General features: G+C 44.2%; 43 protein-coding genes, 2 tRNA genes, 2 pseudogenes and 1 riboswitch (1 of these 48 running past the window's edge). Of the genes and pseudogenes, 13 read left to right on the plus strand and 34 right to left on the minus strand.

Annotation, left to right across the window (positions count from 1 at the left end; all coding sequences use genetic code 11):
- Both H525_RS24415 and H525_RS27465 read right to left on the minus strand, forming a co-directional pair.
- On the minus strand, positions 1-856 hold the 5' portion of the coding sequence (locus H525_RS24415; protein WP_035101584.1) for a DUF1343 domain-containing protein. Its footprint begins 356 nt before the window's first position; the window shows 856 of its 1,212 coding nt (coding positions 1-856); the start codon lies at positions 854-856; its stop codon lies off the left edge, out of view.
- Between the two features lie 88 nt (positions 857-944).
- Positions 945-1,073 (minus strand): annotated as a pseudogene (locus H525_RS27465) (DUF2935 domain-containing protein); the annotation flags it as partial.
- Between the two features lie 414 nt (positions 1,074-1,487).
- Here H525_RS27465 and H525_RS0115850 point away from each other — a divergent pair.
- Complete coding sequence (locus H525_RS0115850) at positions 1,488-1,691, plus strand: alpha/beta-type small acid-soluble spore protein (protein WP_027416979.1); 204 nt, start codon at positions 1,488-1,490, stop codon at positions 1,689-1,691.
- Between the two features lie 92 nt (positions 1,692-1,783).
- Here H525_RS0115850 and H525_RS0115855 read toward each other — a convergent pair whose 3' ends face one another.
- Positions 1,784-2,902, minus strand: a complete 1,119-nt coding sequence (locus H525_RS0115855; protein WP_027416980.1) for a mandelate racemase/muconate lactonizing enzyme family protein — start codon at positions 2,900-2,902, stop codon at positions 1,784-1,786.
- A gap of 139 nt (positions 2,903-3,041) precedes the next feature.
- Between H525_RS0115855 and H525_RS27470 the strand changes: the two genes are divergently transcribed.
- Positions 3,042-3,215: a class II aldolase/adducin head domain-containing protein gene (locus H525_RS27470; RefSeq protein WP_155837350.1), complete on the plus strand. Its 174-nt coding sequence runs from the start codon at positions 3,042-3,044 to the stop codon at positions 3,213-3,215.
- Between the two features lie 47 nt (positions 3,216-3,262).
- On the opposite strand, the gene H525_RS27475 is transcribed toward H525_RS27470, so the two are convergent.
- A complete protein-coding gene (locus H525_RS27475; protein ID WP_155837352.1) occupies positions 3,263-3,403 on the minus strand; it encodes a hypothetical protein in 141 nt (46 codons plus the stop codon).
- A 239-nt stretch (positions 3,404-3,642) separates the two neighbouring features.
- Here H525_RS27475 and H525_RS0115870 point away from each other — a divergent pair, with 239 nt between their 5' ends.
- On the plus strand, positions 3,643-3,999 hold the full coding sequence (locus H525_RS0115870) for a DUF2512 family protein (RefSeq protein ID WP_027416982.1): 357 nt from the start codon (positions 3,643-3,645) through the stop codon (positions 3,997-3,999).
- Between the two features lie 14 nt (positions 4,000-4,013).
- On the opposite strand, the gene H525_RS0115875 is transcribed toward H525_RS0115870, so the two are convergent.
- The 3 genes from H525_RS0115875 to fdhF are packed head-to-tail and all read right to left on the minus strand — an operon-like array spanning position 4,014 to position 7,879.
- Complete coding sequence (locus tag H525_RS0115875) at positions 4,014-4,397, minus strand: phosphate-starvation-inducible protein PsiE (protein WP_027416983.1); 384 nt, start codon at positions 4,395-4,397, stop codon at positions 4,014-4,016.
- Between the two features lie 53 nt (positions 4,398-4,450).
- A complete protein-coding gene (locus H525_RS0115880; RefSeq protein WP_027416984.1) occupies positions 4,451-4,924 on the minus strand; it encodes a helical membrane plugin domain-containing protein in 474 nt (157 codons plus the stop codon).
- 12 nt (positions 4,925-4,936) lie between these two features.
- Entirely contained in the window at positions 4,937-7,879 is a 2,943-nt protein-coding gene (gene fdhF / locus H525_RS0115885; protein ID WP_027416985.1) for a formate dehydrogenase subunit alpha, read from the minus strand.
- A gap of 255 nt (positions 7,880-8,134) precedes the next feature.
- Between fdhF and H525_RS0115890 the strand changes: the two genes are divergently transcribed.
- Together H525_RS0115890 and fdhD are read left to right on the plus strand one after the other, a co-directional pair.
- On the plus strand, positions 8,135-8,479 hold the full coding sequence (locus tag H525_RS0115890) for a Na-translocating system protein MpsC family protein (protein WP_027416986.1): 345 nt from the start codon (positions 8,135-8,137) through the stop codon (positions 8,477-8,479).
- 12 nt (positions 8,480-8,491) lie between these two features.
- Entirely contained in the window at positions 8,492-9,331 is an 840-nt protein-coding gene (gene fdhD / locus H525_RS24420; RefSeq protein WP_051331093.1) for a formate dehydrogenase accessory sulfurtransferase FdhD, read from the plus strand.
- Between the two features lie 235 nt (positions 9,332-9,566).
- Here the strand turns inward: fdhD and helD are convergent, their stop codons facing one another.
- Positions 9,567-11,909, minus strand: a complete 2,343-nt coding sequence (gene helD / locus H525_RS0115900; protein WP_027416987.1) for an RNA polymerase recycling motor HelD — start codon at positions 11,907-11,909, stop codon at positions 9,567-9,569.
- A 517-nt stretch (positions 11,910-12,426) separates the two neighbouring features.
- A riboswitch (cyclic di-AMP (ydaO/yuaA leader) is annotated at positions 12,427-12,572 on the plus strand.
- 183 nt (positions 12,573-12,755) lie between these two features.
- Between helD and H525_RS0115905 the strand changes: the two genes are divergently transcribed.
- Positions 12,756-14,582 carry an APC family permease gene (locus H525_RS0115905; protein ID WP_027416988.1) on the plus strand — a complete coding sequence of 609 codons (1,827 nt, stop codon included), beginning with the start codon at positions 12,756-12,758 and terminating at the stop codon, positions 14,580-14,582.
- Positions 14,583-14,921: 339 nt separating this feature from the next.
- Here the strand turns inward: H525_RS0115905 and H525_RS26560 are convergent.
- Both H525_RS26560 and H525_RS29655 read right to left on the minus strand, forming a co-directional pair.
- Positions 14,922-15,041, minus strand: a pseudogene (locus H525_RS26560) (LexA family protein); the annotation flags it as partial.
- 22 nt (positions 15,042-15,063) lie between these two features.
- Complete coding sequence (locus H525_RS29655) at positions 15,064-15,213, minus strand: hypothetical protein (protein WP_425387717.1); 150 nt, start codon at positions 15,211-15,213, stop codon at positions 15,064-15,066.
- A 537-nt stretch (positions 15,214-15,750) separates the two neighbouring features.
- On the opposite strand from H525_RS29655, the gene H525_RS25755 reads away from it, so the two are divergent.
- Both H525_RS25755 and H525_RS29660 read left to right on the plus strand, forming a co-directional pair.
- A complete protein-coding gene (locus tag H525_RS25755; protein ID WP_051331094.1) occupies positions 15,751-16,515 on the plus strand; it encodes a copper amine oxidase N-terminal domain-containing protein in 765 nt (254 codons plus the stop codon).
- Positions 16,516-16,607: 92 nt separating this feature from the next.
- A complete protein-coding gene (locus H525_RS29660; RefSeq protein WP_425387719.1) occupies positions 16,608-16,853 on the plus strand; it encodes a tyrosine-type recombinase/integrase in 246 nt (81 codons plus the stop codon).
- A gap of 32 nt (positions 16,854-16,885) precedes the next feature.
- Here the strand turns inward: H525_RS29660 and H525_RS0115930 are convergent.
- Positions 16,886-16,956, minus strand: a tRNA-Thr gene (locus H525_RS0115930).
- 437 nt (positions 16,957-17,393) lie between these two features.
- Positions 17,394-18,524 (minus strand): alanine dehydrogenase, encoded by a 1,131-nt coding sequence (gene ald / locus H525_RS0115935; RefSeq protein WP_027416991.1) that lies wholly within the window; start codon positions 18,522-18,524, stop codon positions 17,394-17,396.
- A gap of 299 nt (positions 18,525-18,823) precedes the next feature.
- On the opposite strand from ald, the gene H525_RS27480 reads away from it, so the two are divergent.
- The gene (locus tag H525_RS27480) at positions 18,824-18,994 is read left to right on the plus strand and encodes a hypothetical protein (protein WP_155837356.1); all 171 of its coding nucleotides are present in this window, start codon (positions 18,824-18,826) and stop codon (positions 18,992-18,994) included.
- Here the strand turns inward: H525_RS27480 and H525_RS0115945 are convergent.
- The 6 genes from H525_RS0115945 to H525_RS24430 form a co-directional block, all read right to left on the minus strand.
- Positions 18,962-20,206 carry a PucR family transcriptional regulator gene (locus tag H525_RS0115945; protein ID WP_027416993.1) on the minus strand — a complete coding sequence of 415 codons (1,245 nt, stop codon included), beginning with the start codon at positions 20,204-20,206 and terminating at the stop codon, positions 18,962-18,964. The two genes, H525_RS27480 and H525_RS0115945, sit on opposite strands and share 33 nt — an antisense overlap.
- A gap of 104 nt (positions 20,207-20,310) precedes the next feature.
- Positions 20,311-20,397: transfer RNA gene (locus H525_RS0115950), tRNA-Leu, on the minus strand.
- A 66-nt stretch (positions 20,398-20,463) separates the two neighbouring features.
- A complete protein-coding gene (locus tag H525_RS0115955; protein WP_027416994.1) occupies positions 20,464-21,216 on the minus strand; it encodes an amino acid ABC transporter ATP-binding protein in 753 nt (250 codons plus the stop codon).
- A gap of 12 nt (positions 21,217-21,228) precedes the next feature.
- Positions 21,229-21,909, minus strand: a complete 681-nt coding sequence (locus tag H525_RS0115960; protein WP_027416995.1) for an amino acid ABC transporter permease — start codon at positions 21,907-21,909, stop codon at positions 21,229-21,231.
- A gap of 15 nt (positions 21,910-21,924) precedes the next feature.
- Positions 21,925-22,740, minus strand: coding sequence for an amino acid ABC transporter substrate-binding protein (locus H525_RS0115965; RefSeq protein WP_027416996.1), 816 nt, complete (start codon positions 22,738-22,740; stop codon positions 21,925-21,927).
- A 59-nt stretch (positions 22,741-22,799) separates the two neighbouring features.
- Positions 22,800-23,573: an aminotransferase-like domain-containing protein gene (locus tag H525_RS24430; protein WP_245590505.1), complete on the minus strand. Its 774-nt coding sequence runs from the start codon at positions 23,571-23,573 to the stop codon at positions 22,800-22,802.
- A 34-nt stretch (positions 23,574-23,607) separates the two neighbouring features.
- Between H525_RS24430 and H525_RS26565 the strand changes: the two genes are divergently transcribed.
- Positions 23,608-24,144: a pyridoxamine 5'-phosphate oxidase family protein gene (locus H525_RS26565; protein ID WP_081413451.1), complete on the plus strand. Its 537-nt coding sequence runs from the start codon at positions 23,608-23,610 to the stop codon at positions 24,142-24,144.
- Here H525_RS26565 and H525_RS0115975 read toward each other — a convergent pair.
- A complete protein-coding gene (locus tag H525_RS0115975; protein WP_027416997.1) occupies positions 24,083-25,426 on the minus strand; it encodes a phospholipase C in 1,344 nt (447 codons plus the stop codon). The genes H525_RS26565 and H525_RS0115975 overlap by 62 nt on opposite strands.
- 111 nt (positions 25,427-25,537) lie before the next feature.
- Between H525_RS0115975 and H525_RS27485 the strand changes: the two genes are divergently transcribed.
- Positions 25,538-25,759, plus strand: a complete 222-nt coding sequence (locus H525_RS27485) for a hypothetical protein (protein ID WP_155837358.1) — start codon at positions 25,538-25,540, stop codon at positions 25,757-25,759.
- 99 nt (positions 25,760-25,858) lie between these two features.
- Here H525_RS27485 and H525_RS24435 read toward each other — a convergent pair whose 3' ends face one another.
- From H525_RS24435 to H525_RS0116030, 10 genes are all read right to left on the minus strand, one after another.
- On the minus strand, positions 25,859-26,923 hold the full coding sequence (locus tag H525_RS24435) for an ATP-binding protein (protein WP_051331097.1): 1,065 nt from the start codon (positions 26,921-26,923) through the stop codon (positions 25,859-25,861).
- A 17-nt stretch (positions 26,924-26,940) separates the two neighbouring features.
- Entirely contained in the window at positions 26,941-27,330 is a 390-nt protein-coding gene (locus H525_RS0115985) for a VOC family protein (protein WP_027416998.1), read from the minus strand.
- Between the two features lie 96 nt (positions 27,331-27,426).
- Complete coding sequence (locus tag H525_RS27830; RefSeq protein WP_162142512.1) at positions 27,427-27,576, minus strand: hypothetical protein; 150 nt, start codon at positions 27,574-27,576, stop codon at positions 27,427-27,429.
- Between the two features lie 314 nt (positions 27,577-27,890).
- Positions 27,891-28,493 (minus strand): SCO family protein, encoded by a 603-nt coding sequence (locus tag H525_RS0115995; RefSeq protein ID WP_035101587.1) that lies wholly within the window; start codon positions 28,491-28,493, stop codon positions 27,891-27,893.
- 143 nt (positions 28,494-28,636) lie between these two features.
- Positions 28,637-29,263, minus strand: a complete 627-nt coding sequence (locus tag H525_RS0116005) for a hypothetical protein (RefSeq protein WP_027417000.1) — start codon at positions 29,261-29,263, stop codon at positions 28,637-28,639.
- 31 nt (positions 29,264-29,294) lie between these two features.
- Positions 29,295-30,251, minus strand: a complete 957-nt coding sequence (gene cyoE, locus H525_RS24440; RefSeq protein WP_035101591.1) for a heme o synthase — start codon at positions 30,249-30,251, stop codon at positions 29,295-29,297.
- Positions 30,252-30,273: 22 nt separating this feature from the next.
- The gene (locus tag H525_RS0116015) at positions 30,274-31,218 is read right to left on the minus strand and encodes a COX15/CtaA family protein (protein WP_027417001.1); all 945 of its coding nucleotides are present in this window, start codon (positions 31,216-31,218) and stop codon (positions 30,274-30,276) included.
- A gap of 15 nt (positions 31,219-31,233) precedes the next feature.
- The gene (ctaD, locus tag H525_RS0116020; RefSeq protein ID WP_027417002.1) at positions 31,234-32,865 is read right to left on the minus strand and encodes a cytochrome c oxidase subunit I; all 1,632 of its coding nucleotides are present in this window, start codon (positions 32,863-32,865) and stop codon (positions 31,234-31,236) included.
- Between the two features lie 15 nt (positions 32,866-32,880).
- Positions 32,881-33,828, minus strand: a complete 948-nt coding sequence (coxB, locus tag H525_RS0116025) for a cytochrome c oxidase subunit II (protein ID WP_051331098.1) — start codon at positions 33,826-33,828, stop codon at positions 32,881-32,883.
- Between the two features lie 273 nt (positions 33,829-34,101).
- Positions 34,102-34,719 carry an NUDIX hydrolase gene (locus tag H525_RS0116030; RefSeq protein ID WP_035101593.1) on the minus strand — a complete coding sequence of 206 codons (618 nt, stop codon included), beginning with the start codon at positions 34,717-34,719 and terminating at the stop codon, positions 34,102-34,104.
- Between the two features lie 267 nt (positions 34,720-34,986).
- On the opposite strand from H525_RS0116030, the gene H525_RS0116035 reads away from it, so the two are divergent.
- Together H525_RS0116035 and H525_RS0116045 are read left to right on the plus strand one after the other, a co-directional pair.
- On the plus strand, positions 34,987-36,366 hold the full coding sequence (locus H525_RS0116035) for a dipeptidase (protein WP_027417005.1): 1,380 nt from the start codon (positions 34,987-34,989) through the stop codon (positions 36,364-36,366).
- A 247-nt stretch (positions 36,367-36,613) separates the two neighbouring features.
- On the plus strand, positions 36,614-36,928 hold the full coding sequence (locus H525_RS0116045) for a MarR family winged helix-turn-helix transcriptional regulator (protein WP_081413453.1): 315 nt from the start codon (positions 36,614-36,616) through the stop codon (positions 36,926-36,928).
- Between the two features lie 334 nt (positions 36,929-37,262).
- Here H525_RS0116045 and H525_RS24445 read toward each other — a convergent pair whose 3' ends face one another.
- From H525_RS24445 to H525_RS29665, 5 genes are all read right to left on the minus strand, one after another.
- On the minus strand, positions 37,263-38,381 hold the full coding sequence (locus tag H525_RS24445) for a sulfate/molybdate ABC transporter ATP-binding protein (protein ID WP_051331099.1): 1,119 nt from the start codon (positions 38,379-38,381) through the stop codon (positions 37,263-37,265).
- A gap of 14 nt (positions 38,382-38,395) precedes the next feature.
- Positions 38,396-39,190: a sulfate ABC transporter permease subunit CysW gene (cysW, locus tag H525_RS24450; protein ID WP_245590506.1), complete on the minus strand. Its 795-nt coding sequence runs from the start codon at positions 39,188-39,190 to the stop codon at positions 38,396-38,398.
- 82 nt (positions 39,191-39,272) lie between these two features.
- Positions 39,273-40,109, minus strand: coding sequence for a sulfate ABC transporter permease subunit CysT (gene cysT, locus H525_RS0116060; RefSeq protein WP_027417007.1), 837 nt, complete (start codon positions 40,107-40,109; stop codon positions 39,273-39,275).
- Between the two features lie 20 nt (positions 40,110-40,129).
- Entirely contained in the window at positions 40,130-41,197 is a 1,068-nt protein-coding gene (locus H525_RS0116065; RefSeq protein WP_081413455.1) for a sulfate ABC transporter substrate-binding protein, read from the minus strand.
- Positions 41,198-41,264: 67 nt separating this feature from the next.
- A complete protein-coding gene (locus tag H525_RS29665) occupies positions 41,265-41,447 on the minus strand; it encodes a hypothetical protein (RefSeq protein WP_027417009.1) in 183 nt (60 codons plus the stop codon).
- Between the last annotated feature and the right edge of the window lie 145 nt (positions 41,448-41,592).

Genomic DNA, 41,592 nt, shown 5'->3' on the forward strand with positions numbered 1-41,592 from the left:
TATTCGAGTTAATCCCTTTACCGCCAATCCATGTAAATGTATCCTCCTGGTAAATTCCAGTTCCTTCTCCGAGACCTGTCGCCGAGTATCCAAAAACAGCGTTCAAATCAGGGATAAACGGAGAACTCTGAATCCATTTTAACCCGGTATCCTGCCATACCATATCCCTTGTATACCCCTCCATCGGAACAACGGTAAGCTTAGCTCCGATATTCCGGTTAAAGAACCGGGCAAGTTCACCTGCCGTCATCCCATGCGTCATCGGTAAATTATCGACACCGACAAACGATTTGTAAGTATCTTCGAGAACCGGGCCATCCACCGTATTGCCCCCGAGCGGATTCGGGCGGTCAAGCACAATCATCGGCTTGCTATAGTTTTTCGCAGCTTTCATGCAGTAGTTCAGCGTGGACATATATGTATACGAACGCGCCCCAATATCCTGAATATCAAAAACAAGCACATCCACATTGCGCAGCATATCAGCGGTTGGCATTCTTGTGTCCCCGTACAGGCTATATACCGGAATGCCCAGCGTGGGATGCGTATACGATTTAACATAGGTTCCGGCGCTTGCTTTTCCGTCAATTCCATGTTCCGGTCCATACAGTGCAGTAAGTGTAGTTTCTTTATAATCGGCCAGCACATCAATCGTGCTTTTTCCTTCGCTGTTCACCCCGGTTTGATTTGTAATCAGGCCGATTTTTTTTCCGTTTATTAACTGGCTGTACTTACTTAGCAGCAAATCATCCCCAAGCTTAATCTTCGGACCATTCGTTTCCGCCAGCGCTGCCAGACTTGTCCCGATTGCCATCAGCATCACCACAATCAGCAAGGCAAGCTTTCTCCCTATCATTTTCTCTCTCCCTTCTAAATTGAAAAATGGTAGAATCCTTCCCCTACCTTCCATAGTTATTGGACGCATGGCCTTGCCATTAGTTACCTCAGGTAATAAAAAACCATACATCCGAAACTTCCGACAGCTTTAATAAATAATAACACTCTTCTCTAAACATATGGTCGTGAAACAGCGGAGATAATATGCCCAGCAGTTGATCCGTAAGCTTCATTTCCTCCTGCGTTAACGTTGCAAGTTCGGCTCCCTGGATCGAGCGACGTGATTGTGTCAATAGCTGGTCGAATTCCTGAATAAAAGCGCCTGCCCGAAAAAATTTCTTCCTGTTCTCCAGGAGCAAGTGTTGTATAAATAAACCGGCTGTGATCCCCTAAAATCGGCAGAACCGATGTTCAAACAGAACTGTGTTCACGTAATTGCTCATTTGTTTCCCTCCTCTACGCACATTACAACGTATGCGAGGTGCCCAAAAGTGACACGTGTTGTAAAAAATCATTTGCAAGAAACATAAAGTTCCTACATTGCTGGTAAATAAATCATTAACTTTAAATACCAGTCATAACTCGAAGGGATTTAGAAAAAATAATATCACAAGGTTGAAAACCTTGAATAAAAAATAGGAGGTAACACAATGGCTCAAGGCGGAAACAGAAACCAACTTCTTGTATCTCAAGCGAACCAGGCAATCGATCAACTTAAGTATGAAATTGCCAGCGAATTCGGTGTGAATCTGGGAGCTGACACTACCTCTCGTGCAAACGGTTCTGTCGGAGGAGAAATTACGAAGCGCCTGGTTCAATTCGGTGAGCAAGCATTAGCCGGACGCGTTCAGTAACAAACGAATATCATGGATAAGAAAAGGGTGCGTCAGCACCCTTTTCCCTTATGAAAAGTTGCGACAAGTTTCTTCCTATACATATGTCATTCCTATATATAAGTCATTCCATTCCAACGGAATGCTTCCATCATGTCCAAATCTATATCCACTCCCAGACCGACGCCGGAAGGTACTTTTACCTGTCCGTTGGAAGGCCTGATCGAGATGATATTCGTAAAAGGATTTTCCATGACATCCCATTCAACCGGCTCTATCGGTTCCCCTTCCATTTTGCTCCACGGTACTAGACAGGCCTGAGCAAACAAAGCATACAATCGGGTTAATCCACCGTCAAAGGCGTGAGGTGAGACCCGCAGACCAAATTGGCGGGCTAACTGCAGAGATTCACGGTATCCATCAATTCCGTCTTGATGCATGGTGTCCGGCTGAACAATATCAATGGCGTTTTCCATGAACATGGGCAGAAATTGCTCTGCGCTGCTTAGATTCTCCCCACCGGCAATCGGGACCGACAGCGTTTGTCGTAAAAACTTATATTCCTCCGTTCGACTCATCGGCATCGGTTCCTCAAACCACGCAAGATTGTCCCACTCAGCAAACAGCGGCTGCCACTGCCGTGCAGCTGCCACGTCATAACTTTGATTCGCATCCAATGCCATTGAGATTTTCCCCTGGAAGTATGCCTGGACGGTATTAATATGCTGCTGGTCTTCCTGAATCGTCTTTCCGCCGATTTTTAATTTCACCTGTGAAAAACCTTCAGAAATAAATTTTTCAATCAGGCGCAAGGAGTTCTCCTGCCAGTTCACCTCGTCAGAGTACGATTGGAAAGAAGCATAGACCGGAATGGTATCATGCCACTTCCCACCCCATAAGTCACAAATGGATAACCTGGCTTTTTTGGCTACGATTTCTGTTAACGCCATACTGACTCCCGCAGCTGCCCGCTGATGCCACTTTTTTATAATTTTAACGAGCTTCGTTCTATCGGTCGCCTGTTTTCCAATAAGAAAGGGGATAATCCTGTCGTGAAATCCTTTATCCAACGTGGGCAGCCAGTCGATACACTCTCCCCACCCTTCTATGCCCGACTTCGTGGTAATACGAAGCAGAAAACAAGTTCGATATTTTTTAAATCCATTTGCGTCTCCATACGGTTTGCTCAGCTTATACAATAAAGGGAAAGTTTCGACCTTTTCGATTTGCACATCCATCTCTCCTTGCTGTAATTTCAACGTGAAGCACGTCACTTAGCTTGCTCTATCTAAACCAAATTTATAAACACGCAGTCTGTAGAGAATATGCGGTAGAATTAAAAAATTAGCGGCTGCAAATAATGGACGTTAGGTGCGGTCCTGCCAGTCCCAATTGTTGGCGGAGATGGTCGGCAATCCGATTCCGATTGATGAACACCATGCAGCGAAAACACGCGATCAGGTTGGAGCCCATACGATCGGCTGGTTTCATTTTCAACCGTTATATCATCGCATCGTTAGAGAACATCCTGATTTTCTCGATTAACAAGCAGCACTAAAAAAGGAACATCCCCATCACTTGGGATGTTCCTTTTACTGTTTGTATTTATTTTCCTGACTGGCCGGACTGACCCCGGTTGGACTGATTTCCTTGATTGCCCTGAGTCGATTGGCCTTGCTTTCCCCGGCCGCCTTTGCCACCTTGAGTGGATTGTGTTTTCGTATTGTTGCCACCCTTATTCATATTCCCACATCCAGTAAAAACTGAGAAAGCCATAATTGCTGTCATTATATAAATTGTCCATTTCTTCATACTTATCTCAACTCCTTTCCATGTACCCAATCTTAGTCATCCCCTCGAAGAAGTTTTTTAAACATGATTAACAACGAAGGACGAGAGTGTTCCCGCATAAAAAATACAACCCGGGAAAATCTATAAATGTTTAAATTGGGCAGGAAAGGACGATGCGTTGATGAAACATGGGACCCCATTATTAATTAAGTTTGTCATGACTATGGCTATTCTGTATATTATCCTTGGACTTTTTTATACCGTTACTTTTGGAACTGTTTTTACAATGAGCGTAGCTGTAACTGTACTTGCTTATTTACTGGGCGATCTGTTTATTCTGCCTACCACCGGTAATCCCATCGCCTCTGCGGCCGATATGGGGCTTACTTTTTTGATTATATGGTTTCTCTCGTATTTGCTTGCCGTTTTTATCCCGATGACCGCTATCCTTATTTCTACGATTGTAATTGGAATTGGAGAATGGTTTTTCCACGTCTATCTGCAAAACAGAGGGACAAGGGCCAAAACGACAGCATGACATGTCATTTTCCTTCATTTTCTCGGCGAACGAATTTTTAAGGAATAACTAATCATCAACACTAAAATCACGATGGATAAAATTAAATTTCCAGTTGGATTATCACGATTAACAATGATAAAGCGAATGGTAGCTGTAATTCCGATATATAGCAGATACCGGATGGGGAAATGATAATTTTCTTTAAAGTACGTTACAATCGTTGAAAGAAAGGCAAAAAACAAGAAAAACATCAAAATATCCTGTAATATATTTCGAACATCTAAAGTAGGCTCAATAGAGTATTGAAGGATAATCCAAATTTCACGAACCATAAAAATAGCCAGTACAATCCCCAGTACGATTAAGGAAAAATTTAAAATCCATTGAAAAAACTTGGTCATTGATTCTTTCAACATATGTTCCTCCAAATAGGAGAAGGCAGGTTAAAACCCACCTTCTGACTAACAGATTATTCTTTTAGGCCTTTCCCAAGTCCTCTTAGAAAACGAAGACCAAAACCTATTGCCCGATTCATATCCGGGTCTTTTAGCGCTTTAATTAAGTCAAACATCCTAACTTTTTCATCTTGCTTTTGTTTCGCTTCTTCAAGTCCACTTGTTACAGACGTTAACAATTTTTTTGTTTGTTCCGGGTCAATTGCAGTGAGAATACCCGCTGCAGCCATGAGATTATTGATCATGGATGTGACTTCTTTTCGTTCAACCTGGCCTAGAATTATTTCTAAGATACTTACCTTTGCTTTCAACATGGACTCAGCCGCATCAAGAATTCCACTTTCATGCAGTTCCCGAACGATAGCTATAGTCTTCTGAATCGCTTCTTCATTTTCAGCCAATCCGTTTGTTAGATGAGTTAAAGAATACTGCTTTTTTTCTTCTTCATTCCATTCACGATTTTTAATCATACTGATAGGTTTTGCCATAACTCACATCTCCTATTCCTGATCCACGAGAGATACATAACCTGGACGGTTCCACTTACGGTGAACTTCTACTCCATTTTGAGCAATTCGCTTTTTAAAACGCGGATTCGTACTTGGTAACGGAGTTTCTCCTTCAATACTCAATACTTCCATCCGAACTTTTGTTTGTTTATACGCCGGAGTATTTGTGCGTTGATCAACGGCAGTTCCTGTAAGGAAATTAACAGCACTTTCATAATCGGTTGAATTCATTGGCAGATACAATTCATTTGCTTTTACACGATCCGTCACAAGCACAGGCAGTTTAACCGCACCATAAGGAGAAACGAGGCGTACCAGAGAACCATCCTTAATTCCGCGTTCCACTGCAAGATCTGGTGAAACTTCAACAAAGACACCAGGTACTTTTAATTGAATACCTGCTGATTTACTGGTCAAATTCCCTTCATGGAAATGTTCAAGAAGACGGCCATTGTTAATATGCAGATCATACTCTTCTGGGAATTTCGCTGGCTCAACCCAATCTGACAGAGCAAAACGAGCTTTTTTATCAGGGAAATTAAAACCATCCACATAGAGAAGTGGCGTACTTTTTCCTTCGTTGCTCCCCCAAAGAAAACTGTTCCAACCTTCAATTGCTTCATAAGAAACGCCTGCAAATAACGGAGATAAACTTGCCATTTCACCCATAATTTCACTTGGATGTTGATAGTTCCAGTTTGCACCTAAGCGGTTAGCAATTGCTTGAATAATTTCCCAGTCAGGTTTGGAATCCCCTAGTGGTTCTAAGGCTTGATACAATCTTTGCACACGGCGTTCTGTATTTGTAAAGGTTCCATCTTTTTCAAGACTTGGTGTGGCTGGTAAAATCACATCCGCATACTGAGCTGTTTTTGATAAAAAGATATCTTGGACAACAAAGAAATCTAGTTTTGAGAGAACGTCATGGACATGATTGGAATTGGCATCTACAAGCACCATATCTTCTCCCATTAAATACATTCCTTTAATTTCACCCTGTTCAATCGCATGAAGCATTTGAATGTTATCTTTTCCTGGTTTTCCGTCAATATTAATTCCATATGCTTTTTCGAACTTAGCCCGTGCCGCGTCATCTGTAATATGTTGATAGCCTGGAAGCCAGCCAGGTAGTGTACCCATATCACACGCACCTTGTACGTTGTTGTGTCCGCGAAGAGGGTATGCGCCTGCTCCAGGGCGACGATAGTTACCTGTCGCAAGAAGAAGATTTGAAATCGCAGCAGATGTATCGCTACCTCCCGTATTTTGGGTGACGCCCATGCCCCAAAGAATGCACGTTCCATCTGCTTCGTGAATCATTTTTGCGATGTTAATTAATTGTTCTTTTGAAATTCCTGTTACTTCTTGTGCATACTCTAAGGTGTATTTTTCTAAAACCGTTTTAAACTCATCAAAGAAGTGAACATTTTCATCAATAAATTTTTGATCATGCCAGCCTTGGTCAATGATGTATTTGGTAACTGCCATGAGCCATACTTGGTCTGTCCCTTGTTTTGGACTGATAAAGATATCAGAGCGTTCGGCCATTTCGTTTTTCCGAAGGTCGGCTACGATTAATTTCTGTCCATGAAGTTTATGTGCCCGTTTTACACGGGTCGCTAAAACAGGATGCCCTTCTGCTGGATTTGCTCCAACAATAATCACAAGACCTGCCGCCGCAATATCCTTAATCGTTCCAGCATCTCCGCCCATACCAACCGTTCGGAATAAACCATCTGTAGCAGGGGATTGGCAATAACGAGAACAGTTATCGATGTTATTTGTTTCAAATACTTGTCTTGCTAACTTCTGCATCAAGTAGTTTTCTTCGTTTGTTGTTTTAGAAGAGGAAATAAATCCAAGAGCATTTCCACCATGCTGTTCTTTAATGGTACCTAATTTATTTGCAACAAGAGTTAATGCTTCATCCCAAGTGGACTCAACAAATTCATCACCTTTGCGAATGAGAGGTTTTGTAATACGTTTTTCACTGTTCACAAAATCCCAGCCGAACTTACCTTTTACACAAGTCGAAATAGCGTTTACGGGAGCATCAGATTTCGGTTGAACCTTAAGAATTTTACGGCCTTTTGTCCATACTTCAAAGGAACATCCTACGCCACAAAACGTACAAACCGTTTTGGTTTTCTTTATTCTTGTCTCACGCATCGCAGCTTCCACTTCGGAGACAGCTAAGATGCCGCTGTAACCCGGTTCGACTTCTTTTACCAAATTGATCATAGGATCCAGGACATTTTTTTCCATTTTGGTCATAAATCCAGCTTCCCCAACCATGGACTTTTCCATTAAAGCATTACATGGACATACAGTAACACATTGTCCGCAACTCACACAGGAGGAATCGTTGATAGAGGTTCCATTATCCCACAGGACCCGGGGACGATCCGCCTCCCAATCGATAGATAAAGTTTCATTTACTTGAAGGTTCTGACAAACCTCTACACATTGACCACAGGCAAGGCATTGGTTCGGATCATAACGGTAAAACGGGTGTGACATATCTACTTCGGTTGGATCTACCTTGGGCTGATAGGGATATTTTTGATGTTCAATTCCCATCATTTTGACCGTATTGTGTAAGGTACAATTTCCATTATTGTTATCACAGACCGTACAATATAGCATGTGATTTTCTAACAATCGATCCATGGCTTCTGTCTGTGCCGATTTTGCACGATCTGATGATAAGGTCACGTTCATTCCATCCATTGCAATGGTGGAACAAGCTCGCATTAGCTTACCATCCACTTCAACGATACACGTATCGCAGGTCTGAATAGGGTCTACTTCAGGAACATAACAAATTTGAGGAAGTTCAAGACCTGCCTGATTAATTGATTCTAAAAGGGGCGTGCCGGGCTTGACTTCATACTCTTTTCCATTCAACGAGATTTTTATAGTTTCTTGGTTCATCATGATTTCTCCTTTTTGTCTCGGAATAAAAAATCCACCACAACAGAAACACCCTTGAGGTGTTGATTGTGGTGGATTAATCCATTAGCATAGGCCTACTAATCGGTCATTCCTCCATAAAAAATAAATAGAATCTTAACAAACCATTTTATTAAGAAATCCATTTGTGTCGATTTTTTGTCCAAAAACAATTATACTCGTCTCAAGCAAAAAGACAAGAATGAAACTGTCAAGTAGACATGGAGGGAATAGACGATGTCTAAAAAAGAAACTGCATTCAACGATATTATTCGAAAAGTTAGGAAGGAAATTTTCGGAAAAGGACCCGAAAGAATCCATACTGATTTTGTTGAAAATATGGCAATAACTAAAATGTATGGAAACTTCACCCCGACTGAGAAATTCATTGCCAAAACACCGGAAGGCGTCCAAATGGTGCATAACGCAAGAACCCGTATGATTCAAGAATTATATAAACAACGCGTTCCAGATGGGTTAGAAGAACTTGTGGGTTCTAAACTACTCCATTTATTTTCGGATATCAAAGTGGAAGAAGATATGGCTGTCTCTGTTTTTATTTTTGAGAAACCTATTTTGTGAGGAGGAAAGAAAATGGAACAACCCATTACAAAAAAAAGAAAAATTGTTCACTATGAACGGAAGGCACTTTTTGAAAAAGAGGACACCATAGTAACTGAACATCCGGTAACTATAAAAATCAACGAAGAGGAATTTGCCACCTTAGTTTGTACACCTGAGTATATCGAAGACATGGCGATTGGATTTATGGCCTCAGAAGGCGTTATTTCTAGATTTGAGGATATTGAGGATATATGGGTTCAAAAAAATGAGGGATTTGTTCATGTTAAAACAAAAAAGATGAACCCTCTTTATCAACAACTTCATAATAAACGCTATATTACCTCTTGCTGTGGAAATAGCCGTGCAGGATTTGTTTTTTTAAATGATGCACGAACAGCAAAACGGATAGATGGGATTCATGTTACGTTATCATTTGATGATTGTTTTCGCCTTATCAACGAAATGCAGTCTAAAGCCGCCATTTTTTCTATTACTGGTGGTGTTCATAACGCAGCTTTGTGTAATCAGCACAGCATCCTTCTCTCTAGAATGGATATTGGCCGGCATAATGCTCTAGATAAAATATATGGCTACTGTTTAAAGAATTCTATTACGATTACAGACAAAATTGTCGTTTTTAGCGGGAGAATTTCATCTGAAATTTTATTGAAAGTAGCAAAAATTGGGTGTGAAATTATTCTATCCAAATCAGCTCCTACTGCCTTAGCTTTAGAGTTAGCAGAGGACCTTGGAATTACTACAGTAGGTTTTATCCGCGATGGTTCTTGCAATGTCTATACCCATCCCCAACGGATTGACGAATGCCGGAACAAAGATGGACAAATGCTGACGGCTGGGCTAAATGTTTAAAATCTCATTGACAAATGTTAGTACTTATTTTACCATTACCTCTGCTTACTTATAAAGAAATGACGTAAAGAAAAGATATCCCTTTCCCTCTTAAAGGTGGATTTTTAACAAAAGCGATGAAAAAACGAGAAAATGAAAAGAGCTCATTGGATTGAGTTCTTTGAAAAAAAAGACGCTGACGGCTCTTTCCGTCAACGTCTTTTTTTCTTTTTACTGTTGCTATGTTTGGAGAACGTCAGTTTTCAGAAATATATGTGTCAGGGGAGACGGCAGAAATAAATGAACTCATCTCCCCGATGAAGTACACGTGCAATTCGTGCATCGCCCGGGTGCAGGCGGTGTAGAACAACTTGCGTTCGCTTTCTTTTCCGTACTGCTCCTGCGAACCGTTGTAAATGATGACGGCGTCGAATTCGATGCCTTTAGCAAGATATGCAGGGATGACCAGTATGCCGCCCTCGAAAGAAGACGTCTCTTTCCTAATCAGACGAACCGGTACGCCACCTTGCAGTGACTCATACGCTTCCTGGCTTTCCCGGGCAGTTTTGCAAATGACAGCAATCGTCTGATGCCCTGCGCCCCGGAGTTCACGGATACGTCCGGCGACCTTCGCAGCAAGCTCCTCCGCATCGACTGCCCTCGTTACTGTTGGTTTACTGCCTTCGCGGTGGAACGGTTCAATCGCTTCTCCCCCGGTGATCAATTCGCGTGTGAATTCAACGATTTGTCGTGTGGAACGATAGCTGCGAGTTAGTACGAACGTCTCGATTTGATCCGTCCCATAGAGTGAGTACAGCAGCTCTAAGCTTGCGGTGTGGGTGTATATAGCTTGATTCAAGTCGCCAAGCAACGTCATTTTGCCGCGTGGAAACAGCCGCTTTATAAAGGCGATCTGGAATGGAGAATAGTCCTGCGCCTCATCGATGAATACATGCCGGATGGAATTATTCGTGTGAAATCCTTCCAACCTCTCTTGCAAATACAGGTAAGGCGTTGCATCTTCGTAAGCCAGTTCAGAACGGTCCACCCTTTCCACAGTCTGTGCGCAGACCGTCGCCCAATATTCGGGCACAACGGCATCGGGAGCGAATTCGAAGATGTGCTGCGGGCTGGCAAATAACTGCCGGTAAACCGCTGGAATATCAACGAAATGAAGCTGCTTCACAAGTGAACGCAGCGGCTTGAAGTGGCCTTGGACAACCTTCTTGGCAAGCAGTTCCTGTTCGCTATCGAAGTCATTGAACGTATGCTCCGTGAATCGTTTTTTTCGCCGAAGCTCCCGGTACGCCCACACGTATGCTTCTTTATCGAGCAATTCGATTTCCTCTTCGACCCACGGTTTCGTCATCTCGAGCCGCGCCTGTTCTTTCAATTCCTTACGCAGCCAATCTGAGATGAGCTTCATGCGGTTGGGAATCCGCAGAGAGGAATCAAGGGTATTATAAAATTGTTCCCGGATGCGTTCCGCAGAAATTAGTACCTCATCACGGAATTTCAGATCTTTGAAGACCAGGCCTTCTTTTCCGAGGTAGGAGACGTACTGCTCAATCACCTGTATAAAATCAGTGGAAGCTTTATACCTCACTCCATCCATACGTGCCTCATAACCAGATTCATTTACGGCCGTAAGCGCATATTCCAATTGGGCGAACGGATCTTCAAGACGAAACGACCTGCCAAGCCGGTGCTGCAAATATTCCTGAAACGTCGTCTGCTGCATGTTCTCCTCTCCTAGCTCGGGAAGGACGGTGGACACATAGCTGTTGAACATGGGGTTAGGAGAAAATAAAATAATTTGCTCCGCACGGAGTGTTTCCCGGTACCTGTAAAGCAGATAGGCTACCCTCTGGAGGGCCGCTGACGTTTTACCGCTGCCAGCCGCTCCCTGCACAACGAGTAATGAGCTGCGTTCATTTCGGATAATCAGGTTTTGCTCTTTCTGAATCGTGGCTACAATGCTCTTCATTTGTGCGTCCGCCTGTTTGCCAAGCACCTCCTGTAATAATTCGTCACCTATTGTGACGCCTGTATCGAACATGCTGCGGATAAGTCCGTCGCGGATCATATACTGCCTCTTTAAATCCATCCTGCCGGAAATTATGCCGCCGGGTGTCTTGTATGTTACGGGTCCTGGAGGGTAGTCATAGTACAGACTGGACACCGGCGCACGCCAATCGTAGACAAGGAATCGTTCTTCGGTTTCATCCAGGAAGGAAGCGATACCGAGATAAATCGGTTCGGCTTCATTCTCCCCGTCTTCCGCGAAATCGATTCTCCCAAAATAGGGCGACTGTTTAAGCCGTTTTAGCTTTATGAGCTGGTCCTGGGCATGCCGATAGGTACGTTCTCTTTCCGACAGCACTTCTGCCTGCTGCTTGATGCTTGCATATGTTTCCGCCGCTTCAACCGAGTCTTCGAAATTGACGGTCACATCTTCCCAGAAGTTTTTGCGGATATCCACGATATCAGCTTTCTTTTCTCCTACATGCTGTTGAAGAACACTGATGCGTTTACTAATTTCATCGACAACATAATTTACTCGCTGCTGTTCTTCCTGCCAATTTTTCTCTACGCTCATCGTGCCGCTCCTATTCCTGAGTTTTTTATGACCAAAAAGGTTTGACAAACCCATATTTATGTGATAATGTATTATTGAGATTTTATAAAATGATAAAATTAGTTATCTAATGGCCACTTGCCATTTTACCATATGGGTTTATTGAATTCAATATGTATGTTGTCCCGAACACACGCACACAAAACGGAGACGCGCATGTCGCCTCCGTTTTTATTTTAGAAGGAATACCCAGTTTAATGAGCGAAAAATTATTGTAGATGTCTTTGAAGAATAGGACGACCAACTTTTTATTACCATCTATGAAGAACGTAACAAACACTATGATTCTTCTTCACTAACGTTAATCAAGAGCGAAAAACAGAGTTAGGACAAGAAAAAAGAAGCCTTTTTATGAACGAAGGCTTCCTTGCCATTTTATTAGTAAGTTTAAGCCCGAATGGGACTTTATCTGCTTGGATTTGTGATTTTTCTTTTCACAATAATGCTCCTATAATAAGTTACGTGAAACAACAAACAACTACAAAATCGGTCTAATTCCGGATGCATCCGGAAACGGAGGAACCAATCAATTGGGGTTAATCCTTACTTGTAAGGAGGGATGAGAGTACACTCTTTCGCCATCCTACCCGTCAGCTAACTTCGTCGACTAAAGCGAAGGAGGTCTAAGGACCATCCGAAGGAAGGGCTTTTTTTATTTGTGTTGCCCATCTGTTGTTATGGTCTTTTTTGTGTTCAAAAGGACAGGAGGCAGGGGGAAGATAAGGGAGAAAATAGAGAAAATATGTACCTTTTTTAAGTGATAAGGAAAAAATAAAAAAAACTTATCAAATTGTAGGAGATGGCAACATGAAAGTTAAACATTTTTTATTTGGACGTCCTTTGTCTACAGAAGCATTACAGGAAGAAAAAATGCCGAAATGGATGGCATTGCCGATTCTCTCCTCAGATGCCCTATCATCAGTGGCATACGGAACGGAATCAATTTTAATTGCCCTGGTTGCTTATGGAGTCGCTGCCAGATGGTTTAGTCTTCCCATTTCATTCGTCATTGTCGTTTTGCTCTTTACGCTCATTATTTCTTATCGTCAGGTGATTAATGGCTATCCAAAAGGCGGCGGGGCTTATGCGGTGGCTAAAGACAACTATAATCCACTCATGTCACTGATTGCCTGTGCCGCACTGCTCGTCGATTATACGCTAACCGTGGCTGTATCAGCTACAGCGGGAGTGGCTGCTATTACATCCGCCTTCCCACAGTTGGTCCCTTTGATTGTTGAACTTTCTGTACTTGGAGTACTGCTTGTTGCTTTTATTAATCTAAGAGGTGTACGAGAAGCCGGTACCGTATTCGCTTTTCCAACCTACTTTTTTATTTTAAATATTCTTGCCCTGTTGATTGCCGGTTTATATCAGATTATCGTGCGCGGGATTCCCTCTGCATCCATCCCAATGCCTTCGCACATTCCGGCGGGAGTTACTCTCTATGTTCTACTCCGTGCTTTTTCATCGGGATGTTCAGCACTAACCGGGGTTGAAGCTATCTCTAATGCCACTCCCGCCTTCCGAGACCCAACTGTTAAGAACGCAAAAGCAACGCTATTATACTTGGGCATTTTATTGTTTGTAATGTTTAGCGGCACTTCAATTTTGGCTAATCTATACGGAATTGCACCTTCTCCTACAGGAAATCCTACGGTGCTATCCCAAATCGCTTCTCATTTGTTTGGAAACTCATGGCTGTATTATTCAGTACAAATCTCAACGGCTCTTGTTTTACTTCTTGCTACCAATACAGCGTTTTCCGGTTTTCCGCTTCTTGCTTCCATTGTGGCACAGGATGGCTACATGCCCCGACAGTTTTCTGCAAGGGGTGACCGACTTGCACTCAATTTCGGTATTGCGGTCCTATCATTGATGTCCATTCTTTTAATTATCGCATTTAATGCAAAAACGGATGCTCTTGTTCCGCTGTATGCCATCGGAGTATTTCTTTCCTTTACTATTGCACAAACGGGTATGGTTAAAAAGTGGATGCAGGAAAAGCCCGCTGGTTGGATGTCAAAGGTTTTCATTAATGGTCTGGGCGCCGTGATGTCCTTTTCGGTTGTTATCATCTCCCTTGTCGAGAAGTTTGCTGCAGGAGCTTGGACAATTGCCATTATTATTCCAGTTCTTGTATGGATCATGTTTAAAATTAAAGAACATTACCTAAATGTTGCCAGACAGTTAAAGATTGATATCGGGGAAGAGATGAATTTGAAAAATACCTTGGTCATTGTCCCAGTGGGAGGCATTAACCGAGTTGTTCGAAACTCGCTTGAGTATGCCTTGGAGTCGAACCCGCCAGAACAAATTCTTGCGTTCCATGTAGCTATTACTAAAGATGAAGAGGAAAAGTTTAGAAAGAAATGGGAAGCATGGAACACGCAAATTCGGTTGGAAACCTTTTATTCCCGATTTCGAAGTATCAAGAGTCCTCTTTTGCGGTTCATTGATCAAATCCAGCGGCGAGTTGGCGACAAATATGAAATCACGGTTGTTCTTCCAATTTTTATTACCAAAAAGAGGTGGCAAAGAATACTGCATAACCAAACCGCTTATTTCATTGAGCATGCGTTGTTGACCCGGAAGGACATTATCCTTGTCAAAGTCCCTTTCCATTTAGAATCCTAATATAAAACATACCAAAATAAGATGATTTAATGTCAGTTACGTACCGTTCGGTATACGGCGGTTCCATGAATTCAGACGGACAGTGATCTTTTCTCTCACTATCCGTTATGCTTTTACGTTCTGTCAGTGCCTCAATCATTCTCACTCCCAAGAAAATGAAGTTTGCGTTTCATCAATCGTTTTTGTTCGTACTAATTTAGGAGTACGTTTTCCTTTTAAAAACAATACTCCATTACATGGTACATACCTTTTTTGGTCTTGTAATTTAGGAAAGGACCACATTCTCGATTCATCACAAACCACTTGTCTCCAACACCTCTATCGACCTCTACTTCGTCTGTCGCGCCTGATGAACCCCTTCTTCTCCAAACGATTGAGGTGGCCGTGAACGGTGGAGCTGGACGCCAGACCAACCCCAGCGCAAATTTCTCGGATTGTGGGAGGATATCTTTTTTGCTTCCACCACTTGTTTTATTAGAGGTTACCACAAGAGCAACCTCTGTTGTTTCATTTGTTGTTGCATCTGTATTTTCATTTTTTGTGTCGCTTGTGCGACCGCCATCTTAATTATTTTTTCCAATTCTTTTTCAATTTTAGTGTCTTTTAGAAGGAGGATCATAGCGTCTGCCATTTGGGAGCGCAAGGAAGGTGTTGCAGTAATGTCGTTGAAACCTTGAATATCTTGCCTTAGTTTTGTTGTCTTAAAATCTTTGTCATTAAGGATTGAATCATTTTGTCAGCGTCTTTCCGTCTGCTATGGTCACTTTCGAATGCATCAACCCTTTGCGGTTGTTCTCTTTCACCGGTATGCCAGCCGCTTCGAGTTGACGGGGATTTGTTATGTGTGGAATATATCCATTTATTACAGCGGAATCTCGGTTTATGTAGATATTAGTGATAAATTCACTTTTAACTTGTTAAAACCTATTGAAAACTGCCGATAATAGTATAAAGTGATCAAATCTATAGCATATTTCCTTTCAACACATATTTTTTCAGTAGTTTTCAAATCGATTCTTACGATGGCATCTGATTTTACCCTGCCATTTTGACATGAGGACATTAAATTTTCCAAATAAATTTGGTAAGAAAACAGAACCGTCCTATAAATTTTCATCAAAACACGAAAAATTATGAGTTGAAAAATTTGTGAGAGGAGTAAAGGAAAATGCAAAAAAAATTAGTAACAGGAATAGTCTCAGCTTCATTATTATTAAGTGGAACATCTGTTTTTGCGCAATCTGTTCAAACGAACGGAATCGATTCTATAAATACAAATACAGATTCTATAACGTTAACCAAAAAAACAGGACTGGAAAATGCATTTGATCATGTAAAAAATGAAAATACAATAGAAACCATTTTGAGAAATACCGAAAAGCAACAAGGCGAGGTAACTAAAGAGGATGATGAAAATCACCAAGATGGGAATCACCAAGATGGGAATCACCAAGATGGAAATCACCAAGATATAAATGATCAAGACGGTAATCATGTAACGACAGGAGATGAAATAGTTGTTGCACCAACTCCACCCACAACAGGGGATACAATCACTGTTAACCAGACGGTTGAGATTACGAATGAAATTACTGTAAAACTTAACGGAAAAGTTCTCACATTCGATCAAAACCCTGTTGTTGAAAATGGAAGAACACTGGTCCCTTTACGCGAGATCTTTCAATCATTAGGGGTAAAAATCGATTGGGATGGCAAAACCGGAACTGTAAAAGCCGAGAAAGGTAACCGAAATGTTATGGTGAAAATTGGTTCAACTACGGCAAGAGTAAACGGTAAAATTGTCAAACTTGATCAAAAAGCAGAAATCATTAATAAAAGAACCATGATTCCTCTTCGTTTTATTAGTGAATCATTCGGAGCAAATGTGAAATGGGATCAATTTAACCGCGTAATTGATATTACAGAAAAATAATTTTTTGGGGAAGATACTTTTTTATCTATAAGTTAGGTAATTTATAAAAAATAAAGAAGACCGCCACCCGGATAAGGGCAGCGGTCTTCTTTATTAATGAGGAACGGTTAAAAGTTGGAGATAAATATCATAACCATGGATTTGTGTTTGCAGTAGAAAATGGGGAACCTCTGAATCTTAGCAATATCGTAAATCGCAGTTTTAAGCCGCTGCTGAAGAATGCCGGTCTAAAGAGTATCCGTTTATACGATCTGCGCCATACATGCGCCACTCTTCTTCTTACAGCTGGAGAAAATCCTAAAGTGGTCAGTGAACGATTGGGTCATGAAAGCATCTGATAAACGCAGTAATACCAAGGGTTTTAAAAGGATGCTCCCACGCGGAATCGAACCACGAACTGATCATTACGAGTGACCTGTTATACCGTTTAACTATGGGAGCTCAATTCACCAACGAAAATTATTATATATCATCCAAACTATTTTAGTCAATAGTTTATTTTTATTCGTTTATTTTTTACTCCAAAGGACCGTCCCTTTTCCTTTCTTCTTCAATTGTTCGGCATCATACTTCCGTTAAACAATAGTCTTCCCCTTTATCCGTTATAACACTGATAAACAAAGTTTACCGTCAAAATCCTTGAGGTAAAGAAAAACAACCCTATTCAAAGTCCAATGATAAAATAACAAATGAATTGGCAAACAAAATTCGAGACAAAATGGCCGACGACAAGCTCCTAAAATAATCCCAAGGAGATGATATGATGACAGGTGAAAAAACAGGTATAGATGAAGAAGAAAAGGAGAGCCTATTGCAGGCGTTCCTTTTCTTTAACAAAATGCACATTTTTACACGCGTTTTATTTACGCGTATTTTATTTAAACCGTCTTTCCACCGGCAAGCACATCGTTTACATCGACATACTGGTAATTCAGCGCTTCGGCTACACCTTTGTACGTTACTTTTCCGTCGATCACGTTGATGCCCTTGGCAAGCGCTTTGTTTGCACGAGCGGCTTCGAGGTAGCCTTTTGTTGCAATTTGCACAGCATATGGCATTGTAGAGTTCGTCAAAGCAAGGGTAGACGTACGAGCTACCGCACCCGGCATATTGGCTACAGCGTAGTGGACAACGCCATGTTTTACATACGTTGGTTCGTCGTGTGTCGTTACACGGTCAATCGTTTCAATAGATCCGCCCTGGTCGATGGCAACGTCAACGATAACTGAACCTGGTTCCATTTGTTGTACCATATCTTCCGTTACGAGGCGAGGGGCGCGTGCGCCAGGAATAAGAACGGCACCAACAAGCAAATCGGCTTCTTTTACAGCTTTTGCGATGTTATAGCGGTTAGACATTAGCGTTTGCACGCGGCCTTCAAAAATTTCATCAAGGTAGCGGAGACGCTCCGGATTAATATCAAGCAGCGTTACGCGGGCACCCATGCCAAGCGCGATTTTCGCCGCATTCATTCCGACAATACCGCCGCCAACAACTGTTACTTTCGCAGCTTCCACTCCAGGAACACCGGCGAGAAGTACGCCTTTTCCACCATGCGACTTTTCAAGGAACTGTGCACCGATTTGAACCGCCATACGCCCGGCTACTTCGCTCATTGGAGAAAGGAGCGGCAGCGCACCGTTATCCAGTTGGATCGTTTCATAAGCGATCCCCACGACCTTCTTATCAACCAACGCTTTTGTTAAATCCGGTTCCGGAGCGAGATGGAGATAGGTGAAAAGAATCAGTCCTTCACGGAAATAAGCATATTCCTGTTCAAGCGGTTCTTTTACTTTCATAACCATTTCTGCAGCCCATGCTTCTTTGGCGGAAGAAACAATTTTCGCGCCTTCTGCCGCATATTCCACATCGGTAAACCCACTGCCTACCCCCGCATTCGTTTCAATCAGCACTTCATGACCGGCATGTACAAGGGCAGCTACACCGGCAGGCGTGATGGCTACACGGTTTTCATTATTTTTTATTTCTTTTGGAATTCCTACAATCATGATTTATACCCTCCTAATAGAGTAAACGGAATGTTCAAGACGAATGGCTTAAGCATGTCTTATATACATTCTATTGTATGTACTTTTCGTGACATTTTCCTTGTTTCAATACTTGAATTTTTATTTCGTTATTTGTGAATTTACACAAACAACGCTTTCATGAACGAATTTTCATATATTAGGATGTCCAAAAATGAGAAAAAACTCGCGGGCGTTGCCGCTCGTCCTTTTTCTGCAGGGTAGCGAAACGGCCGCTTAGTGACCGGAAGGTCGGACCGACAAAACATCCGGGTACCTCAATGATGGAGACAATTGTCGGTCTGATCGACCTTCCGGCCACACGCTCCACATCGAAAAAGCAACGTTCGGCACACTCCCACGAGTTTTTCTCAGGTTTCTTTAACGGCAAAAAAAGAATCCACATTAAATGGATTCCTTTAGGATTGATATTTGCGAAGCTTGATATCTAAAAACAGGGTCATTTGGTCGTTGAGGTCATTTACATTTACATTCCCGACCTCGCTAATCCGCTTGAGCCGGTAGGTTAAGGTGTTGGGGTGTATATGGAGTATTTCAGTGATTCGATGGGTTTTTCCCCCACAATCAAGGAAGACTTCAAGCGTCTCCACAAGGTTTGTCTGGTTTTCCAGGTCATACGCGACCAGGCGTTCCAATTTTCTATTTGAATAGTCCATTTGTTCGTTCCAGCGCTTAATTTGAGGAAACAAGCGATATACGCCCAGCTCCTGATATCCGGCAATAGCCCCAACCTCCTGCGGCATCGCCTTTTTCAAATGGATTACTTCAAGTGCCTGCTGATAGCTGCGGGATACATGGATCACATCTTCCACCGGTTCGCCGTATCCGGCTATCATCATCTTTTCTCCGCCAAAACGCTGGTCAAGACGATTATGAAGTTGGGCGATAAATTGGACACTTGCTTGCTCCTCCTGCCCTTTAGTCTTCCTGTCCATGCCTCCAAGCACGACCAGCTGCTTCTGATCAAATGTCCAGAGAGGTAAATAGCGGAACGGGAAAAATTCGTTTAAATTAGACAGAAGGTATTCAAGTTCCTTCTGTACATTCCCCCACGTTTCCTCGGAACAGCGGGCTTCAAATACGAGACACACCATAATCGGGGGAAGCTGCAGCTGAAGCCTGGATGCCTGTTCTTCCATTTCCCGCCGGCTGGTGGACCCCCTGGAAAGAAGCTGCCAGAAAAACTCCCGCCTCTTCTCTTCATTTTTGGAGTGCCGGTCTTTGCGATGGATCATGCGCGGCATGGCAAGACGTGCCGCACGCCTGAGAATGTCAAGATCCGCATCTTTAATCGGGCGGACGGCCTCCTGCACCCAAATGTAGCCAAGTACTTCCTGACCGCGCCGGATCGAAATAGCCGCCCGGTTATCAAGTCCCACATCTTTCATCGCGGGCACACGCACAGGTTCATCGCTGTGCATTAAGGCCTGAATCACCCCGGCCTTCCAAAACCGGACGAGGACAGCTTCAGGAACTTTCCGCTTCATAATGGTTTGAATTCGTACAGGATCCGTCATATCCCCATGCGTGCTGTAAGCCACCACATGGTGGTTCATATCTTCTATTGTGATAGGATTCTCCAGCCGTTCCGATATGAGTTCAGCCAGCTCCATTAAATCCGCAAACTCAATATGCTCCATCATATCATCCTCCTATCACTTCATACTCCCTGTTCCGCTTACGAAACATAGACAAAAAACCATTTACTTTTAAAACAATTGCTCATTTCAAAAGTAAATGGTTTTTATGGTGCGGATGAAGGGACTTGAACCCCCACGGTATTGCTACCACTAGAACCTGAATCTAGCGCGTCTGCCGATTCCGCCACATCCGCAAGCAACTATTAAAGCAACAATATAATTTTATCATATTATCGTTCTAATAGTCAACTCATCTATCACTATAATGATTCTCCGGTTAGTTTATTTAAGAACTGCAAGGTCCGTTCGTTCTTTGTATGTTCAAAGATTTGTTCCGGCGGCCCCTGTTCCGCGATGACACCCTGGTCAATAAAAATCACTTGATCAGCTACATGACGGGCAAAATTCATCTCATGAGTAACCACGACCATGGTCATTCCTTCGCGCGCCAAATCTTTCATTACGCGCAGCACATCCCCGACAAGTTCCGGGTCAAGGGCCGACGTCGGTTCATCAAACAGGAGAACGGCCGGGTCCATTGCCATTGCCCGGGCAATTCCCACACGCTGCTGCTGTCCGCCGGAAAGCTGGTGCGGATACATACCGGCCCAATCCTTCAACCCGACCTTTTCCAGCAAATCGAACGCTTTTTTACGGGCGGTTTCCTTCGGCCGCTTCAGAACAGTAACCTGGCCTTCCATTACATTTTCCAGGGCTGTCATATGCGGAAAAAGATTATAGCTCTGGAAAACCATCCCGGTCTGCTGACGAAAAGCGATTTGTTTATCCTCTGCAATCCGTTTCCCATCTCCGAAAGTAAGCTGCTGATTGCCGAGTGTAATCGTCCCTTCTGTAGGGATTTCCAACAAATTCAGGCAGCGGAGGAAGGTTGTCTTTCCCGAACCCGACGGTCCAATCACAACGACAGTATTTCCTCTCTCGATAGTAAGGTTAATCCCCTTAAGAACCTCAAACTGGCCATAACGCTTATGCAAATTTACGATCTCAATCATACGTTCCCTCCGTTATTTCGCGACATACCGTTCATACCGGCGCTCCATCCGGTGCTGTAAATACGTAAGGACCGTGCTAAGCATCAGATAAATAAAGGCGGCCTCGATATACATCCAGAGCGGTTCATACGTTGCAGCCGTAATCTCCTGCGCCACTTCAAACATTTCTGTCACGGTAATAACAGCAGCCAGGGACGTATCCTTGACCAGGCTGATAAATGAATTGCCGAGCGGCGGGAGTGAAACGCGAACCGCCTGTGGGATAATAATCCGTCGCATCGCCTGGCGTTTTGTCATGCCGATGGAATAAGCTGCTTCCCACTGCCCTTTCGCTACAGAAAGAATCGCGGCCCGAATAATTTCAGAATTATAAGCGCCAACACTCAACGTAAAACCGATGACAGCAGCGGGAAAGTTATTAATCGTGACCCCGATACTTGGCAGTCCGTAAAATATGATAAACAATTGGACAAGCAGAGGCGTTCCCCGAACGATCCAGACATAAAAAGCAGCTATCGCCCGCAGCGGTTTAATGCCGGACAAACGGGCCAAGGCCGTTAAAAATGCCAGAATCAGCCCCAGTACAAACGAGATAATCGTCAAAGGAACCGTAAAGTAGATTCCGGCTTTGAGTAACGGAAGAAAGGAATCCATAAGGATTCCTATAATTCGCTGCGTATGAGTTCCTGCCATTTCTTTCACCCTTTATTATTTTGAGACGTCGGTGCCAAACCATTTTTTAGAAATAGCCAGATAGGTTCCATCGTTTTTCATGTCTGTTAATGCCTTGTTTACCGCATCAACCAGTTCTTTATTTCCTTTATTAAACAACATTCCACTTGCAGAGCCCTGTTTTTGCTCGGCCACAACCTTTATCGGCGTATCAGGTTTTTGCTTTTTCAGGTCTAAATAAGACAGGCCGTCATTAACCGTTGCGTCAACACGGTGGGAAGCAAGCAAATCGATCGCCTGGTTAAACCCGTCCGAATGAACAATGATGGCCCCATTCTGCCTGGCGATATCCGTCAGATTGCTTGTTAGCGACTGTGCCGACTTTTTGCCTTTCAAATCAGCAAACGATTTAATATCGTTGTTATCCTTATTCACGATAAGCACTGCTTTTGAAACGATGTACGGTTGAGAAAAATCATACTTTTGCTGGCGGTCCGGGCGAATTCCGACTTCGTTGGCGACCATGTCAAAACGCTTTGCATCCAGTCCGGCAAACATACCGTCCCATTTTGTTTCGATAAATTGCGGCTTAACTCCAAGACGCTTTGCTACTTCTTCCGCAATCTCCACGTCAAATCCGGTCAGCTTTCCAGATTTGTCGTGAAAGGTGAACGGTGCATACGTTCCTTCCGTCCCGATTCGAATCGTTCCATCCGCTTTAATTTTTTGTAGAAGGTTCTGCTGTTGATTGCCATTTTGCGCTTGTTTTGTATCCGTATTTCCGCCACAGCCTGTCAAGGCAAGGGCCAGAACGAAAACCAAAGTTAACAGAGATAAAATTTTTCTTTTCATCTTAATCCCCCAGTAATTTTATCGGATATAATCGATATGAATTGATAGTAAACCGTTTTTTACGGGCTGTCAATATTCTTCCCATTCCAGACCCTTTCTATTTTCTCTATTCCTTCTCTCAACCGAGCGAAGATATGTAGCCCGGCATCGGAGTCTACCAACTCAAATAAATGGGGGAGTTTCTCCTTCATAGTATGCCGCATCACTTCGTATTTTTGGCTATACACCCGCCTCACTCTCCGCAAATGGCGCTGATACAAGCCGCTGTTCATAAACGAGGTAAGGGCACGCTGTTCCAGCAAGGAAGGCGTATGGGGTTCAAATAATTGCTGTGCCTTGCAAAACGTCTCAGTCAGAGAAGGAGGAAGAACCGCATATCCGACACGAAAATCCGGAAGAATAGTTTTGGAAAACGTCCCGATGTAAATCACCCTTCCTCCTTTATCGAGAACTTTCAACGGCTCGACCGGTCTCCCCCTATGGCGGAATTCGCTGTCATAGTCATCCTCCACAATGACTGCCTGCCGTTCACTCGCCCAGCGGAGAATCGCCTGCCTGCGTTCCAGGCTCAAAACAGTCCCTGTAGGATACTGGCGACTTGGTGTCACAAACAGCAAGCGGGCGTTCCAATCCACGGGAATAATTCCGTTTACATCCACGGCACATGGAACTGGAATTCCCCCGACCGCATTGATCGCATTTTTTACTCCTGTATAGCAAGGATTTTCTACAATGACTTTCTCGCCCGGATGCATCATTTGCTGCTCATATTGAAAGATAACATACGTGCCACGCCCTACGCTAGCCGATACATAACCTTCCGCTGCCAACATCTCATACACTTGATTAACGACTCCCCGGGAAGAGATAAGTTTCGGCTTTCTTGGAACGATAGGCGAGGACGGATGGCCCCACGTTATACCTTTGAATTATGTATATCATAAGGGGAATGTTTATTTCCACGGCAGTAAAATAGGCCAGAAAATAAAGGATATTACAGCCTGTCCGCAGGTTACTTTCACGGTTGCAAAAGAATATGCCGTGGTGCCTTCTTATTATTCGGATCCGAAATTGGCGTGCCCGGCTACTACCTATTTTAAATCGGTATGTATCTGGGGCCACGCGACCATTCTGGAAGATCTGTATGAAAAAGCCGAAGCTCTCACAGCATTTATGGAGAAGCTCCAACCCGAAGGCGGATATGATCCCATCGATCCGGCTGATGCGGGCTATCTATCCAATTTAAAGGCCATCGCGGAACCAGCACGGTCCCTTCCCAAATTTTTAAAAGGAGCTTCTGTTACCGTGCTCATTCCCATTAGCGCATTATTAATTTGCACGTTTACCGGGTGCCATAAGACTTATGAGTCGCGAGGTTTCCCTCATGGTACATATACGGGGTAAAATCAGGATGGCCGAAATCAAACATATCGAGGATATTGTTCGCGTTCTTATCCCGATTATTGAGCGGCGCGAGATGGTGGTTCCATTCGATAAACTTCAAAATCGATGTGGTATCGTATTGTACATGGCTCACATAATTTCGTTTGGCGTACGGGGAGATAACGAGCGCCGGAATTCGGGGCCCTTCTCCTTTTAGTCCATCCGGCCCCGGGGCTACCTGCGGCGGCGGTACATGGTCCCAGTAACCGCCCGATTCATCATACGTAATGATAATGGCCGTGTCTTTCCAATACGGGCTTTTCATAATCGCATTGACCGCTCTCACCGTAAAATCCTGGCCTTCCGGCGAGCTGTATCCCGGGTGTTCGTTCTCCGGGTATTCCGCTTTAAGGAAGCTTACAGCCGGCAGACGACGATTCGCAATATCTGTCTGGAATTGAGCTATGTCTTTTAGATTGGTCCTGTATTTCCCGTCTTCGAAGTTCTGAAAATACTGGAATGGATTATGGTGTGCCGCATACGTTTCATCTTTTGCCGCATAGCCGCCCTGATACCATGCCCACGGGATGCCAGCGGCAGTCATTTTATCCCCGATGTTCGTATAGGTAAGGTTATAAGTAAGACTCTCCCCTTCTGCATCCGCACCAAAATTATTTTTCGGACCGGGATCCCATGTAATCGGCCTGTCTTTCGTCCCCGACTGGGCAGCCACTAAGTAAAGAGCGCCCGGCGTTGACGGCCCAAAAATAGGTTGATACCAGTTATCAGCGAGGGCAAAATGCTGGGCATACTGCCAGTAAGCGGGAATGGTATGATAATCGTAATATCCCATCGCGACGATTCCGCTGCCTTTGATATGCTTCTCGGAAACTTCATAGAACTTATCCATTAAGCCGTTATTATACGCTTTGATCATGTCCTTATAACCATGATTCACATCTGACGTCTTTTTCTGGTGCGCGGGGAATAGATACGGGTAAACCGGTCGGCCGTTCCTGTCAAGATTATAGGAGCCGGCTGGTATCCCGTTGACCGAAGGTGTTCCGGGAAGCGCGTGAAAACCCGGCGCGTTTGGATACGTGCCAAAATAATGGTCAAACGAACGGTTCTCCTGATAAATGACAACGGTATGTTTAACCGGTGTTGCCGTTAATCTGGCGTCTGGGGCAGCCTTTGCCTTAACACTGGTCGGAGCTCCGGCCCATGCGCACAGGGAGGCATAGCCAACAACGACAGCTGCGGCAATAGAAGCGAGCTTGTCCCTTACACTTTTTTGTGTCACGTTCACTCATCCTTTCACATTTCACTCACCTGCTATTATTCTCACCCCGCGCAAAATTATCGAAATCTGATACTGCATTACGTGTTGAAAAATTGAGAAAAACTCGCGGGAGTGTGCCGCTCGTCCTTTTTCTGCAGGGAAGCGAAACGGCCGCTTAGTGACCGGAAGGTCGGACCGACAAAACATCCGGGTACCTCAATGATGGAGACAATTGTCGGTCTGATCGACCTTCCGGCCACACGCTCCACATCAAAAAAGCAACGTTCGGCACACTCCCGCGAGTTTTTCTCAGGTGACCCATGGAGGAAAGTATATGTTGCTTTAACACTGTAAAGCAACATATACTTTCTTTAACGGTAAAAAAAGCTGGAAGATACCAGCTCCAAAATTGGAAACATATTTAGCAAAGCAGGGGGATTAAATTGAACTTTTTCACAGATGACAGCGTATATTTTTGCTTTGGCGAACCGGAAAAATCATGGTGAAAGTCGTTCCTTGCCCCACTTTGCTTTCTATCTGAATTCTCCCCTGATGGTTTTTTATAATGCTGTAACTGACCATCAATCCTAACCCGGTACCTTTTTCTTTTGTTGTGTAAAATGGTTGTCCCAGCTTTGAAATCTTTTCTTCTGGTATGCCGTATCCCCGATCAATAAACGAAATGGATATTTCACTTTTTCCATCACTTTTTATATGTATTGTTACAATGCCACCGCTATCCATTGAATCAATGGCATTTTTCAACACATTGATAAACACTTGTTTTAGGTGATTCGGCACACACTCCATATTAGGGATTGATTCAGATTGGACCTCGATTTCAACATTTTTAAGAATAGCGTGCGGATTAAGCAAAGTGACCGTTTTGTTTACGATAGCTCTTACATCCTCCATTTGATAGTTCACATTTTGCGGCTTGGCTAGCATCAAAAACTCACTTATGATCTCTTCAATCCGGCTTAATTCTGCCATCATAATCTCCGCATATTTCTTACCGTCATTTGTGTGTTTTTGAAGCAGTTGGGTAAACCCTTTTAGAGAGGTGAGCGGATTTCGAATTTCATGGGCCACTCCCGCAGCTAATTCACCGATAATGTTAATAGTCTGTGCTTTTTCGATCACTTGCTCTGCCTGCTTCCGAGTAGTAATATCCCGCCCAATCACCAAAAGGCAATTTCTCTCACCATTATCATGAAACATCGGAATTTTTATCACATCAAAAGTTCTTGTTGTCCCATCCGGCTGAACAAAAGTTTCTTCGAACCGCGTTTCTTTTCTATTCAGCCAGGATGCCTCATCCGTTGTAATGCAGTAAAGCAATTCATCATACGATAAACTACAATACGGCTCCAATTCGATATCCGTTTTTCCCGAATAAATACCATCTTGCATCTTGAAGAAACGAATGGCGGCCTGATTAGCAAAAAGCCAGCGTCCTTCTCCATCCTTAAGATTTACGAAGTCGGGAATCGCATCAAGGATAATGTTTGTAACCATACATACCTGCCTACCATTTACCGCTCGGTTTCAAAGAACTCGATCCATTCACCGTCCGGTCCGGCGAAGAAAATATAACGCGAACCATCTGGCAATGTTTCAATTTCTTCGGTGATAAACGTGACATTCAAATTTTTCAAACGGGCAATTTCTTCTTCAAGATTGTCTACTTTAAAACAAATATGGTGAACCTTTCCCTCAACCGGTAAATCATCATTGTACCCTTGAATGAGTTCAATAATGGTTTCCTGCGACTCTTCAAAACCTAAAAAAGCCAGTTTAAGTGCAGGATTAGGATGTCCCATTCTTTTAATCAGCTGCAAGCCGATCACATCTCCAAAAAACTGAATCGAATTTTCAAGATTTTTTACCATCACACAAACATGTTCAATTCTTCTAACTCCCATTTGCTTACAACCTCCCTTTTTTAAAAAATTTAACTTTCTATATATTACCATTAAATAGTATGCTGTGTCCTTATTTTTTAGTCAGAGATGGATTTTTTAAATCGAGTAGGAGGGGGTGATAAACCCCCGACCTCTCACACCACCGTACGTACCGTTCGGTATAGGCGGTTCCATGAAGTCAGACGGACAGTGATTTTTTCTCTCACTGTCCGTTATGCTTTTACGGTCTGTCAGTGCCGCAATCATTCTCAGCCTTCTTGAAGTTTCCCATGGAATTCACCATTTCTTCCTTCAAGTAAGTCCTTTTCGGATTGCCTGCTTTCAACGAAGATTGCGAACGTCGAGGCTATTCTGCACTCCTTCATGGTTCAGCCCTTCCATAGACACCCTTGAGCTAATGGCTACTACTGCCTTTACCATTCGGGACTCTAACCCTATAGATAATGCCCATGCCGGGCGCACTAAAAAAAAGCGTTCCAACTATGTGACCAATTGGAACGCTTTTTATGTCCTGCACTTGAAAAGTAAACCCGTTACCCAAACGGGCAAAGGTTTGCTTGTTACGTTTCGTGGGCAAGATTTTTAATATCAGCGAGAATTTTATTGTTATCCATCTCGCTCCCCATTTTATAAACGGCGCGAATGTTTTCATCTTTATCAAGTAAAAACATCTGGTTCGAATGAATAAACAAGTCAGCGCTTTGCTTCTCCGCTACTACTTTAAATCCGGTCAAAACATTTTTCGTCTGCTCGGGTGTGCCGCGCAAAAATTCCCACCCGTTGAAGTGAATGTTACGCTGGTCCGCATATTTATGTAATACTTGCGGCGTATCGATCTGTGGATCAAACGTGATCGACAAAATCACTGCTTTATTATTTAATAATTTTTCTTCGTTTAACTTCTGCTGAATGCGGGCGAGATTTACATTCGTCGCCTGACAGATATCAGGGCAATGCGAATAGAAAAAAGAAACCAGCCTTACTTTTCCGTCCGAATCATGAAGCTTTACTTGCTTTCCTGCCAGATTACTAAGCGTGAAATCAGGAGCCCGATCCACCACAGGGAGCCGGGTATATCCCCACCAGAACTGATAACCAATCCCCAGAATAACAGCCGCCGCAAGAACAGATGTAACAGCGATAAACCAGTAACGCCTTACCATCGTGTCTCTCCACTCCTTCAAGACGCTTCTACTCTCTCGTTGTCAGCTTAGAAAGATAGATAAACATAAAGAACAGTACGAAGGGGAAAATAAGATAACCAAGAGCATATAAAATAACTCCCATGTCCGTTCTCCTCCTCTGTTTATTTTGTAAGCAATGACATTTTTGTTCCGCACCACTGGGTGAACTGACCGATTGAAATCAGGTCGCATTGAATAAATACAAGCCATCCCATCACCACGGTATAAATCCATACGCTGGTGGCAGCCGGAATAAAACGCGTGAGTGAAGCTTCTCTGCCGCGGATCACAAAATAAAACGCGCGGACATACAGTACAATGCTAATCAGAGCCAGAATCGCCATAAACGACTGTACCGCAACATACGCTGTCCAGGCGGCCGGGCCGATAATTCGATATTGTTGGATAAGCCAGTAGTCAATCGCAAAATAAGCAATAAAACTTAGGAGGGCAAGGAACAGGTTGAATTTGTACATGCCATTTGCGCGTTTTTTAAAGCCAATTCCACCTATCAGTGTAAAAACACCTGCCAAAAAAAGCAGAATCGCATTATAGTTTACAAAGTCCTGTACACCCGCCGGCAGTTCCACATTAAATACATTCGGCGACCAACCGCGCAGGTATACATTCGACACAATAAACACGGCAAAAAAGAACGTGAATGATAAAAGTCCGAGCCAGATTCCCAGCTGCGCATCATCTCTTATCCCTTTTTTCGGCAGTCGCTCCTCATGAGAATGAGTGGCCATACCTTTCCCTCCTCATTTTAGTACCGTTTTTTTAAACGCGATCTATCATGATAAGAAGGCTGAACATGGTGAGGTAAATTAAAGAATAAACGAAAGACATCCGGGAGAATTTAATCGAATCTTTCATAAAGAATCCGCTGACGTTCAAAACGATATAAACTAATCCCAGAATCCCCATACCTGCTAAATAAACTTTACCCACAGCACCCAGTGCAAATAATAATAGAGTCACAGGAACCAAGGCAACGGTATAGCTAAGAATATAGTGTTTTGTCACTTCGAATCCGCGGACCGCAGGCAGCATCTGGAACCCGGCGGTGCGATAGTCGTCAGCACGGCGCATGGCTAACGCAAGGAAGTGAGGAACCTGCCACAAGAATAAAACAGTAAAAATCACCCACGCGACCATATCCATCGTATTCGTTACCGCCGCATAGCCCATCACCGGAGGCATGGCGCCCGCTACTCCTCCGACTAATGTGTTCAGCGTGGTCGTACGCTTAGTCCAGAGCGTGTAGGCAACAACATAAAAGAATAGACCAACAAGCCCGAGAACCGCCGTTAACATATTCACCGAAGCGAGAAGTACCGTACCAATAATTCCGAGTAGAATTCCCATCTTAAGTACGGAAGACGGGGTTAGGCGGCCCTCTGGCAAGGCTCTTGTTTTTGTACGCTGCATCAGTTTGTCAAGATCTCTGTCGATAAAGTTATTCAGACATGTTCCCGACATAACGACGAGGGCAGAACCCAGCATCGTTAGCAGAACAACGGACATATCCAGACGTCCTGTTGTTCCAATCCATAAACCTGCAAATACCATCATTAAGTTCGCAACGGTAATCCCAATTTTCGTAACTGATACGTAATCACGCCAGTCACCTTTCGGATGCGCTTCTGAAAGAGGTCCGGGCTCCATCACTCGACTCGCGGGGTTTTCATAGGTTGTGCTGCTTTCTAGTACTGTATGGTCTACTGGAGCACCCATATCATTTCCTCCTTACAATCCATTAACTAATGTTTTTTTCAATATATCTATCGTCCGAGTCTGTGTCTGCTTTAGGATTAGGCTTGAGCAGGTCAACTCCCATTCTGGCCTGTGCGACCGTAAATACGCATACAGCTATCATTAAAGCGGATAAAGCCAGATGAATAATCGCAGAATAAATCGCGAGCCTACTGATTAACGCAACGAATCCCGCTAAAATTTGCAATCCGAGCAATCCTGCAAGTACCGTAGTTGAACGTGTAAGCTTCTTCTTGTTTACCGCATGAAAATGCAGCAATAAAATGGCACCGGACACAATGAATGTAACAAACATGTGTGCATATCCGATTCCTTCGGCAATCTGCTTGGAACTAATGAGGCTGTTTAGCAATCGGTACTCATCCTGCAACCAAATTTTCCCTGCCTTACTATGTTCGAAAAACAAACCAAGCATAACTTGCAGCAATGTCGCAATCGTCGCAGTAAGTGCCGGTTTATAAAGGGATTTAACATCCTTGTCAGGATGAAACGCACCCTGCCGTTTTTTATGCTCAGCGAACGTAATCGTCGAAATAAGTGCAAAGGTGGAAAATAACAGCATCGCTTCCGTTCCATCGACGGCGGTAAAGCCAGGCGGAAGCTTAAGAAGTACGTTTACACCGCCGGTAACGGCAACCATAACAAGCAATAACAAAGCAACAAACGTTAATTTTGCAGCAAGCGGGCTTGCTTTTCGTTTACGCCAGGCAACAAACACATTCACAGCAATCAACAACCCTACAATCATAGAAAGCATACGGTGGCTATATTCAATAATCACTTTTCCTTCCAGAGGAGGAATGACTTTCCCGCCGCAAAGCGGCCAGTCTGAGCAGGCAAGCCCGGCGTCGAAATTCACGACCAGGCTGCCGGCAATCAGCAATAGGAAAATACAAATTGTAGTTATGAATGGCAAACGATGTTTCATGTGACGATTTCCTTTCTACGCTCCAAATGAATTTTCTTGGTATTTCTTCTTCATGGCACGCTCGCCAAATTCGTATGGCGGCGCAGTTACATACGGAGTTTCAAAGAAATTATGCTCAGGCGGCGGGGAAGAAATAGTCCACTCAAGCGTTTGCGCACCCCACGGGTTCGCAGGGGCTTTTACATTTTGCTTCAAGGAAACCGCAATGGCTGCAACCATTAATAGGGCGGCCAATCCGATTATATATGAACCAAACGTAGCGATCCGGTTTACCGTTTCCAGTCCCGGATCATAGTCAAACACGCGACGCGGCATTCCTTTCATTCCAATATAGTGCATCGGGAAAAACGTAAGGTTGGTTCCAATAAAATAAAGCCAGAAAACCCATTTGCCCATCTTCTCATTATACATTTTTCCTGTCACTTTAGGGAACCAGTAAAATATGCCGCCAAGAACTGCCATCATACTGCCACCAAACAGCACATAGTGGAAATGGGCAACGACGAAGTACGTATCATGCATATGCATATCGATAGGAACGGCTGCCAGATAAATGCCGCTGAGACCTCCGATCGTAAACAACCCCATAAAACCAAATGTTACAAATAGCATCGGAGTCGTAAGCCAGTTCGAGCCACCCCATAGCGTGGCAAGCCAGTTAAAGATTTTAATGGCAGATGGCACCGCAATAATCATTGATGTAATCATAAACGGCACACCGGCTGAAATCGACATCCCGGCCACAAACATATGGTGAGCCCAGACTAAGAAGCCAAGGAACCCAATGGCCACCGAGGAATACGCAATCGCATGGTAACCAAAAATCGGCTTGCGGGCAAATACAGGAATGATTTCAGATACGATCCCCATCGCGGGCAGCACCATGATATATACAGCGGGGTGGGAATAGAACCAGAATAAATGTTCATAAAGCATCGGATCCCCGCCGGCGGAAGCATTGTAGAAGTCGGTGCCGAAGTGACGGTCAAAAATAAGGGTGGTGATTGCACCGGCAAGCGCAGGCGTACCAAACAATTGAATAAAGGATGTCACAAGGGAAGACCATACATACAAAGGCAGGCGGTTAAATGTCATTCCGGGCGCTCGCATATTAAATACCGTGACAATAATGTTAATCGAGCCAAGAATGGAAGACAATCCAAGAATATGAACCGCGGTTACCCAAATATCCAGACCATATCCCGGTGATTGAACACTGTAAGGAGGATATGCGGTCCATCCTACATCGGGCATACCAAAGTAAAAACTGCTGAAAAGAACGAGACCTCCGAGAACGTATAACCAGAAGGCGAGGTTATTCATCCGCGGAAAAGCCATATCGGGAGCGCCAATCATAATCGGTATCAAATAGTTACCGAAGGCGGCGGTCAGCATGGGAATCATGAACAGGAAAATCATAATCGTTCCGTGCATGGTAAACATCTGGTTGAAAAAGTCCGCACTTTTTGAAACGTCCGGCATCCCGGGCGTCAACAGTTCGGTGCGTATAACCAGAGCGGCCGCACCGCCAAAGAAAAAGAAAAACAAACTCGCAATCGCGTACATAATTCCTATTTTCTTATGGTCTACAGACAGCAACCAATCCCGAACAAATGACCGTTTCCTTCCTTCCGCTATGGTACTCACGTCCTTCGCCCCTCCCTACTTAAGCGTTTTAATATACTCGGCAATTTGCTTCGCTTGCTGCTCAGTAACTTGCTGCGGAGGCATCGCCGGCGGAAAACCTGCGGCGATTTTAGCACCTGGCTTCATAATTGATTCTACAATGTAGTTCTCGTCATACATAACCGTACTGCCATCGGCGAGTTTGCGATCTTTACCGTACATTCCACCCCATCCGGGACCAACAATCTTAGTCTGGTCGATGGCGTGGCAATTTAAGCATCCCTTTTGCTGTACAAGGAGCTTTCCAGCCCCACCCGGACCGGATGCTCCGGCAAAACCCGGAACCTTTGTTCCACCGGATTTGACAAACTGTGTAAAATCTTTATCATTGAGGACATGTAACTTGGCTGTCATCATGGAGTGCATCGTACCGCAATACTCGGCGCAGCGAATCACATACGGTTGATCTCCCGGCTGCACAGGGCCAGACCATATTTGTGTCTGTCTTCCCGGTACGGCATCCTGCTTAATCCGCATGGCGGGAATCCAGAAACTGTGGATGACATCTCCGGAAGTAATTTTAAAAAGAACATTTTTACCGGCGGGAATAGCCACATCCCCTGATGTCTTAAATCCCTCAGGATACTGGAAGTCCCATCTCCATTTATACCCCGTAACAGTAATTGTATACGTGTCTTTCGGCGGCGTTTGAATCGCATACGTTACGCGGGAACCCAAAACGCCGATCACAACAAGTATAAGGGCGGGAATAAGCGTCCAGATGATTTCCATTTTTGTGTTGCCATGAAGAGCAATCCCCTGTTTGTCCGCTCGCCTTCTCCTATAACGAAGTAAGAAAATGAAAAGAAGCATTTCAACGAGAATAAAAATAAAGACCGCTACCCATGATACAACTACGAAGAGCGAATCTACGCTTTTTGCCATATTATTTATGGCGGGAGGAAACAGCCAACTTACGTCCACACTACACACTCCTTCCCGTATCTATAAAATTGCTTTACAGAACACATAAATACCATTGGCGTAGTAAAAACCATAGAAACACTAATATAAGGATATAGTTAGGCACTCAAATTTTCAACTAAAAACGGGGAATTTTGTGTCGCAATTGTGATTAAAAAGTGTCTATTTTGTGTAAATGTATGTGGTGTTGTTAATTTTTATGTATAAGAAAAAGGAAGGACGCGGAGCTATCCTTCCTTACCATGTTTTCCAACAATTCAAACAATATTTATCTTATTTAACCAATGAAACAAACTCTACGATAATTCTTGCCGTCAGCCCCCAGATGATTCGTTCTTCATATTCATAAAAAAATTCGGGAAGGCGAACCGTTCGCCATTTATAATCTTTTCCGTCCGGAATCAAATCGAACGGAAAATCTTCCTCCGGGTTCATGCCCAGGCGAATATAATGCACCTGTGGTTCTTGCTTAAGAAAGAAATCAAGGGGAACAAAAAAAATATCTTCCACTTCATCTTTATTAAAGATCATTTTTGTGTGGTCCTTTATCCTGCCCACGTAGCAGTAAATAGAAGAAGAATAGGGCGGGATAAGCACCCCGAGATTTTCGATAATCTCAATATCATCCCGCGTAAGGCCCAATTCTTCACACGTTTCCCGTATCGCCGCTTCTTCTTCTGAACGGTCCTCTGGTTCAATTTTTCCGCCTGGAAAGCAAATTTCACCCGGCTGCCGCTTAAGAGTTTGCGCCCGAATTTCAAATAATACGTGAACCTTGCCGTTTATTTCTACGAGCGGGATCATCACCGCAGCCCTCATCAGTGGAGCGAAACCAAATAAATTAAATGGCCGGGTCCGCGTGGTGATTTTGCTTTGAATCTCGTCCATCATAAATCTCCACCTGACTCCTTTCCCTATAAGATGACGCTGGCGTCAATCTCAAAGTGAGCGTCCCGCAGGACTTTCGCTATCTGATTTACCTTCAACGATAATCACTTTGTTTATGATCACAGTGCGTCACCTCTCTTTATTATACGGTAAAACTACCTTCGTCGATCGGGTAACGCTTTGAAAAATTCTGCCTGTTGTACTATGCTTATGTTGTACGATGCTTCCTATAGATACGAGACCTACTTCACAGTAAAGGCGGGATATAAGATGCCCAACAATTACCGTTCATACCTGGCGGAAAATCGAAACAGAAACCTTGAGGAATTGAAAGCTTTGTTAAAAATCGAAAGTATAAGCGCTCTTTCCGCTCATAAGAAGGATATACATACAGCTGCTGAGTGGATTCAAAACGCTTTACAAACAGCCGGTTTAGAGAACGTGCGGATCATGCCCACAGATGGAAACCCGATCGTTTATGCGGACTGGCTGCATGCAGAATGTGCGCCGACCGCACTTATCTACGGACATTATGATGTTCAGCCGGTCGATCCGCTTAACCTATGGCAAACGCCTCCTTTCGAACCGGATATTCGGGACGAAAAAATATACGCCCGGGGATCAACCGATGATAAAGGGCAGATTTTCATGCATATTAAAGCCATCCAGGCTCTGCTTGAAACGGAAGGCAAGCTTCCGGTTAATGTAAAGTTCTGCATTGAAGGAGAAGAAGAAATCGGCAGCCCGAATCTGGAATCGTTTGTGGAAAAAAACAGCGATTTGCTTAGCGCCGATGTGCTAGTGATTTCAGATACGCCGATGCTGGAAAAAGGAAAGCCTGCCATTTGCTATGGCCTGCGCGGCTTGTGCGCGATGCAAATTGACGTAAAAGGAGCGAAAGGGGACCTTCACTCCGGGATTTATGGCGGAGGAGTGCAAAATCCGCTGCATGCCCTTTCCGCCATTTTGGCCTCTCTGCATGATGAAGAAGGAAGGGTAGCGGTAGAAGGATTCTACGATAAGGTCGTACCGTTAACCGAAGAAGAGCGCCAGGCTTTCCGGGATCTCCATTATAGTGAGGAGCATGTTAAAAAAGAGCTTGGCATAACCGAATTGTATGGAGAAAAAGGCTATACTTTTCTGGAACGGACATGGGGGCGCCCTACACTCGAAATAAACGGAATGTACGGCGGCTTTGAGGGCGAAGGAATTAAAACGGTACTCCCAGCAGAAGCCCACGCCAAACTTTCCTGCCGCCTCGTGGGAAATCAGGAACCGGTGGAAATTCAGCAGTTAATTGAGGAACATGTAAAAAGACACACGCCGCCCGGAGTTGAAGTAACCTTCACACGCATGGATAAGGGGCGCCCGTTTACGACGCCATATGACCACCCTGTGATCCAGGCAGCCATGCGCGCCTATCAATCCGCTTATGAAGTAACACCGGCCCTTACCCGGATGGGCGGGTCGATTCCCATAGTGGAAGCATTCGGTCGCATACTCCGACTCCCGGTTGTCTTAATGGGGTTCGGCTTGCCGGGTGAGAACTTCCATGCGCCCAACGAACATTTCCATTTAGAAAATTACGATAAAGGGCTACTGACGATCTGCGAATACTGGAAAGAGCTTGCGAAAACGGAGATATCGTAGGTTAAAAACGTTAGTCTACCTTATTTGGCAAGCGAAAGTGAAGGAACGAGTAGAAATATTTAATATGTTCCTTCACTTTTTTTGCCGTTGACCTGTTGAAAAGCAGCTTCGTTCCGAGTCGTTATATGGAGTCGTTGTTTAGATCCGTTATTTGAAGTCGTTATTCAATCAATGCTTCTTGATTTTTTTCAATTGACAGCACAAGTGGGGCTGACAAGTGTTCAACAATGGATGCTCTTAGGTATGATTGCGAAGAACGAAGGGGTATCCCCTAAAGGATTTACGGCAGAACATTTTGGTGACCAAGCAGAATATTTCAAGCATGGTTGACCGTTTAAAGCAGGCCGGCTATGTATCAACCTACGAAGACTTATCCGACCGAAGAATCACAAGGGTTAAACTAACAGAGCAGGGGAAAGAGGTATTGCAAGCTCTGAAGCCGCTAACCAATGCCAGTAACGATAAGACATTTGAGGTATTTGAATCCGAAGAACTTGTTGTTCTTTCTTCCCTTTTAGAACGATTTGTAGCACATCTCAATCAACAAGTGGATATGACATGAAGTGTGCATGTTTTTTAGTCTATTAGTCAATTAGTTGTCATTTTGACGCAAGACCATAAGCTACAAAGATGATAACGAATCGATCGCCACCATCCTTCGTGGAGAGTCTCAACAAACTATCCTTTCATTGTATAAAAAAGAGGCTGATCCAAAAGGTACGTCCCAAATGATTACATCCCAAAAAATAGCCCGTAATCACGATAAAAGTGGTACGGGCTCATTATTTTTGATGCGATTTTTACTGCTAAAGTGGAGCTCGAAATTTCTATAAGAGACTTCGGAGCAGCCCATTTTTCTCGTGCTTTCTCTGTTTGTGTCGCGCGATTTGCGCATTTTACAATAAAGCTACACTTCGCTTCAAGCGTTTTTCGCCGGGATGTACCTCAACCCGATCTTTACCGACAAATACGCTGATATTTTTAAAACCAAGATAGACGGACTGACCTGGAGAGAACGGTGCGTGTTCATACAAATTATGCGGAACTTCGGCGTCGATTGTTTCATTCGTATTTTTGCAGGCTAGCTCCACTTTAACCATTGGACCGGCCAATTGCAGAGCCGCTACTTGAGCCTTGAATGCTGCCCCTTTTACCGGCAGTTGGTGAATCTCCACCTCGTGCGGTCGGACGAATCCTACCGCTTCCTCATCCTTGTAACCTGAATAGGTTGGAATATCCAGTTCGAGTGAACCAATCTTCATTTTCCCATTGAGAATTCTGCCAGGCAGCCGATTTACCTTTCCAATAAACTGATATACAAAAGGATTATCGGGGTTATGATAAACCTGTTTAGGTTCCCCTATTTGTTTTATTGTTCCCTGCTGCATGACCACGATCTGATCGGCCACTTCCAGCGCCTCTTCCTGATCATGTGTAACGAATATGGTTGTAATGCCTAACTCGTTATGGAATTGTCGCAGCCAGCGGCGAAGTTCCAGTCTAACCTTTGCATCCAGGGCACCGAATGGTTCATCAAGCAGAAGAACTTGTGGTTCGATTGCCAGGGCTCGGGCAAGCGCTACCCGTTGGCGCTGACCACCCGACAACTGCGCCGGATATCTTTTCTCCATTCCATTCAACTGCACCCGTTCGATTAGCTCTTGTACTTTGTTTGCTATTTCCTTTTTCGAGGGACGTTCCTTGCGCTTGCGTACTTTTAAACCGAATGCAATGTTATCAAATACAGTCATATGCCGGAACAACGCATAGTTTTGAAATACAAATCCTATTCGGCGGTCCATGACGCTTTGATTTGTAAGGTTCATCCCGTTAAAAGTAATCATACCACAGTCTGGAAGTTCCATTCCCCCGATAATACGAAGCAGGGTCGTCTTGCCGGAACCCGAAGGGCCGAGAAGGGCGATCAACTTCCCCTCTTCAATGGAAAGATTTATGTTATCGAGCGCAATAAAATCTCCGTATTGCTTATAAATGTTCTGGATATCAATCTTCATTCTTTTCGACCCCTTTACTTCTTTTCCTTCGATTTCCACTCTGCCACGGACTTGACAACCAATGTGACCAGCGCCAGAACGGTTAATAATGAAGCAACAGCAAACGCAGCGGCGAAATTGTACTCATTATAGAGAATCTCAACATGAAGCGGAATCGTATTCGTCATGCCTCGAATATGCCCTGACACAACCGAAACTGCGCCAAACTCCCCCATGGCTCGCGCGTTACATAGAATCAACCCATATAGTAACCCCCACTTACAATTTGGAAGGGTTACCCGGAAAAAAGTCTGCCATCCGCGAGCCCCCAGCGAACGGGCTGCTTCCTCTTCTTCTTTCCCCTGTGCTTGCAGAAGCGGGATTAATTCCCGGGCCACAAACGGGAGTGTGACAAAAAGGGTTGCCAAAACAATCCCTGGTACCGCAAAAACGATTTTGATATCATGCGCATCAAGCCAGGGAGCAAACCAGCCTTCGGAACCAAACAACAGCACAAACAACAAACCGGCAATGACCGGCGAAACGGCAAACGGAAGATCGATCAGAGTAAGCAGTATATTTTTTCCTCTGAATTCAAACTTAGCAATCGTCCAGGAAGCAGCAAGACCAAATATGGCATTTATCGGAACCGCAATGCAGGCGGTTAGAAGGGTCAAACGAATCGCCGAGAGGGCATCCGCATCCGTAAGAGCGGCGACATAAAGGTCCCATCCTTTGCTTAACGCCTCAGAAAATACGCACAGCAGGGGCAAAACGAGGAACAAACACAGGAAAAAGACCGCAATTCCAATCAGACACCAGCGTACCATTCGCGTTTTCACTGCCGGTTGAATAACTTTGTTATGACCTGTTGTGATGAGAGTGATTCGATTATCCATGGTATCCTCTCCTCTATTTAGCCACATGGCGAAGTTGATACCGCCACTGAATCAGGTTAATGAACAGGAGCAGGACAAAGGAAACCGTAAGCATCACAACAGCCAGTGCGGTGGCCCCTGCATAGTCAAACTGCTCTAATTTACTCATAATCAAGAGCGGTGTGATTTCTGTTTTCATCGGCAAGTTGCCGGAAATAAAAACAACCGAGCCGTATTCCCCCAATGAACGGGCAAATGCAAGCGTAAACCCGGTGAGCAGAGACGGCAGCAATTCCGGAAAAATCACTCTGGCGAAAGTTTTCCAGCGGGAGGCTCCCAGCGATACCGCCGCTTCCTCAAGGCTCATGTCCAGCTCCAGTAAAACCGGCTGCACGGTCCGCACAACAAAAGGCAGTCCGATAAAGGTAAGCGCGATCACTACTCCTAGCGGAGCAAATGCAGCCTTAATGCCCATCATCTCCAGGTATTTTCCGATGATCCCGGTTTTTGAGTAAATAGCTGTAAGGGCAATTCCCGCCACAGCCGTGGGAAGCGCAAATGGCAAGTCAACCAGGCCATCTAAAACGCGCTTCCCCGGAAAATTATACCGAACGAGAACCCAGGCAACCAGCAGGCCAAACACAGAATTGATAGCAGCCCCGAGGAAAGAGGAACCGAAGCTGAGGCGATAGGAAGCAAGTACCCTGTCTGCTGTTATGGTTGACCAGAATGCGGGCCAGCTCATCGTCGATGTTTTTAAAAAAATGGAGGCTAACGGCAGGATGATTAACAGACTTACATACAAAACAGTGAACCCAAGTGTTAGTGTAAAGCCAGGCAGAATGCTGTATTGTTTAAGCGTTTTTCTCATTTTTCTTTCCCCCTGGCCCTTTATGGTTTATAAATCTGGTCAAATGTTCCTCCATCGGCGAAGTGGGTCTGCTGGGCTTTTGCCCATCCACCAAACAGTTCATCTACGGTAAACAAAGGAATGTTTGGAAATTGCTTTTTGTATTTGGCAGCAACCGCCGGGTCGGTTGGACGGTAATAGTTTTTCGCACCAATTTCCTGCCCTTGCGGGGTGTATAAATATTTCAGATAAGCTTGGGCAACCTCCCGCGTCCCATGTTTATCCACCACTTTATCGACAACGGCTACCGGTGGCTCAGCCAAAATGCTGATCGATGGATAGATAATTTCAAACTGACCTTTTCCCAACTTTTCCGCTACCAACAGTGCGTCATTTTCCCATGAAATTAACACATCACCAATGCCGCGTTCCGTAAATGTGGTAGTAGCTCCACGTGCCCCCGAATCGAGTACCGGTACATTTTTAAACAGCCTCGCTACAAAATCGCGAGCTTTGTTTTGATCCCCGTTGTTCGTTTTTAACGCATAACCCCAAGCTGCTAAATAATTCCACCTGGCACCGCCTGAAGTTTTAGGATTTGGCGTAATAACGGAGACCCCTGGTTTAATCAAATCGCTCCAGTCTTTAATTCCTTTGGGATTTCCTTTACGTACGACAAAAACAATCGTTGAAGTATACGGAGAACTGTTATGTGAAAGCAGTTTCTGCCAGCCGGGTTTAATCAGCCCTTTCTTCTGAATGGCATCCACGTCATAGCCGAGTGCCAGTGTAACGATATCGGCTTCGAGTCCCTCTATTACGGAGCGAGCCTGTTTTCCCGAACCACCATGTGACTGTTTAATCGTTACAGTTTGACCAGTTTTCTTTTTCCAATCATCCGCGAAAGATTTGTTGATGTCCTGGTACAATTCCCTTGTTGGGTCGTATGAAACGTTTAACAGTTGGATATTGTTGGAAGTCGGTTTCTCAGCCCCTGCCGTTTGAACTTTTGTTTCGGTCAAACTGCATCCGGAGAACAGCAGCATCGAGCCTGCCAGAAAAGCCCCTAGAATTGCTTTCGTTTTCTTTTTCTTTGTTTGTTGTTGCATTTGTTTAACCCCCTATAATTTTCAAGTAAGGCCCATTCCACATTTTAATGGCTACCACCGGCAATACCTACCGCTTTAACCGGTTCTTCTGCCCCCATGATTCGCTCGAGAATTTTTCCGGTAATGGAAACGAAAGCTGCATGGTTTCGCTGACGCGGGCGCGGTTGTCTGCCGTTTCTTTGCTCGCTGTCGCAGAACAGCCTGTCAGCGCCGTAAACGCGGCTAGCGCTATGCTGATAAGAAAGAACAATACCTTTGACGTTTTTTTACCTTGTTCACACTTATTCCCCTGCCTTTTAAAAAATTAGGTGGTTCTCTTATTCAATTAACTTCTTGATTGCCCTTATGCATGAGAAAAACTCGCGGGCGTTGCCGCTCGTCCTTTTTCTGCAGGG

It is taken from the genome of Aneurinibacillus terranovensis DSM 18919 (assembly GCF_000430625.1).
Lineage (GTDB): Bacteria > Bacillota > Bacilli > Aneurinibacillales > Aneurinibacillaceae > Aneurinibacillus_B > Aneurinibacillus_B terranovensis.

What these genes read in the sequence shown, in the direction of transcription:
- H525_RS0115850 (WP_027416979.1), top strand. Translation starts at nt 1,488, where the DNA reads ATGGCTCAAGGCGGAAACAGAAACCAACTTCTTGTATCTCAAGCGAAC.
- H525_RS0115870 (WP_027416982.1), top strand. Translation starts at nt 3,643, where the DNA reads ATGAAACATGGGACCCCATTATTAATTAAGTTTGTCATGACTATGGCT.
- H525_RS0115875 (WP_027416983.1), bottom strand. Translation starts at nt 4,397, where the DNA reads ATGTTGAAAGAATCAATGACCAAGTTTTTTCAATGGATTTTAAATTTT.
- H525_RS0115955 (WP_027416994.1), bottom strand. Translation starts at nt 21,216, where the DNA reads ATGATTGAGATCGTAAATTTGCATAAGCGTTATGGCCAGTTTGAGGTT.
- fdhF (WP_027416985.1), bottom strand. Translation starts at nt 7,879, where the DNA reads ATGAACCAAGAAACTATAAAAATCTCGTTGAATGGAAAAGAGTATGAA.
- ald (WP_027416991.1), bottom strand. Translation starts at nt 18,524, where the DNA reads ATGATTGTAGGAATTCCAAAAGAAATAAAAAATAATGAAAACCGTGTA.
- H525_RS0116065 (WP_081413455.1), bottom strand. Translation starts at nt 41,197, where the DNA reads ATGCAACAACAAACAAAGAAAAAGAAAACGAAAGCAATTCTAGGGGCT.
- cysT (WP_027417007.1), bottom strand. Translation starts at nt 40,109, where the DNA reads ATGAGAAAAACGCTTAAACAATACAGCATTCTGCCTGGCTTTACACTA.
- H525_RS0115965 (WP_027416996.1), bottom strand. Translation starts at nt 22,740, where the DNA reads ATGAAAAGAAAAATTTTATCTCTGTTAACTTTGGTTTTCGTTCTGGCC.
- cysW (WP_245590506.1), bottom strand. Translation starts at nt 39,190, where the DNA reads ATGGTACGCTGGTGTCTGATTGGAATTGCGGTCTTTTTCCTGTGTTTG.
- H525_RS27830 (WP_162142512.1), bottom strand. Translation starts at nt 27,576, where the DNA reads ATGATTGCGGCACTGACAGACCGTAAAAGCATAACGGACAGTGAGAGA.
- H525_RS0115890 (WP_027416986.1), top strand. Translation starts at nt 8,135, where the DNA reads ATGTCTAAAAAAGAAACTGCATTCAACGATATTATTCGAAAAGTTAGG.
- H525_RS0115995 (WP_035101587.1), bottom strand. Translation starts at nt 28,493, where the DNA reads ATGGTAAGGCGTTACTGGTTTATCGCTGTTACATCTGTTCTTGCGGCG.
- H525_RS0115880 (WP_027416984.1), bottom strand. Translation starts at nt 4,924, where the DNA reads ATGGCAAAACCTATCAGTATGATTAAAAATCGTGAATGGAATGAAGAA.
- H525_RS0115905 (WP_027416988.1), top strand. Translation starts at nt 12,756, where the DNA reads ATGAAAGTTAAACATTTTTTATTTGGACGTCCTTTGTCTACAGAAGCA.
- H525_RS0115945 (WP_027416993.1), bottom strand. Translation starts at nt 20,206, where the DNA reads ATGATGGAGCATATTGAGTTTGCGGATTTAATGGAGCTGGCTGAACTC.
- H525_RS25755 (WP_051331094.1), top strand. Translation starts at nt 15,751, where the DNA reads ATGCAAAAAAAATTAGTAACAGGAATAGTCTCAGCTTCATTATTATTA.
- cyoE (WP_035101591.1), bottom strand. Translation starts at nt 30,251, where the DNA reads ATGGGTGCTCCAGTAGACCATACAGTACTAGAAAGCAGCACAACCTAT.
- H525_RS0116015 (WP_027417001.1), bottom strand. Translation starts at nt 31,218, where the DNA reads ATGAAACATCGTTTGCCATTCATAACTACAATTTGTATTTTCCTATTG.
- helD (WP_027416987.1), bottom strand. Translation starts at nt 11,909, where the DNA reads ATGAGCGTAGAGAAAAATTGGCAGGAAGAACAGCAGCGAGTAAATTAT.
- H525_RS0116035 (WP_027417005.1), top strand. Translation starts at nt 34,987, where the DNA reads ATGCCCAACAATTACCGTTCATACCTGGCGGAAAATCGAAACAGAAAC.
- H525_RS24445 (WP_051331099.1), bottom strand. Translation starts at nt 38,381, where the DNA reads ATGAAGATTGATATCCAGAACATTTATAAGCAATACGGAGATTTTATT.
- H525_RS29655 (WP_425387717.1), bottom strand. Translation starts at nt 15,213, where the DNA reads ATGGCAGACGCTATGATCCTCCTTCTAAAAGACACTAAAATTGAAAAA.
- H525_RS0115960 (WP_027416995.1), bottom strand. Translation starts at nt 21,909, where the DNA reads ATGGCAGGAACTCATACGCAGCGAATTATAGGAATCCTTATGGATTCC.
- H525_RS24430 (WP_245590505.1), bottom strand. Translation starts at nt 23,573, where the DNA reads ATGTTGGCAGCGGAAGGTTATGTATCGGCTAGCGTAGGGCGTGGCACG.
- H525_RS0115985 (WP_027416998.1), bottom strand. Translation starts at nt 27,330, where the DNA reads ATGGGAGTTAGAAGAATTGAACATGTTTGTGTGATGGTAAAAAATCTT.
- fdhD (WP_051331093.1), top strand. Translation starts at nt 8,492, where the DNA reads ATGGAACAACCCATTACAAAAAAAAGAAAAATTGTTCACTATGAACGG.
- H525_RS24435 (WP_051331097.1), bottom strand. Translation starts at nt 26,923, where the DNA reads ATGGTTACAAACATTATCCTTGATGCGATTCCCGACTTCGTAAATCTT.
- H525_RS0116005 (WP_027417000.1), bottom strand. Translation starts at nt 29,263, where the DNA reads ATGGCCACTCATTCTCATGAGGAGCGACTGCCGAAAAAAGGGATAAGA.
- H525_RS27480 (WP_155837356.1), top strand. Translation starts at nt 18,824, where the DNA reads ATGATGGAGACAATTGTCGGTCTGATCGACCTTCCGGCCACACGCTCC.
- H525_RS0116030 (WP_035101593.1), bottom strand. Translation starts at nt 34,719, where the DNA reads ATGATGGACGAGATTCAAAGCAAAATCACCACGCGGACCCGGCCATTT.